Raw genomic sequence first — 57,430 nt, 5'->3', positions numbered from 1 at the left:
AATGGCTTCTGTTATCACTTTTGTCGTAATAAAGTAGCCTGATAATCCAATGAAGAGGACAAATCCCAGAAAAGTAATCAGCACGGATACTCTTCGGCTTATTTTTATTTTATTTTGCAGCAGTTTCACAGCTGGCTCCAGGATTAATGCCGTAAAAAATGCAACAATTAGCGGAACAGAAACTGGCAAAATGAAATAAAAAAGGACAGTTATAAGAATTACAGCAATCAATATTAATAAAAAACGTTTTGTGAAAATCGCAGACAAAATAAGTCCCCTTTCCCAATGTTGTTAACCATCAAAAGACCGTAACACTTTGATTATAGTATGCATTAAATATTATAAAAACTAAAAATAATTGGTTTGAAACTGAGAGATTATTGCCCGGAATATAATAAATCGTACAGAAAGAAGTGAAAGAAGGATGCATATTGATCATCTTGACTTCGAGACGATTCAGGCAGCCAGTGATATAATCTCCGCAATCGTAGAATCCAGTCTGCAGGAAAGAGAAAGCGTCATTCCGCTCAATCATAAAAGATTCACATTCTTTAAGAAAATAAAAGATCCGATCTCCATATCTTTTAGGAATACTGAAGTATATTTGAAGATCAAGATTAACTTAATAAAGGGAAAAAATATTTTGGAGGAAACTCTCCAGATTCAGAAAGAAATCAAAGATGAAATTGTTCATGTAACCGGACTGGAAGTTAAAAGAGTTGATCTCTCAATTAAAAAATTATACCTGCCGGAAACAGTCTTCCGGAGCACTGATTACTGAATTTTGAACTCATACAGCTAATGTAAAAAGACGCATGATGTACATGCGTCTTTTCCATGCAGAAAATACATTCATTAATCATAATGAAAAAGCAAAAATTACTCAGCGAATTGGTCAATCTCTGCTTTGATCTCACTTAGAATTTTCTCGCATTGACTTACTAATGATTTTGGGAAGCTTTCACCTTCACCGTATTCTATCCCATGCGGATAATAATGCTTGCCAAGCAGGGGAGTCATAATCTGGATGGTTGCTCTATGTGCTCCTACATCACCTTCAGCAGCATATCCAAATACACGAAGGTAAAAAACACCCTCTTTTAATTCGAACTTGCGGTCATATGTAACTCTTTCATAATCCCATTGCCCTTCACGGACAAGGCCGTGTGAAAGCATTACTTCATCTAAGCGGGTTAAGTCTGCTTTTTTATTTTCCAGACCTGTGTTTTCAAATTTCATTATTGTCCCTCCTGAAAACAATCCATGGTTCAGATGAACGATCCATGCATAATTTTAACAAGTTTATCTCAAATTTAATAATAGTAGAAAAAAGCGTAACATGCAACGGATTCATGCAAGAAAACATCCATATCTCAAAGAACGTTAGTTGAAAAGGAATTAATTTAGGACTGGCTGCCTTATGATAAGCAAATAGAATTCAGAGCTGCCAAACTGTGAAAGGGGAAGCGTCAATTGCAGAAATTCAAAACAATCATTATCTTCTTATTTCTTATATTTTTAACAGCAGATCCTGCGGGCGCTGCAGCAGATTACAGGGTTGAGCAAAAGGACACTCTTTGGGAAATTGCCCTAAGATTCCAGCAGGATTTACAAGATATTATTAATAGCAACCCCCAGATAGAAAACCCTGATTTAATTTTTCCAGGTGAAATTATTATCATTCCTGGCCATGGAAGGAAAAGAGCGATTCCTAAAATGGATGTGAATGAAAATGAGCTTATGGAGCTTGCCAACCAAAAACGAAAAGAATTAAGGTTAAAACCATTGTCTGTAGATTTGCATCTGAATGGTGCAGCCAAGAAAAAATCTTTTGACATGATGAAATTAGAATATGTTTCACATAATTCTCCTACGTATGGAAATCCTACAGAAATGTTAAGGAATCAGCAGATTTCTTTTCTGACCGTAAAGGAGAACATTGGGGCGGGCTATAAAACAGCTGATGAAATGTTTACTGCCTGGATGAATTCCTCAGTCCACCGGGAAAATATTCTAAGCAAAAAGGCGACACATATTGGTGCTGGATATATTCAAGGAGGCTTGCACGGTCACTATTGGACCATATTCATTGTTGAGAAAAATGAAGGAGGATAAAAAATGGAAAAGATTCGTGATATTATGACCGGCCATGTTGAAAGCTGCTCTCTATTGGACAATGTCTATGAAGTGGCAGTTAAGATGAAAGAATTAAACGTAGGGGCTATCCCGATTGTGGATAACGAAAAGCTAGTAGGAATGATTACTGACCGGGATATTGTTCTCCGCTGTGTTGCAGAAAAACACCCTGCTTCATCCAAAGTAGAAGATATTATGAGCAGCCATTTAGTAACCGTTACCAGGGATACAGAGTCTCGGGAAGCAGCACGCTTGATGGCTGAACATCAGATTCGCAGGCTTCCTGTTGTGGAAGGTGACAAGCTTGTGGGAATCGTATCACTCGGAGACTTTGCCGTCCGTCATTTAACAGATGACCAGGCTGGCGAAGCACTTACTGATATTTCAAAACACGAAAGTGAAGCACATCATTAAGAGGACACCATTAGGGTGTTCTTTTTATTTTAAGTAAAACATTACATACAAGATGTTGTGAAAAGAATAGATAAACAATACACCTAATGGTATGATTAATAGTAAATATTGAGAGAATTTTATTCAGATTTCATTACTCAGTACACCCTGCATGTTATACTTTTAAATACATTGTAAGAGAGAAGGGAGGGACGGTTCTCTGCAGGCACTTTTTCGAATTTTAATATTAATTTCCATTTTTCTTGCAGTGGGCTTTTACATAGATATTGGACGTAATGAGAATGGGGAAATACTTGTCAATCAGGAAAATACACAGCCTGGTGCAGTTAAGGATATAAATAACAATGACAATAGTTTATCTTCCAATACAGGGTTTCCTGAAAAAGGTCTGGCATCACTAATGGGAAAATCCGCCGCGGGACTTAAAGAAAGTTTAGGAGCACCGTCCAGAATAGATCCTTCTTTTTATGGTTACGATTGGTGGATTTATAATAAAAGCAGCACTGAGTATATTCAGGCTGGGGTAAGTAAAAATAAAGTGGTTAGTTTGTTTGCGACAGGTGAAGATGCAGACATTTATCCTTTCAAAATAGGACAGCCCATCGGTGAATTATATGCTTCCGTCTTTTTTGAAACAGATTTCAACTTAAAAGTAAAAGATAGCTCATATCGTTTCGAATTGTCTGAAGATGACCTCAATACAAGGCCCTTGGTTATGATTGGAGAATATTATGCACAGCTGAATATAGATAGATTTACAGGGACACTCTCCAGTGTGAGGGTAATGGATGCAGCCGCCTTAATTAAGCTTCGTCCGTATGAAATGGTTTACCGCGGTGAATTGTTGGAGCCCCCACAGCCATCTCCTGCTTTTGAGGAAGATGTAGAGAGAGCGAAAGAGAAGCAAATTTTTGACCTTACAAATATTATAAGGGTCAGACATCATTTACAGCCGCTGATATGGGATGATATGACTGCAGCCGCAGCTTTTGGCCATAGTAAAGATATGTATGAAAGCAATGACTTTTCGCATACTTCTAAAACTTATGGCGATTTGGCAGACCGGCTCGAAGCTGAAGGAGTCTCATTTGAGGCTGCAGGGGAAAACATAGCTGCAAATTATACAGATGCCCCCGCTGTCGTTGAAGGATGGCTTAACAGCAAAGGCCATCGGGATAGTCTGCTGAACGAAGAATTTACCCATCTTGGAGTTGGAGTTTATAAAAAGCATTATACGCAAAACTTTATAAAAAAAGCTGATGGAGAACCCTGAAATTAAAAAAGAGCCTAAGTAGGCTCTTTTTTTGCTCTAGCATTTCGAATACGGCCGACATGAAAGAAGTCATCTTTCCAATTTCCATATAGGTGAACTGCATCGCCAATTTTCACAGAAGGGATTATGGTATTTTTCATTAAAGGGGTGATTTTTTTAAAATTGGAATGCGTGCTGTTCTTTGTTTGGATGGTCAGCTCAAGAACATGAACATAGCGGCTGTAATTATAGCGCTGCCTGTTTTCGCTGATTTGGACGACTTCACCCGATATTATGGCCTCTTCAGGAACATTTTGTAAACTTGCCCACTTCTCATAACCCTCACGCATTTCCTTTTTTGTCAGCCAAAAAAAATAAAGGCAGATTATTGGTATAACGATAGCGGTGACCATCTTCCCACCTGCTTTTAATTATTAACGTTTTTCTTTTCGATGATAAAAAAGCTGCCTGTTGCCTGTGCAATTTTTCTTCCATCCGAACGGAGTACATCTGCAGATAATACCATGCTTTTTGTGCCCTTATGATCAATCGTCGCTCTGCATGTCACGTATTCCCCTTTACCAACTGCAAGATAATGAATGTTTAACTGTGTCGTAACAGCCCCAAAGCCTTCCGGTAGCAGTGAAGATGCAAGTGTTCCCATGGCAGAGTCAATAATGGTTGCGGTTATTCCCCCATGGAGAATGCCAAGCGGATTATTAACTATCTGACTTAAAGGAACAGTCAGAATGCATTCATCCTCAGTTATTTGCCGTTCCATATGAAGAAGTCCCCCGATATAGGAACTGTTTTGACCGGTCTGTCTTTTATGAAAACCTGAAAGCAGGGACTCTAAAGCGTTTAATTCTTCCTCAGTTGCATTCTTGGTGCACTGATCAAATAATTCCATAAGATCTCTATTCATTATAATTCACCTTTCGATAACTTTCTGCATTCATATATTATCATTAATGGCAGAATTTTTGAATTTATTTTAATGACTGAATAGAGCAGGCATTTCATTCACCTTTTCCATTCACTGTCATATGGTATTATAGGCATTTGTATCAGAACGAGGTGATATGGCATGACCAAAACGAAACTTCATCCCTCCGTCGATAAGTTTAAAGAGTTTGTTAAACAGAATCCGCGAATCATCAAGGAAGTCAGGGCTGGAAATACAACCTGGCAGGAATTATATGAGGATTGGTATTTGCTTGGGGAAGAAGATTCAAGGTGGGATTCCTATAGAGAAAACAAAGAAGAAGCACAAAAGCCAGAAGAGAAAAAAAGTGACTGGATGGGCAGTATTATGGGGACTCTTAAGCAAATGGATACGAATCAAATGCAGGGGTACATCAGTAATCTCAGCCAGGCGCTTTCAGCAGTACAGGGTGTTATTTCCCAATTCCAGGGCGGTGGCCAGAAACCATCGGGAGGCTCAAAGCCAAGTGTGACTAAACCAAGCAGCCCTTTTACATTTAAAAAGGATTAAGGGGTTAAAAAGATGAGAAAAGATATTGTCGAGTATCTTGAACAAAAAAAGGAACTAAAGCAATTTATCCGTGAGCAGCCTCATTGGTATAGAACACTAAGCAGAAATCCAAATGAAATTCAATCTCTTGAAGTTGCCGCGCTGCATTATTACAAAAAAACGATTCCCCACCAAGTTGAAAAGTTTACTAATGGTGTGCAAATGGCTTCCATGATGATGAGCATGTTTCAGGCTATGAATTCTCAATCCAGTTAGGAAGCTTTCTCGTAACCGAGAGAGCTTTTTATTGGTTCTGTCCAGCTTTTAAAGCCATTGACTTCTCGAGGGTGGGCAAGGTGCTTTCGCTATAATAATTAAAGAGTAAAAATTAGCTGCGGGGCAAACACTATCTTTATGAAATGGTTACGGATGCCATCATAAGGAGTGTAAAATAATGAAAAGGCAAAAATGCATCTTTTTATCTCTGGTTATTTTTTTACTTGCAGCATGTCAGAAAGATTTACCAGAACCAGAAACAAAAATGGAAGCCATTCCAGTAAAAGAAGTTGAAGCAGCATCGCTTATGCCTCTTTCAGGTGTGGAAAGCGCAGCCAAAGATCCCTTTTTTGTCAGGCACCAGGTGAAAGGAAGAGACATTTTCGTTGAATGCATTGTGCAGGACGTTTCCTTTAGGAAACAAAGCAGCAAAGAAAAGGGGAAAATTCTGCTGTATGTGAACGGAAAGAAGAAGGATGAAATCCATTCAGCTGCTTTTATAGTAAAAGGACTTCCATCAGGCAAACATCGAATTGGACTGGAGCTCATAAAAGGCAACAGTGCTGAGGCATCTTCAAAAAGAGAGTTTATTGTAATGATCCCTTAGTTTACTTGCTTTAGCTTTAAACCGTTTCATGATAAAATAAGAAACGGAGGTGAGCTGTTTTGCTTGCTACATTAGAAAGAATGGCTATTTTGGACAAAGCTGACGAACTTGCAGCGATGATTACAGAATCTGAAGAAGCGGAACATTACCGCAAAAGTTTATATAAATTAAAGAACAGCCGTGAAACACAAAGGAAGATTCAGGACTTTGTCAAAATGAAAGAACTGTATGAAGAAGTTCAGCGATTTGGCAAATATCATCCCGAATACAAAATGGTGATGATGTCCATAAGGGAGCTAAAGCGTGACATGGATATGGATGCCCATGTGGCAGAGTTCAGAAGAGCCGAAACGGGCCTGCAAAACCTGCTCGATGAGGTAAGCATGCTGATAGGGCGTTCTGTCTCTGAACATATTAAGGTTCCTGCCGGCAATCCCTTCTTTGAATCAAGCTGCGGAGGCGGCTGCGGTTCTGGAGGCAGCTGTGGGTGTTCTGCTTAAAAAAACCAGCTTATGCTGGTTTTTGTTTTGAATTAATGCACAGTTTGAACCTTCCCATTGAAAACTGTCATTTTTCTATGCTAGACTAAATAAAACAAACGATCGCTGAAGGGGAAAACTATATGCTTGGTCAAAGGCAAGGAATAATTGTATGGCTTTATTCATTAAAACAGGCGAAAATGTTAAGAAGATTTGGAAATGTACATTATGTTTCAAAACGGCTGAAATATGTAGTGCTATATTGTGATCTTGCCGATACGGAAACAATTATGGAGAAGATAAATTCCTATTCTTTTGTTAAAAAAGTGGAGCCATCCTATAAGCCGTTCCTTAAAACGGAATTTGAAAATTCCAAACCGGACAAGGCTAAAGAATATGATTATAAGATGGGAATCTAAAAAGGCGTGAGCATAAGCTCATGCCTTTTTGTAAAATCTTTTATTGCAGTGGTGCAATATAGTGATTAAGCCTTAAGATCCCAATCAAATACTGAAAATATAATTCCTTTTCATTAAAGATAACAGATGGTTTTACTGTCAGCTGAATAATTTCCTTATTCAGGTTTTCCGCAGCATCCGCGAATAATTCATATCGTTTATTTGGTGCTGCCTTTGGATTCGGTATTCCTTCCCGGCATAAATATATAGGCTGAAATCCGCCAGGGTCTGTCGGCTTCAGTATGACTGCCAGGGAAGTCACTTCTTTATTATCAATGCTCGTATGGAAAGCAGCCATGTGGGACAAACGATGCTTATTTCCCCGGGCGATTTCAATTAATTCATAAATATCAGAGTATCCTTCACCAATTTCTATAAAACGCTGTATCAAAATAGAACCCCCTTAAAACTCTTAGCATTCACTTCTTAAAAATAAAATACATTTTGTCCATCCATACTTTATCATTTTCAGCATAAAAATAGAAGTAGCACCTAAAAAGCAGAGGGGAGAGTGATTGAATGCTTTACCTTTTTCTTTCGATGACATTTCTTCTATGGGCAGCATACTTAGTAAAATCGGATATTTCTGCTATTGAAAAAAGGGATATTCATCATATGAATGGTTTTATTGTGGTCTCCATCATCGCAGCACTCAGTGCAAAAGGGATGCTGGCAGCAGCAAATAATATGGATGTCTTTTCCCTGACCCTTGGCGAACTTGAAGAATTTATATCGTCACAAGGTGTATCGTTTAATGATTGGGCATCTACCTGTATGAGTATTGGGGATATGAGCTGTATTTTAGATCATGGTATGGACTTTGACTTTGCATAAAATGTACTTAGGAATGCGGCGAAGAAATTTTATGATCATATTATCACCGTTGTTCATGAAAAACTCTATCCGGGCATAAAAGATGAAATTTCATACAAATTATACAAAATAAATGTGACGGATGACCTTCCCTTTGGTATTGTTAGGTTAAAAGAAATTGATTAAGAGGGCATAGCAATGTGGAAGGCATCTTTATTTATTTTTTTAATTTTGTCTGGAATCATTTCAGGCATGCTGTTTTGGCAGTGGCAGGCTTATTCTGAGCATGCGATTGCCTTGGAGAGTTCCGAGGCTATTACACAGGAAATCACAGTAGAAACACGTTTAAAGGAACTTAAAATCACTCAAAAGATAAACGGACTCATGGCACATGAAGAATATAGGCTTGTTATTCCCGACACTCTATTTAAATGGAAATGCAAGAATGGAACGGGAGAAGCCTGTGATTCAGCAGACGAAAATCCTTTTACCTTTTTTTCTTCTGATGATCAGATGATATTTGAATATACTGTACCGATAAATGAAAGAAATAAAGCATTATTGTTAACAAATTGGTTTGTGAAAATTCCCGGCAAAAAGGCTGAAGGCTTGTCCATAACTCTTACGGATTCTTTCAAAAGAGAGGGTTCATGGGCTGCGGGAATCCGGCTAAAAGCCCGAAAAAAATTAGACCATATTGATTATTATTATTTCGAGGGCACAGGGGATGTTCCAACACTTTACTGGCAGCAAAAACCGCTGTTGAAGAAAGCTATTAACAACGCAGAGGTATACTCAGAAGACATACAGGCAGCCAGCTTAAATTTCCAAAAACTAAATGACATTGGGAATTTTCCATTCTTGACGATTATCTTTACTGATCAATATCCTGAATATAAGGATGAAAATATCCTTATTGCATCTTCTCGTACTGAGGCCAAAATGCTGGAAAAGGATATTATTACATTGCAGTTTCAAAGAAAGTTTGCAGAAAACACTCAAATGTGGATAATCGATGTTTTAACCTCAGGCTTATTAGATATGAATCCCATTTCATCGAAAGGAAGCACAGCCCTGCAGGAATTGCAGGGCGAGCTAACCGAAGATCAGCTGAAAGCCTTTCTTATGAAAGCAATAAAGGTGAATTCTTTGAATGCAGAAAAACTGGACAAGCTCTTAAGTGATGTGAAAGGTCTTAATACACATTTTTTCACGATGAATACCAAAGGCGATGCTCCAGTTGTTCCTCTGTATTTTCAGAAAGAAAAAAAACTATTGGTGTCTGGTGCTGAGAAAGCAAGCATTGATTTAATCTATAGGGATGGAAAGAGGCTTCTTCCGTTTGCAGTGACGATGAAGGCATTAGGTTATGAGGTTAAGTTCCTATCCAGTGAGGAAACGATGCTTTTGTCAAAGGGGAATAACATTTATCGGTTTTATTTAAATAAAAATGTTTTTATTTATAATGAAGAAGACTATGGACTGCTTGAAAATCCATTAACCAATCAAAACGGAACCGTATTTATGGAAATTCAATGGTTTAAATCTCTCTTCGGAGTCTCTGCTGAAGATAAAGAAGGCGAGATTCAGCTGAATTCCGAACCGGGCTAAATAAATTCAAAATAAAAAGCCCTGCAGATAAATGCAGGGTCCTTCTATATCCTTTTCAGGATAGAAGGCAAAGGGAGAGGAGAAACCGGAGGAAGAACTTATGGGGAAACGTAAGTCTTCTCCGCGGTTGGCAACAACATCCTCGAATAGATGCTGTTAATTACATTATTTCCACAATCCTCACCAATATACACTTCATGTTATATTTTTTTCGGATGATGATTCCGCTTACAATTTGCCGGGTGGCTACCATTTGTAAGATATGGTAGGATAGGATAGAAAAAAGCAGTTTTCCCTTCTCAGCAGGCAGGGAAATTGAAATTTTTCAGGTTAGCGGTGATAGTATGCGAGTGGTATCAGGAACAAGAAAAGGGAAAATATTGAAAGCTGTTCCGGGCAGTTCAACCCGTCCGACTACTGATAAAGTAAAAGAAGCTATTTTTAATATAATTGGGCCGTATTTCGACGGGGGCTATGGGCTTGATCTATTTGCGGGCAGCGGCGGTCTTGGCATCGAAGCCCTCAGCAGAGGAGCAGACAAGGTCATTTTTGTGGATAGGGACGGAAAGGCCATCCAAACCATCCATGAAAATATTCGGACATGCGGTTTTGAAGAAAAGGTGGAAGTATATCGAAATGATGCGGATCGTGCCATTAAGGCAATATTAAAAAGAGATCTTGTTTTCGATTATATATTTCTCGATCCGCCTTATCGCAAGCAGCAGCTTCTTAAGCTTCTGAACGTTATTGATGAGAATGATTTGCTTTCGGGTCAGGGAACGATTCTATGCGAACATGGTTCTGATGTAGAGCTCCCTGATACAGTGGGGAGACTGGTTCAGCGGAAACAGGAAAATTACGGGATAATATCTATCTCTATTTACAGCTGGGCTTAATAATACATACTTAGAATGCTTATGGAAAACGATACATAATAAGAACATGACAGGGGGATATCAATGGGCGGCATCGCGGTTTGTCCAGGCAGCTTCGATCCAATAACTTATGGCCATCTGGATATTATTAAGAGGGCGGCAAAGGTATTTGAACAGGTTTATGTAGTTGTATTGAATAACTCTTCAAAAAAACCTCTTTTCACTGTTGAAGAAAGAATTCAGCTGATAGAAGAAGTTACAAGGGATATTAAAAATGTTAAAGTAGATTCGTTTCAGGGGCTGCTGATGGATTATGCAAAATCTGTTAATGCGAATGCTGTCATCCGAGGCTTGCGGGCTGTTTCTGATTTTGAATATGAAATGCAGATAACATCCATGAACAGAGTCTTGAATGATGAAGTGGAAACCTTTTTTATCATGACTAATAATCAGTATTCGTTCTTAAGTTCAAGCATTGTGAAAGAAGTCGCAAAATATAACGGGGACATATCAGAACTCGTTCCTGACACTGTAGAAAAAGCTCTTAAGAACAAGTTTAGCTAAACATAAAGCGGGGTGTCTTACCCGCAGATTGTACTTTGAATAATATAAAACGGGTGCCCGATTGATAGGTACCCGTTTTTTGTTATCTCTTGTCCAAGCGCCTTGCGAGCATAAAGGTATAAACAGAAAGTGCAAGTATGGTTATAAGCGGTCCTGAAGCGGCTATTCCATCAAATAATTTTCCGAAAAATGAATTATTCTCAAAAAACCCGACCGGTATGGCATTGGATGGCTGCTCCGTATTGTAAAACCGTTCATAAATTGGCTGCCAAAGGATGAATGCATAAAAGGCAGCTGCAAAGCCATGAACGATTCTTGCAAAAAAGAAAGGCTTGAAATTAATATCAGTTTGGGCCAGGATGCTTGCAACCTGAGCCTGTACGCTGAAGCCGCTGAATGCGAGTATAAAGCTGACAATAATGACCTGCTGCATTAATGTTGCCTGCTGAACCTGGCTTGTCATCTGGCTGCCAAGTGTTATTTCAAATAAGCCTGAAATGAATGGGATGCTCAATTCTGCTGGCAGACTGAATATTGACAATACAGCTTCTATGCCTTTAGCAAGGAATGCCGTGATTCCAAGATGATATAGAAGTTTGTTAATAACAGAGAATAATATGATAAATCCGCCTATCATCAAAAGTGTTTGGATGGATGACATGACTGCATCCCCAAGAAGCTTGCCTATCGGGCGATTATCTTTTATTCTTGTCCGATGAAGAGCTGATAAGGCTGCCCGTAAAGATGGTTTTGATGTCTTTGCGCCAGGGGGAGACTGTCTGGTTTTTTTTCCGTAGAACCTCATTAATAAACCGACGGTAATATTGCCGAGATAGTGAGCCAGGGCCAATATTACCCCAAGCTTGGCATTATTAAAAAAACCAACTGATACAGCACCGAAGATAAACAAAGGATTTGAACAATTAGTAAAAGAAACCAGGCGCTCTGCTTCTGTTTTTGAGAGCTGTCCTTCCTGCCGCAGTCTTGCGGTCAGTTTGGCGCCGGCTGGATAGCCTGAAGCCATTCCCATTGCCCAAACAAACCCTCCAACTCCAGGTACTCTGAATAAAGGTCTCATCAAAGGTTCAAGGAGTACCCCAATGAATTTTACTACACCGAAGCCGATCAGCATTTCTGATACAATGAAGAAGGGCAGCAATGAGGGAAACACAATTTCCCACCACATATTTAATCCCCTGATTGATGCATCAACCGATTCCTGGGGAAAGGAAATTAATGAGATGGCCATTAAGGTTACAGAGAGTGCAAGAGTAACCGTTTTTAATTTGGAACGAAACACGGACAAGCCTCCCTCAAGTTGTACTGACTGTGCAATGATTTTAAACAATGATAAAATAAAGAAGCGTTTGAAGATATATTTTCTCTGGCCTTTTTCATTTAATGTCAAGGGTATACAAGGGTCAAATTTTTGCTGTAAAGTCTTGTCCCCATATAACTCAATATACTCATAGAAGTTTAAAATAGACCATAGAATTAGGTACAGGCAAATGTGAATTTTCAGCTGAAGATTTTTATTGTATGCTTCTTTTGGAAATAAAAAGAATAGAATAACTTAAAGGCAAAGTTCGGCCATTGGCGTTTTGAGGGGGGAGTCTTTTGCAGCGACCGAAAATAGGTTTGGCACTTGGTTCGGGAGGAGCTCGGGGATTCGCCCACCTCGGTGCCATCAAGGTCTTGAAGGAAGCCGGCATACCGATTGATTATATTGCCGGCAGCAGCATGGGTGCCATGGTAGGCTGCTTTTATGGGGCTGGGCTTGATGCTGACCGTTTATATAAGCTTTCCAAGGCTTTTAAAAGGAAGTATTATTTAGATTTCACCGTGCCTAAAATGGGTTTTATTGCAGGGAAACGAGTAAAGGAACTGATCCGTATATTTACCCATGGAAAAAATCTTGAGGACCTCGATATTCCTGTCAATGTTGTGGCTACTGATTTAATGACTGGAGAAAAGGTTGTTTTTAAGAGCGGCCCGATTTCTGATGCTGTAAGGGCAAGCATTTCCATCCCGGGCATATTTGTGCCTGAAAAATTAAATGGACGCCTTTTAGTGGACGGAGGAGTAGTGGACAGGGTTCCTGTGTCTGTTGTTAAAGAAATGGGGGCTGATATTATCATCGCAATCGATGTCTCACATGTCAAAACGAATGCCGAAATAACTTCAATCTATGACATTATTATGCAAAGTCTGGATATCATGCAGATGGAGCTGGTTACTCACCGGGAAATAGCTTCTGATTTTATGATCAGGCCCCGGGTCGAGATGTATAGTTCCCGTGCATTTACCAATATTGAAGAAATCATCAATATCGGCGAAGAGGAAGCAAAAAAGCATATTGACAGTATTTATCATTACATAACTAAATGGAAGGAGCATCCTGATAGATGAGAAGCAAGTTTTATACCCGTTCCTTCTTGGTTCTGGCTGTTATTCTTCTGGTCAGTTCGTTTTATTATCTGCCTTACTATGTATCAAAGCCAGGTATGGCTAAAGAGCTGGAACCAATTATTGAGGTTGAAAACGGCAATGATGAACAGGGCAGTTTTATGCTGACGACTGTAAGAATGGGAAGGGCTAACATATATGCATACGTAGCTGCTAAATTCAGCAAGTATCAGGAACTATATCCTGAAGAAGAAATACGTTCCGAAAATGAAACAGAAGAAGAATATAATGTACGGCAGCTGCATCTTATGGCAACTTCCAAAGTGGCTGCTATTGAAACTGCCTATAAAAAAGCTGGTATACCTATTCATTACCATTATAATGGCGTATATGTCCTTAATGTGCTGCCTGATATGCCTGCTCACGGCAAACTGCAGGCTGGTGACCGCATTTTTAAAGTGGGTGGCAAGGAGTTCAAGTCCTCTGATGAATTTATCAGCATGGTATCAAATAAACAGGAAGGCAGTGAAATAACATTAACCTTTGAACGCCAGGATAAGACTAAGGAAACGTCGATTCCTTTAAAGACACTTAAAGAAACAGGAAAGCCGGGCGTGGGAATCACCCTGGTCGATGACAAAGAAATAGAGGTCGAACCAGCCGTGAATATTGACAGTAAAGAAATTGGCGGCCCATCAGCCGGGCTGATGTTTTCACTTGAGATTTACAATCAGCTTATAAAAGAAGATTTGACTGGAGGCTATAAAATAGCTGGAACCGGAACTATTAATTCGGAAGGGACAGTCGGAAGAATAGGAGGCATCGAGCAAAAAATAGTGGCCGCTGACAAAGCCGGAGCAGAAATCTTCCTTGCCCCTAATGAAAAAGGAGCAGAAGACTCAAATTATGTAGCCGCTGTTGCAACAGCCAGGGATATCAAGACTGATATGAAAATTATTCCTGTGGACACTTTTGATGATGCGGTTGAATATTTAAGGAACCTGGATTAATTGGAACATGCACCAATCAATGAAAAGCCAGCGGCAATTAAGAAATGCCGCTGGCTTTTCATTTTTATAAACTGACAAACTCTGCTGTCAGTTTATAAAATTATATAGTTAATGATTTAATCAAGCATAATAGGCGGCTGATTAAATTCTTTCTGCATTAGATTTTGGTCCCGAGCACCCTCTATACCCATTGCATATACCCGGGAAGCTTTGATATCCAAATGCAGCTTTTGTGTATTATGTGAAGAAATTCTTGAAATCAGCGGCAGTTTTAAGTCGGATTTATGCCTGTTTAAATACTTTCTGCCGTTCTTGGACATCCCCAAAAGATGCAAATATTTCGCTTTTAATGGTTTATTGGGCATCTCTGATTTTTCTGTATTCGTGAGGATATGTACGCAAGCCCGCTGAAGCCTTGTCCAGGTGTACCTCTTCGTTTTAATTTTTTCCATAAACTGCTGAAAACTTTCTGCCTGGAGTGCTGCTGATAGAAATCTATGCTCAAGGCCTTCCTCCATTTCATAAATGCCTCTTAACTTTTCTGGCTGAAGATGGACCAGACGGAATTTTAAAAAAGGCCAGTATTGTTCCCATTGGTGAAATCCGCCAAACTCTTTTTTATAGTGGAGTAAACCCTGATATGTAGTTTCAGGAACATATTGGCGAATGAATTCAATCTCTCCATTCTCGGAAAAAAGTGCTTTTCTGATGCTTGTTGCACTTGCTATGGAATCTGAAGCAAATTGTTCATCATGGTAACCTGCGCTTTTTCTTGCAATTGTAAAAAGCTCCATCGATGAATTTTGTCTTCTGGCTGATTTTAAATATTGAAAGCCAAGAATATTATTTGGTTTTGAAAGGTCTACCAATTCACCTTGGGGGTTCAGGTCCAGGAACGCCATGGATGTTGCTTTTGGATAGCTGAAGCCTGCATCCAGATGCACTCTGACCTTTTCCTGATAATCGGCATTATGTTCCTCCAGAAAAGATAGCGTTTGGTGAAAGCTTTCCATATTACCGGATTCACTTCCGAAACAAAGGCTCCTGCAGCCGGCAGCTTCTAAAATGGATACAGCGCCGCTGGCAAAAATATCTGCCTGCTGAACTGCAAACTGGTATGGAAGCTCAAACACAATGTCTGCACCAGCTCTTAGCGCCATTTCTGCACGCTTCCATTTGGAAACTAATGCAGGTTCTCCCCTTTGCAGAAAGTTGCCGCTCATGACAGCAATGATGGTTTCTGCACCTGAGAATTCTTTTGCCTGCTCCAAATGAAAGGCATGGCCATTATGAAAAGGGTTATATTCTACAATTACACCTGTTGCATTCATATTGACATACTCCTCGAAAAGGTTTAAAAAGAAATGTATTGGAAAAAGTATTAAGAAACAAAATCTAAAAATCCTGCAAAAACTTTTTTACTAAAGAAGCCTTCAATAGTAGGATATTAGCTACATTATAGTGTAAAGAAAAAATATTGACAAATAATTATAGGAAGGCTATAATTACCTTTGTTGCCTTGGGGTGATTCGTATGAAATGGACTTTAAGTCAGTTACAAAAATATCGAAGCAAGGATTTTCCCATTGATGAAACTGTCAATGTTGATGAGGTCATGAAACTGAATCCGGAAATACGCGGTGCATCACCAATGCATGTGACGGGCCGTGCGGATATCGATTCTGCCAAAGTGACTTTTCATTTAAATATAAAGGGTCATTTAATACTGCCTTGTTCTCGTACTTTAGTTGACGTAAATTATCCAATTAATGTTGAAACAACCGAAACTTTCCTCTTAAAAGGTCTTGATTATGAGACTGAAGAGGAGGTTCACCAGGTAAAAGGGGATGTGATTGATTTAAATCCGATCCTTCATGAAATCCTTTTACTCGAAGTCCCAATGCAAGTTTTCTGCGAAGACAGCAGTGAAGAAGGAGCTCCTCAATCCGGCAAGGATTGGGAGGTCATTCAGGAGCAGGATAAACAGGATAAAGTAGATCCTCGTCTTGCCGGACTTGCTCAATTTTTTGATCAGAATGATCCTTCTTCCGATTCATAACGGAAGAAAAACAAGAAGCACTTGAAGACACCAGCTTGCTCTGGCCTTCATAACTTTCTTAATGGGTGTGTCCAATTCCTATGGACATCCTCTAATACTCTTTAAGGAGGTGGGAAGAATGGCTGTACCTTTTAGAAGAACATCTAAAACTGCGAAGAGAAAACGTCGTACCCATTTTAAATTACAGGTTCCTGGTATGGTAGAATGCCCAAACTGTGGTGAAATGAAACTTGCTCACCGCGTTTGCAAAGCTTGCGGAACTTACAAAGGAAAAGAAGTAGTTAACGACTAATCCTTTAGATATAAAGCACAAGAACTTAGTTCTTGTGCTTTTGTCGTTTTTTTGGCATTGATTTGGCTCATCGATAAGTACAAGTCTATGAGTATTTTTGCTAATATTAAAAATAGTTTAACCAAATACAAGGAGGCAGCCATGAACCCTTACATAATTGAAGAATTCGAGAATGGACTTTTAGTATTTAAGATTAACAGGCCTGAGAAAAGAAATGCCATAAGCTATGAAGTTATGGATGGTCTTGAGATCTCACTCCGTAAAGCAGGAGAGAAATCAGTTAAGGCACTTGCGATTACCGGTGAGGGAGGCCGTGCTTTTTGCTCAGGAGGTGATCTATCTTCCTTTCACAGCTTAAAGACTGAACATGAAGCATTTGGAATGTTAAGCAGAATGGCTAGTCTTTTAAAAAAAATACTATTTCTTCCAAAACCAACTATTGCCATATTGAATGGAACAGCTGTCGGCGGCGGCTGTGAGCTGGCTGCTGCATGTGATTACCGGATTGCCAATGCAGGAATAAAAGCCGGTTTTATCCAGGGAACCTTAGCCATAACAACCGGATGGGGCGGCGGTTCCATCATTATGGAAAAGATGCTTCCTGCCAATGCCCTAAGAATGCTGATGGAAGCAAAATTATATTCTGATAAGGAATTAAAAGAATTAGGTTTCATACATTCTGTAATAAAAGGGGATCCAATCGACGGGTGCAGGAGCTTTCTGGAAGAAATGCTCAGGCTTGAGAGTGAGGTTTTGGAAGCTTATAAAGACCTTCTTGTAAAAAAGTGGACTGCTGCTGGCTTAGAAGAGAGAATCGATCAAGAAGTGCGTCGCTGTTCGGTTTTATGGGAGGGAGAAGCACACCATAATAAAGTTGACAGTTTCCTGAATAAGCGCTAAGTATATTCTTCCGATATAAACAATAACCCATTAATTTCCTGATGGTGAATAAAGTTACACTTTATAATATGATATCAGTCTATCTTTTCTAGCATTGGCATATGTATAAAGAAAAACACTAGGAGGGATACACTGATGTCTTCTACACGTCAGGATGCTTGGTCTCAAGATGAAGATTTGCTGCTTGCAGAAGTTGTGCTCCGACATATACGTGAAGGAGGAACTCAGCTTCAGGCATTTGAAGAAGTTGGCAAACAGTTAAGCAGAACCGCGGCTGCCTGCGGATTTCGCTGGAATTCCTATGTAAGAAAACAATATAAAACAGGAATTGAACTGGCAAAAAAACAGAGAAAAGAAATGAAGAAAAACCCGGAGGCTGTTCAAAGAGATCATGAGCTACCTGCTGTTCCAGAGGAAAAGACGGAAAAAAGAAATGAAAACTCAGTTCAGGCAATTAAAAGGACTATCGAGTTTGAGGAATTAGTCTCATTCCTGAAAGAGTTATATGAAAGTGCTCAGAAGCCTGCTGTCTCAGAAGATCCTTTTCCTAAAAAACGCATTCAGGAGCTTGAGAAGCAAATGTACTACCTGGCAGCGGAAAATGAAAAATTAATTAAAGAATTGAATACGATGGAGCAGGATTACAAAGCACTGGTAGAAATTATGGAAAGTGCAAGAAAGATTGTCGGTCTAAAAGACGGCACCCGCCACAAAAACTTGAATTTTACTGTGAATCCCGATATAAAGCCTGAAAAGGTGGAGAAATAGATAACGGTAAATAAATAGAAATAAGCGGACAAAATTAGTCCGCTTATTTAATGTCTTAGCTTTAGTGGACAGCAGCTTAATGGGTTTGTTCTTTAACTCCTGCCGGGAACCAGGCCAGCGGATTCTCACCCAAATCGCGTTCCATATCATAATGGACGGGTTCGAATCCCATTTTCTCCCAGAAAGCTTTCGATTTTACTCGTGGATTTGTTTTGATAGGAAGTCCAAACCCTTTGGAAAATTCTACAAGTGTCTGGCCATAGCCTTTGTTTTGATAGTCAGGCAGGACTTCAAGCTTCCACAACTCCAAATAATCCTGTGCGGGTTCGAAATATCGGTCGAATCTTGCTTCTATCTGGTAAAGGCTCATGCGTGCTACAAGCTTATCCCCAAAATAAATGCCGTAGAAAGGCGACTCACTGTCATTTTCAATAATATTAGCTTCAAGGTCTTCAAGCATTGACAGCTCCTGCAGTCCATACTCTTTGAATTTCTTAAACTCTTCCAGTGTTTTATAATTTACTTTTAATTTTTCAACTTTATAGTTCATAAAATTTCCCCCTTAGCCATCGATGTATAGGAATTCTGCTGATGTAACCGCTTTATAATGCCTTCCTGATAATTGAAAGGTTTTTTCTATATCTATTATTATATAACAAGTAAACAAAAAATTCTGCACATATGAAAAACTTAATATATTTTTAGTTTTTTTATAAAAATCAGAAAGCGTTTACAAAAACAGCAGGAAATAGGCAGAAGATTGTAGAAATATATATTATTGCAGGAATTACTACAATGAGAAAGGGGACAGATTGTGCGAAAAATTCTGATTGCCAACAGGGGAGAAATTGCTTTAAGAATAATAAAAACCTGCCGTGAAATGGGAATTGAGACTGTTGCTATATATTCTGATGCAGACAAAGACCTTCCGTTTGTTAAAGAAGCTACATATGCTTTCCGTATAGGTGAGCCGCCTGTTAATAAATCTTATTTAAAGACAGAAGCCATTCTGGAAATTGCAAAGAATGAAAATGTGGATGGAATTCATCCTGGATATGGATTTTTATCAGAAAACTCCGGCTTTGCAAGAGCTGTACTTGATGCAGGGATTGCTTTTATTGGACCAGATCCTGAAACCATTGAATTGATGGGGGATAAAATTGTATCCCGCAAAACTATGAAGGACGCGGGAGTACCGGTTGTCCCAGGAAGCGGAGAGGGAACATCCACACTTGAGGAAGCATGCAGTCTTGCAAATTCTATGGGCTATCCAGTCATGCTGAAGGCCAGTGGAGGAGGCGGAGGAATTGGAATGGTACGCTGTGAAAATGAGCAAGCGCTCACTAAGTCCTTCGACTCCACAAAAGCCCGCGCCAAAGCTTATTTTGGTTCTGATGAAGTATTTGTCGAAAAATATATAGAGAATGCCAGACATGTCGAAATACAGGTGTTTGGTGACCGTTATGGGAATATCGTACATTTATTTGAAAGAGATTGCTCTATTCAAAGAAGACATCAGAAAGTAGTGGAGGAATCACCATCACCTTTCCTTTCAGAGCAAACAAAACAAAAGATGTATGATACTGCTTTGACTGCAGCCAAAGCGGTCAATTATAAAAATGCCGGAACAATTGAATTTATTGTGGATGAGCAGGAGAACTTTTATTTTCTTGAAATGAACACAAGACTCCAGGTTGAACATCCCGTAACTGAACAAGTAACTGGGCTGGATCTTGTAGAGTGGCAGCTGCTTGCAGCAAGAGGTGAAAAGCTGCCGCTGCAGCAAAATAGCATTAAGCAGTCTGGCCATTCAATTGAATTTAGACTGTATGCTGAGGATCCCGTAAGCTTTATGCCTTCTCCTGGCAAATTGTCTAAATTTGAATGGACAGATTCTCCGCGAATACGCGTTGATTATGGATATGCTTCGAATACAGCAGTCAGCCCATTTTATGATCCAATGATCGCAAAATGCATTATATTTGGTCAAACAAGGGATGAAGCGATAGAAAATGCCTTGCAATTCTTTGATGGACTTAAAATTGAAGGCATTAAAACGAATGCACCTTTATTTAAAGAAATATTAAAAGACGAAGATTTCCGTAAAGGGAATTATTCTACATCATTTCTAGCGCAGAAGGCATTTGCCGTTAACTAAAAGGAGGAAATAACAATGAAAGAAATTACATCATCAATGGCAGGTACTGTATTGAATGTTTTGGTCGAAGCGGGTCAGGAGGTTAATGCAGGCCAGGAAGTATTAATGCTTGAATCAATGAAAATGGAGATTCCGGTTGAAAGCGAAGCTGCTGGAAAAGTAGCTGAAGTGAAGGTAAGCATAGGAGATTTTGTTAATGAAGGCGATGTGCTGATCGTATTCGAATAAAAGGGCTGGGACACGGATATCCAGTGACAGGGGGGCTTGCGCTGAGCCATCTTTGCACCGTGAAGCAATAAGCAAGTTTAACGAAGTATGGAAAATTCATATTTTAGGAGGATGGGAATGACCACTGCAAAGACATTAACTGAGACGCTGCAGGAAAGAAGCAGGGTAATAGAAGCTGGCGGACATCCAAAATATCATGAAAAGAATGAAGCCCAAAACAAACTCTTTGTCAGAAGACGGCTTGAACTTCTTTTTGATGACGGATTCTACGAGGAAGATGGCAAGTTTGCGAACTGCCAGGAAAGTGATCTTCCGGCAGATGGAGTTGTAACAGCAGTTGGAAGAATAAATGGCCAGACAGTTTGCGTAATGGCTAATGATTCCACAGTAAAAGCCGGTTCCTGGGGTGCGAGGACGGTTGAAAAGATCATCCGTATACAGGAAACAGCAGAGAAGTTAAAAGTTCCGATTCTTTACCTGGTTGACTCTGCCGGTGCCCGTATTACGGATCAGCTCGAGATGTTCCCGAATAGACGCGGAGCAGGCAGAATTTTTTATAACCAGGTAAAAATTTCAGGCATGGTACCGCAGATTTGTCTGCTTTTTGGACCCTCTGCTGCAGGCGGAGCTTATATCCCTGCGTTTTGTGATATCGTTGTTATGGTAGATCAAAATGCATCTATGTATTTGGGTTCGCCAAGGATGGCGGAAAAGGTTATAGGAGAGAAGGTTACCCTTGAAGAAATGGGCGGCGCCCGCATGCATTGTTCTGTCAGCGGCTGTGGTGATGTGCTTGCATATAGTGAAGAAGAGGCTATTGAATCAGCAAGAAGATATTTGGCGTACTTCCCTGCAAGCTTCAAAGAGAAATCAGTGAAGCTCGAGGCGGCAATGCCCAAATCCGGCCGCAGTCTTGAAGAAATTATCCCTAAAAATCAAAATGCCCCATTTGATATGTATGAGTGTATTGATTCCGTAATTGATGAAGGCAGCTTTTTTGAAATTAAGAAACTTTTTGCTGCGGAACTCATTACGGGACTTGCTCGGATAGGGGGGAGGCCTGTAGGGATTATTGCCAACCAGCCAAAAGTTAAAGGCGGGGTTTTATTTGTAGATTCCGCTGATAAAGCCGCGAAATTTATTCAGCTTTGTGATGCTTTCCATATTCCGCTATTATTCCTTGCAGATGTCCCTGGATTTATGATTGGGACTAAGGTTGAAAGAGCGGGGATTATCCGGCATGGTGCCAAGCTTATTGCTGCGATGAGTTCTGCAACAGTGCCGAAAATTTCAGTTGTCGTCAGAAAGGCATATGGAGCCGGATTGTATGCTATGGCCGGGCCAGCGTTCGAACCTGATTGCTGTATAGCCCTGCCTACAGCACAAATCGCTGTAATGGGTCCTGAAGCAGCAGTAAATGCGGTTTATTCCAATAAAATCAATGCGATTGAAGACCCGAAAGAAAAGGTTAAATATGTACAGGAAAAACAGCAGGAATATAAAGAAACAATTGATATCTATAAGCTTGCCTCAGAATTAATTGTTGACGATATTGTTGCACCTCAGGAATTAAGAAATGTTTTAATTAACCGTTTTAATCTGTATGAGACTAAAGAATTGACATTCAGCGTTCGCAAACATCCAGTTTATCCAGTTTAATACTTTATCCTTTAAAAAAATCCCTTTTTCGATTTTCGAAAAAGGGATTTTTTTAAAGGATTTATCTGATGAAAAATGGAATTAAGAAAATATATATTGGAATTAATAATTAAAACATTCCATTTTACCCATGAATTTATCTTAATTTGTTAAAATATGCTTAAAAAGTAAAAATGGTGGAGTCAGTTATGAGAATAGCTATTATCGGAGGAGGCGCCATTGGCCTTCTGTTTGCTCATTATTTGAATGAAAATCATGAAGTCCGTGTTTATATTAGAAGAAATAGTCAATTGCAAAAGCTGCGCATTAATGGACTTACAATCGAGAGAAAAGGCATTCGCAGTAATGCCCCCGTCAAGGTATGCCATTTTAAAGCATGGAAGGGGGAAGAGGATTTAACAATCATTGCGGTTAAGCAATACAGCATTCCTGAAGTTGTAAAGGAATTATTGGAAATGAATACCAGTCAGTCTGGATCATTTTTGTTTTTGCAAAATGGTATGGGGCATTTGAAGTGGGCTGAAATGCTTGAAGCGGAAAATCTTTATGTGGGCAGTGTAGAGCATGGAGCTTTAAAGTCAGAGCCTGACACAGTGCGGCATACTGGGATTGGGGTCACCAAAGTGGCTGCTTTAAAGGGGGATGTGGATCTATTATCGAAAATATCCGATTCGGCATCTAGTTTTTTTCCTTTTAAATTTGTCGGGGATTACAAAGAAATGCTAATTGAAAAATTAATCGTAAACTGTGTTATAAATCCTCTTACAGCAGTTCTCCGTGTGAGAAATGGTGAGCTCTTAGCAAATAAATATTATCATCAGCTATTTTTGAAGTTATTTGACGAGGTAAGTGCCATATTAGATATTCCTGATAAAGCAGGTGCTCTAACCCATGTGAAAAGTGTTTGTGAGGAAACAGGGATGAACAGATCCTCAATGCTTAAGGATATCGAAGAAGGCAGAGAAACAGAGATAGATGCTATTTTAGGATATATCCTTGAGAAAGCTGAGAAGAAGAAGATGTCTGCTCCATATTCTGAAAGTCTTTATTGTCAGATCAAAGGCAGGGAGAAAAGGGGGAAATGAGTTGAACACTGTGTTCTCAAGCCTAATTGCAACATTGGTGACCATACCGCTGCTCGGATATCTGGCTGTTTTTATTATCAGCAAACAAATTACTAAAAAACACAAAAGATCTGTCCATATTGCCCTGGATGTCAGCACATTATTATTAATTATGGCGGTTCACTATCTAATTATCGTAATCTGGGATAAATCCTATTTGTGGATGATAGTCTTATCCCTGCTGATTACAGCGGTCACTTTTATTATTATGCATTGGAGAATTAAGCAGGAAATCAATCTGCGTGTCTTATTCAAAGGATTCTGGAGATTCAATTTTTTACTCTATTTCACCGCTTATATAGTTCTGATATTCATAGGGCTTGTTCAAAGGGTAACTTCTGTTGTCTTTATTCCATAGTAAGCATTCTGAGAACATAATTATTTTACATTTAGAATTAAAGCATTTAGGTAAGCAAAGTTTTTTTATTTTCATTTAAGACAATGCTATACTCATAAGATGAAAATTAAAATTGATCAGCTATGAGAAAGGAAGTTCATTAATGGAGATTCTTAATCTCTCATTGCCGGCAACAAACCGGTTTGCAACAGATTATATAGCACAAACAGAAGAAATTATGCAGTTTTTTCATTATCGTTATAATTCCGACTCTGATTATAAAGCACGATTAGCTGAACTGAGGGGCCGGTCGTTTATGAGAAATGAACTTTCTCAATATATTGGAGAGTTTATGGATCAATTTCCTTCTTCCCCTGCTGTTCATGACTCGCTTAAGAAGCTAAAGCAGGAAAATAGTGCAGTGATAATCGGAGGGCAGCAAGCAGGAATTCTGACGGGACCTCTTTACACTATACATAAAATCATCTCAATCATAAATCTTGCAAAGCAGCAGGAAAGTGAGCAGGGAATCCCGGTTGTTCCTGTATTCTGGATTGCTGGGGAAGATCATGACTATCACGAAGTAAATCATATTTTCATCGAGAAGAATAATAAAATGGAAAAAAAGACATATCCTGAAAAAGTTTTAGAGAAGAAGATGGTTTCAAATATCCCTTTGAACCGTGAAAAGTGCAGGGAATGGGTGAGAGACATCATTGAGACTTTCGGAGAGACAAAACACACAAAAAATCTCCTTCTGCGATTAGAAGAAATTATTTTGCATTCTCAAACCTATGTGGAGTTCTTTGCCGGCATAATTATGCATTTATTTAAAGAATCAGGGCTTCTTCTGATTGATTCCGGTGACTCAAAGCTTCGCAGACTTGAAAGCAGCATTTTTGGCAAACAAATCAAAGGTTTTGAATATATTACAAAACGTGTGAAAAGCCAGCAGCAGAATTTAGAGAATTCGGGCTTTCCAAATGCCATTGACTTAAGTGAAAATGCTGCCAACCTATTTTATTATGACGAAAAGCATAAAGAAAGAATTCTTTTGGAGTTCAATCAGGAGAAAAAGGTATTTACGGGTAAGGAACACACTCATGAGTTCACAATGAATGAGCTTCTGGAGATTGCAGAAAACCATCCCGAACGACTGAGCAATAATGTGGTGACGAGGCCCATCACACAGGAATGCCTGTTTCCGGTTCTTTCCTTTATAGCCGGGCCTGGCGAAATTGCCTATTGGGCTGAACTAAAAATGGCATTTGAATGGTTTGGAATGAAAATGCCTCCTATTATGCCCCGTTTAAATATCACTATCTTAGAACGTTCTGTGGAAAGTGATTTGCTGGAATTAGGACTTGATTTGCAGGGCGTGCTTGTATCTGGTACGGAATCAGCTAAAGATGAGTATATGAGGAGTATTAAAAATGAAAGCATAAAAGCTCATTTCCGAAAAACAAAAGCTCAAGTAAAACAAAACTATGAGCTAATCGAAGAGCTTACTATGAAAGAGGTTCACGCCCTACTGCCAATGTTAAAGAAAAATGAAGATCTTTTAATAAGGCAGATGGATTTCATGGAGAATAAAATCCAGAAATCCATCCAGCAAAAACATGATGTAATCATTAAGAAATATGAAAAAGCTGAAAACTCCCTGAGGCCGGGTGGAGTTCCTCAGGAGAGAGTTTGGAATGTCCTCTATTACCTTAACAAATATGGGATGGATTTCCTTGAGGAATTTATTGATTACTCCTTTCGTTTTGATGGGACACACAAAGTCATAAAAATTTAATATTCGCCATTATTCTTCGGACCTTTTCCATGCGGATGAGGTCTTTTTTTTGATAGAAAAGGGGTGAATTCCCTTTATCTCCTGACTATTTCCCCACATAAAATCTGTGAAAAAACAGTAAAGACTTTAAAGAAAATGTAATAAAAAGACGAACGAAAAATGGGGGAATACCTTATGGGAAGCAGGATTTTATATGAAGTGGTAGAATAATTAAAAACATGTGGAGGAAAGTGGGGGATTGTGGTACATTTGAGTTAGAAAGTGGGTGCAGTGGGTATGTTCATGGGTGAGTTCCATCACAACGTTGATAATAAAGGCCGTCTCATCGTGCCAGCCAAGTTTCGTGATAACTTGGGTGAAACATTTGTTTTGACACGAGGACTTGATCAATGTTTGTTTGGCTATCCCATGGATGAGTGGAGGCAGCTTGAAGAAAAATTAAAGGGCCTTCCGCTGACCAAAAAAGATGCCCGTGCATTTACCCGTTTTTTCTTTTCAGGTGCCACTGAATGTGAAATTGACAAACAAGGAAGAATAAATATTGCTTCCCCGCTTCTGCAATATGCAAAAATGGAAAAAGAATGTGTAGTGCTGGGCGTTTCCAATCGGATCGAGATATGGAGCAAAAATCTTTGGGAAGATTATTTTGCAGAATCAGAGGAATCTTTTTCTGATATTGCGGAAAACATGATTGGGTTTGATATATAATGGGAATGTTTTATTAATATAATTTCCCATGATACAAAGATATTTGTTTAGCTCCAGATGCCTATTATGCGTCTCGTGCTTTTCGGATTGGAAAGGTGGATTCATACAACAATGTTTGAACATACAACAGTGCTATTAAAAGAAACAGTAGAAGGCTTAAATATCCATCCTGATGGAGTGTATGTGGATTGTACACTGGGCGGCGCAGGCCACAGTGAATTAATTCTTTCCCAGCTGTCTGAAAAGGGAAAGCTGTACGCATTTGACCAGGATGACACAGCCATTGCTCACGCAAAGGAAAGACTGGCGGAATATGGTGACAGAATTACGATCATCAAAAGTAATTTCAAGTATCTGCAGGAAGAGCTTTCAAATCTTGGTGTATCAAAAGTAGATGGTGTTTTATATGATCTTGGTGTTTCATCACCTCAATTGGATACACCTGAAAGAGGTTTCAGCTATCATAATGATGCCCCGCTTGATATGAGAATGGATACAGGCGCTGACATTTCCGCTTATGATGTGGTAAACAGCTGGGAATATGGTGAACTTGTGAAGATCTTCTTCAGATATGGAGAAGAAAAATTCTCGAAGCAAATTGCGAGGAAGATTGAAGCGGCCAGGGAAGTTTCCCCGATAGAAACAACAGGCCAGCTGGTTGAACTGATTAAAGAGGCAATACCTGCTCCTGCCAGACGAAAAGGCGGACATCCCGCCAAACGTGTATTTCAGGCCATTAGAATAGCTGTTAATGATGAACTCGGTGTATTTGAGGACTCTCTGCACCAGGCTATTGACATATTAAATCCCAATGGAAGAATCAGCGTGATCACGTTTCATTCATTGGAGGACCGGATTTGCAAAGCTGCCTTTAAAAAAGCCAGTGAAACACCAAATCTGCCTCCCGGCCTCCCGATTATTCCAGATGAATATAAACCAATCCTAAAGCTTATTAACAGAAAGCCGATTCTGCCATCAGAAGAAGAGCTGGAACACAATAATCGTGCAAGGTCCGCTAAACTGAGAATAGCAGAAAAGCTTTAAGTAAATACCTATACCGCAGCAGACCATAAATAAAAAATTACAGGAGGGGAATTATGAGCAATTTAGCCCGAAAAATTCAGGAAGAAAAACAATTTGATGTGCAAACCCAGCCCGTCCAGGCTCCCCAAAAATTAAAATCAAAAAAGTCATGGCTTTCCCCCGGGGAAAAAATACTGGGACTGGCTTTTACTGGTATTGTATGTTTTGGTGCAGTGCAAATGGTCTCAAATCAGGCAGCCATCTACGAAGTGAATAAAGAAATTCAGCAAACAGAGGAAGCAATTCAAACGCAGAATAAAGTGAATACAGATCTGAAAATGCAAGTGAGCGAATTAAGTACATACGAGCGCATTAAAGCAAAAGCTGAGGAAATGGGACTTAAATTCAGCGGAAATAATGTCAAGGTCGTGGAAGATTAATGAAGAAACAGCCAAATATCAATTTTGGAGCAGCGATATTATTTTTAATATTCAGCCTGCTCTTTTTTGTATTAATTTTCCGCTTTGTTTCCATTCAGGTTACAGGTGAAGCAGCGGGACATGCACTTGCAGCAAAAGCTCAGCAAAAATATGAACGGGAAAAGACAATTCAAGCCAAAAGGGGTACTATTTATGACCGCAATGGTGAAGTCATTGCCGAGGATACTATTTCCTACAAGCTTGTAGCAATCCTCGATAAAAGCATGAAACCGGATTATGTGAAAGACCCTGAAAAAACAGCAGCGGCGCTTTCAAAAGCTATTGATCTGGAAGAGTCGGAGATATATAGGATCCTAACGAAGAAAACAAAAGATGGGGAAACACCATTCCAGGTGGAATTTGGTAAAGAGGGTCGCGATCTTCCTTTAAAGACTAAGAGAGAAATTGAAGATTTAAAATTACCGGGGATTACATTCATAACTGATTCAAAACGGTTCTACCCGAATGGGGTCTTCGCCTCACATTTAGTCGGATATGTAGAAAAGAAAAAATCGAAGACAAATAAAACCGATACAGTAGGGATGCTGGGCCTTGAACAGAGCTTGAATGATGTGCTCACAGGAAAAGATGGAATGTTCAGCTACGAAAGTGATATATGGGGCTATCTCCTCCCGAATGGAGATCAAAAAATCCAGCCTGCTCAAAATGGTAAAGATGTGTATTTGACAATCGATAAAAAGATCCAGACTTTCCTCGAAGATTCCATGAATAAAGTAGACGAAGAGTATAAGCCGAAAAAGATGGTTGCCGTAGTCGCGGATGCCAAAACGGGCGAGATTCTGGCAATGGGACAGAGGCCATCCTTCCATCCGAAAACAAAAGAAGGCATTGAAGATACGTGGCATAATGAAGTGATCGAAAATTCATTTGAGCCTGGCTCCACGATGAAGATCTTTACTTTGGCTGCAGCCATTGAGGAAGGAAAATTTGATCCGAATGAATGGTATAAATCAGGAAGTTATAAAGTAACAGAAAACTCACCAGCTATACGCGATCATAACCAGGGACGGGGCTGGGGGTCCATTACTTACCTTGAAGGCGTTCAGCGTTCGTCGAACGTGGCTTTCGCGAAAATAGTTAAAGAGAAGCTTGGTTATGAAAAATACAGGGAATATATAACAAAGTTTGGATTTGAAAATCCAACTGGAATTGACCTGCCGAATGAAACAGGCGGAAAAATCGCTTACGAGTGGCCGCTTGATAAGGTAACGACCGGATTCGGGCAAGGTTCTGCCATTACGCCGATTCAGCAGGTACAGGCAGCTACTGCCATTGCAAATGACGGCAAAATGATGGAGCCTCATGTGATCAGCAGTATTGTTGATGCTGATAAAAATGAAGTCTTAAAAAAAACAAAGCCGGAAGTGAAGGGGAATCCAATCTCGGCAGAAACGGCTAAGAAAACAAGGGATATCCTGGAAACGGTGGTATCTTCCGAAAATGGAACGGGCTACAAAAGGTATAATATTGAGGGCTATGAGGTTGCCGGAAAAACGGGGACTGCTCAAATCCCTGACCCAAATGGCGGAGGATATTTAACGGGACATGAAAATTTTATCTTCTCCTTTTTAGGCATGGCTCCAAAAGATGATCCTGAGCTGATCATCTATGTAGCGGTCCAGCAGCCGGATATTGACCTCAGTACAAACGGTGCTGAGCCGGTTTCCAAGATTTTTACTCCTGTGATGAAAAGCAGTCTTCAATATTTAAATATTGAGCCGGCAAAGGAACTGAAGGCAAACTCTGAACAAGCACCTGAAGTGGAAGGCAAAACAATTGAGGAAGCAAAAGCAGAATTGAAAAAATCCGGTTTCGAAGCTATTGTACTGGGAAAGGGAAGCAAGGTTGAAAGACAGGTCCCTGGAAATATGTACAATTTGCTGGAAGGAGAACGTGTAATCTTAAAAACGGAAGGCGAGTTAACGGTGCCTGAAATGAATGGATGGTCGCTTAGGGACGTTATGAAGGTGGCAAAGCTTGCTGACTTAAAGCTGAATACTGTAGGAAGCGGATATGTGGTGAAACAAAATCTGAAGGCTGGTTCTGCACTCAGGGAAAGTGACTATTTAATTGTAGAACTTGAGCCGCCTGCAGAGAAATACAATGAGGAAAACTTAGAATCAGAAGAGCAGAAGGATGAAGAGGAAGCAGTGCTGGATTAATTTAGAACGTACTGCCGGATGAGCGGCAGTGCGTTCTATTCATTTATGTACAAGCATATATTGGAACGAGCCATAATCTAAGGAGGTTCGTCCGTACATGCGTGTTTCAAATGTAACCGTTCGAAAACGGCTGACTGCAGCGTTGTTTGTTGGTATTCTCGTTTTTTTTATTATTGATTTGCGTCTTGGATATGTTCAATTCTTTCTGGGCAATTTGCTTACAGATGGCGCAAAGGAACTGTGGAGCAGAGACATCCCTTTCGAACCGGAAAGAGGGGAAATCGTCGACCGCAACGGTGTTCCGCTGGCTACGAATGTCAGTGCCCCAACTGTCTATGTTGTCCCCAGGCAAATAAAAGATCCTGGGGATGCTGCAGAGAAATTGGCTGCAGTGCTGAATATGTCAAAAGAAAAAGCTTACCAGCTTATCACAAAAAGAGCATCAAGTGTGAAAATCCCTGAAGGCCGAAAGATTTCCCATGAAAAAGCGAAAGAAATCCGTGCCCTGGAAATTGAAGGCATATATATCGGAGAAGATTCAAAACGCCATTATCCTTTCGGGAATTATCTCTCACATGTTTTGGGATTTTCGGGAATTGATAATCAGGGTCTTATGGGTCTTGAATTATATTATGATGAAGAACTAAAGGGAAAAAAAGGATCTGTTAAGTTTTATGCGAATGCAAAGGGTGAACGGATGAACGATATGGCGGATGACTACAAGCCGCCAGTTGATGGAATGGATTTAAAGCTCACCATTGATTCCAAGATTCAGACAATCGTAGAAAGGGAGCTTGATATTGCCCAGGCTGAATACAACCCTGATGGAATAATAGCAATTGCCATGAATCCGAATAATGGAGAAGTTCTTGCCATGGCCAGCAGGCCCGATTTTGACCCTGCAAATTTCAGGAATGTACCCCCGGAAATTTACAACCGCAACCTGCCAATCTGGAGTACATACGAGCCTGGTTCTACATTCAAAATTATCACTCTGGCAGCTGCGTTAGAAGAGGGAAAGGTAGACTTGGAAAAGGATCATTTCCACGACCCGGGGTCTGTTGAAGTTGGCGGTGCCAGACTAAGATGCTGGAAAAAGGGAGGCCATGGCAGCCAGACTTATCTGGAAGTAGTCCAGAATTCCTGTAACCCTGGTTTTGTAGAGCTGGGTGAGCGATTAGGTAAAGAAAAACTGTTTAAATATATCCGCGACTTTGGGTTCGGCGAAAAGACCGGTATCGACCTGCAGGGCGAAGGGAAAGGGATTCTATTTAACCTCGATCGGGTTGGTCCTGTTGAGCAGGCAACTACTGCTTTTGGACAGGGAGTTTCCGTTACCCCGATTCAGCAGGTAGCAGCCATTTCGGCAGCCGTTAATGGCGGAACACTATATACCCCTTATATAGCCAAAGAGCTTATTAATCCTGCTACCGGGGAAATATTGATGAAAAAATCACCTGATGCAAAGAGAAAAGTAATCTCAAAGGAAACATCAGATGAAATCCGAAAAGCGCTGGAATCAGTTGTAGCAAAAGGATCAGGAAAAAAGGCTTTTGTAGACGGGTACCGAGTAGGCGGTAAAACTGGGACTGCACAAAAAGCGCAAAATGGCCGGTACCTGGAAAATAACCATATTGTATCATTTATAGGATTCGCACCTGCTGATGATCCGCAGCTTGTTGTTTATGTGGCTGTGGATAATCCAAAAGGAACTGTTCAATTTGGCGGCGTAGTTGCTGCACCTATTGTAGGGGAGATCATGGGGGACAGCTTGCGGGCAATGGGAGTAAAGCCGCGGAAAAATCAAATTGAAAAAGAGCTTACATGGATGGATTCCCCAATGATAGAAGTTCCTGATATGGTCGGTCTGACAAAGAAGGATCTGGGTGAGCTCTACCTTAACCTGAAAATTGATGCGAGCGGCACAGGAAATACAGTGGTCAAGCAAACGCCTCAGCCTGGCATCAAGCTAAAAGAAGGGTCAACGATCCGGTTGTATTTTGACGACAAATAAGAATAGAACTGAGGGCGGCATGATCCTGCGCCGCCTGAATTTTTTTTGTTTGTAAGGAAACCGCAACATACTTTCTGGGTTTAGGTTCTATATATTAAATAGCTAAATAAGCAATTATCATGTACAATATATATCGCCATCATTTAGAATATTAGTTTGGGGATTTAAAAATGAATATGGCCAGAATCATTAAAAAGGATTAGATTTTTTTGTTTAACACGAGAGGATTGGTAGAAATGGAATTACATAAATTGCTGCGATTTTTGCAGCCTTATATGACTTATAAAGGGGAAAACCCGGAAATTACAGCAATTGTTAACGATAACAGGAAAGTTACACCTGGAAGTCTGTTTGTTTGTATTGAGGGGTATACGGTGGATGGCCATGACTTTGCGGCTTCTGCAGCAGAAAAAGGTGCTGCAGCTGTCATTTCCCAAAGAGAATTGGATTTGGATATCCCAGTTATAGTGGTAAAGAATACAAAACGGGCCATGGCCGTGCTGGCTGATGCTTTTTATGGACAGCCGAGCAAGCAGCTTCATTTAATTGGCATAACAGGCACGAATGGCAAAACAACAACAAGCCATTTAATAGAGAAGATACTTGCCGATGCAGGAAGGCAAACAGGCTTAATTGGCACGATGTATACGAAGATTGCCGATGAAACCTTTGAAGTGAAAAATACCACTCCTGAAAGTTTGACTCTGCAAAGTACATTTAGAAAAATGGCAGATGCAGGTGTAGATTCAGCCGTAATGGAAGTGTCTTCGCATGCACTTGTTGAAGGGCGTGTTCATGGCTGTGATTTTAATATAGCCGTATTTACAAACCTGACTCAGGATCATCTGGATTATCATAAAACAATGGATGAATATAGGAGAGCAAAAGGGCTGCTTTTTGCCCAGCTCGGAAGCGCCTATGATCATGGGGAGCCTAAGTATGCCATATTAAATTCAGATGACCCCGCTTCTGCAGAATATGAAAAATCTACGGCTGCTCATGTCATAACCTATGGGATTGATCAGGAAGCTGACATTCGGGCCATTAATATTCAGATGACTGCTGGCGGTACGGAATTTGACTTGATCTCTCCATTCGGGAAGCATAAAGTTTCTCTTAAAATGATAGGCAAGTTCAGCATCTATAATGTTCTTGCCAGTATAGGTGCAGGAATTGCTTCAGGAATATCAATCTCGCAAATCATCAAATCTGCTGAAGAAGTTAAAGGTGTAGCAGGCAGATTTGAAACCGTTGATGCAGGTCAGGATTTTTCTGTGATTGTTGATTATTCACATACTCCCGACAGCCTGAAAAATGCTTTGGAAACAGTAAAGCAATTTGCCCAGAAACGCATTTTTGCCATCGTAGGATGCGGCGGAGACAGAGACAGGTCCAAGCGGCCGCTAATGGCTGAAATTGCATGCCAGTACAGTACAGACCCGATCTTTACTTCTGATAACCCCCGCAGTGAAGACCCGATCCAAATCCTGAGGGATATGGAAGAGGGTGTAAAAGGTGAAAGTTATAAAACAATCGCCGATCGAAAAGAGGCCATTCATTATGCGGTGAAAAATGCAAGTAAAGGAGACGTTATTTTAATAGCTGGCAAGGGTCATGAGACATATCAGCAGATAGGGAATCAGGTTTTCGACTTTGATGACCGCCTTGTCGCAAAAGAGGCTATAGAGGAGCGATAAAATGTATTTGACTTATCGGGATTTAGCGGAACTGTTTCCGGCCGTAAAAGGGATAAAGGATAGTGAGCTGGAATTTCATACGGTCGCTTCGTCCTCTTCCGCCCTGCAGCCAAAAGGTATTTATATTCCTTTTGGAGAGGCCGAAAATCTGAAAGAAGCTATTGAAAAAGGGGCTGTTGCTGCTCTCTGGCATGTGAATGCCGAGACGCCGGCATATACCCCGAATCATTTCCCTGTTTTTTATACAAACGACTTAACGAAAGGCTTAAAGGACATCATGAAATTATATATAGAAAAATTAAGCAAATCAGAAGAAAAGATGAACACAACTAATTTCCTTATTTCAGGTGAAAAAAGTCTTAAAGAAAACGAAGCAACATATGATATTGCTGTGATGGCTGAAAGATTAGCTGAAGCTGCAGGAAAAGCCAAGCAGGAAAGGAGGGGATAAGTATGATGGAGCAAGTTATTTTTTTCACAATATTGGCAGGCTTTTTAATTACTGTTTTGCTGTCTCCCATTTTTATTCCCTTCCTGAGAAGATTGAAATTCGGGCAGAGCATCCGTGAAGAGGGCCCTAAATCCCATCAGAAAAAGACAGGTACCCCGACAATGGGCGGAATCATGATTCTTCTTTCCGTTACGGTGACCACGTTGCTTATGACCGGAAAATTTTCAGAACCTACAGTGGAAACATATTTGCTGCTGCTGGTTACACTGGGCTTTGGACTTCTCGGTTTTCTTGATGACTTTATTAAAGTAGTATTAAAGCGCAACTTAGGTCTGACTTCAAAGCAAAAGCTTCTTGGCCAGATTATTATTTCTGTTATTTTTTATTTTGTTTTCAAGCAAAATGATTTTTCAACAGAAGTCCATATTCCGCTTACAGACATTTCGATTGATTTAGGCTGGGGATATGTTTTATTTATTATTTTCTGGCTGGTCGGATTTTCGAATGCTGTCAATCTGACAGATGGACTTGATGGACTTGTCTCCGGGACTGCTGCAATCGCTTTTGGAGCATTTGCAGTACTGGCTTGGAATCAATCTCAATTTGAAGTATCCATTTTTTCTGTAGCTGTAGTTGGAGCGGTATTGGGTTTCCTTGTCTTTAATGCCCATCCTGCAAAGGTGTTCATGGGAGACACAGGATCACTGGCTCTGGGTGGAGCTATTGCGACTATAGCCATCCTGACAAAACTTGAAATCATTCTGATTATTATCGGCGGTGTTTTTGTTATTGAAACTTTATCTGTTATTTTACAGGTAGCATCTTTTAAGACCACCGGGAAGCGGATCTTTCGTATGAGCCCGCTCCACCATCATTATGAATTGGTGGGCTGGTCAGAATGGCGGGTTGTCGTTACATTCTGGACCGTTGGCCTATTGTTTGCAATCTTAGGAATCTATATTGAGGTGTGGGTGTAAGTGAAAGAAGTCAATCGCTATCGACATAAAAAAATATTAGTGCTGGGTCTCGCAAAAAGCGGAGTGAGTGCAGCTTCCCTTTTACATAAGCTTGGAGCATTTGTGACTGTTAATGATTATAAGCCTCTTGCGGAAAATCCTGAAGCTCAAGGACTGCTTGAACAGGGGATTACGGTTATATGCGGGTGCCATCCAGTTGAACTTCTGGAAGAGGGGTTCGAGCTGATTGTAAAAAATCCGGGTATTCCTTACCAAAATCCAATGATAAAAGGAGCTCTTGAAAAGGGCATACCGGTTATTACAGAAGTGGAGCTTGCCTACCAGGTCTCTGATGCTCCTTTTATTGCGATTACAGGCACAAATGGAAAAACCACTACAACTACTCTTGTGTTTGAAATGCTTCAGGCAGGGAGCAAAATGCCGCTGATAGCAGGAAATATTGGTACAGTAGCTTCCGAGGTTGCCCAGACTGCTGCAGAAGAAAATAATATCGTGATTGAGCTTTCATCATTTCAGTTGATGGGTATTCAGGATTTCAGGCCGAGAATCGCCATTTTAACAAATTTATATGATGCTCATTTGGATTATCATGGCACTAGAGAAGAGTATCATGCAGCCAAAGAAAATATTACGATGAATCAGACTGAAAAGGATTATTTCATAGTCAATGCTGATCAAGATAAAGTAATGGAAGCCGCTGCACGGTCAAAGGCGGAAATAATACCTTTTTCAACTTCCAGAGTCCTGTCTGAAGGGGCATATGTCAAGGATGGCTGGATTTATTTTAATGATGAACAAGTGATGGAAAGAAAAGATGTTTCATTGCCGGGAGAGCACAATCTTGAGAATATCCTGTCCTCAGTGGCTGCAGCAAAGCTGACCGGTGTCGGGAATGAAGCCATAAGCCAGGTTCTAAGTTCGTTTACCGGAGTAAAGCACCGTCTGCAGTATGTAGGCGAATACCAGAGCAGGAAATTTTATAATGATTCTAAAGCAACGAACATTTTAGCAACGAAGAATGCAGTATCAGCATTTGATCAGCCTGTAATTCTTCTTGCAGGCGGTCTTGACCGCGGAAATGGCTTTGATGAACTCATCCCTTCTCTAAAAAAGGTAAAAGCTCTTGTAACCTTTGGTCAAACAGCTGAAAAGATTGAAAATGCAGCATTGGAAGCGGGAATAAAAACAGTTGAGCGTGTCGATAATGTGGAAAAAGCCGTACCTGCTGCCTTTAAACTTTCAGAGCCAGGAGATGTTATTCTGCTTTCTCCTGCTTGTGCAAGCTGGGACCAATATAAAACTTTTGAGGTTCGGGGAGACATGTTTATAGATGCGGTGCATAAGCTTAATTAAGGGCTCGTCTGCGGGACTATGGAAACGACAGCAAAGGCATACAACTGCTTCGCATGACATTTAGAGCGTTAAAAAGGAAAGTATTAAGACTGCCGGAAAACAGGTAAGTTTATTTTCAGCAGGAAACAGGTTCCTTGATAGCCCTAAAACTTGCATTCGAGGTGTTTTCGTTGCCGACCAAAAAAACCACTCCCGATTTTATATTAATGATCGTCACTTTTATGCTGCTTGCTGTAGGGTTGACTATGGTATATAGTGCAAGTGCAATTTGGGCAGATTATAAATTTGATGATTCTTTCTTTTTTGCGAAAAGGCAAATGCTTTTTGCCGGAGTTGGAATTATTGCAATGTTTTTTATCATGAATGTGGATTATTGGACCTGGAGAACCTGGGCAAAGGTCTTAATTATTGTCTGCTTTGTGCTTTTGCTCCTGGTGCTGATTCCAGGTATCGGAAATGTTCGAAATGGCTCGCGGAGCTGGATTGGCGTTGGAGCATTTTCAATTCAGCCTTCGGAGTTTATGAAGCTTGCCATGATTGTATTTATGGCAAAATTCCTCTCAGAAAAACAAAAGCTGATCACCTCTTTCAGAAAAGGTCTTGTTCCATCTTTAGGGCTTGTATTTTTAGCATTTGGATTAATAATGCTGCAGCCTGATTTAGGCACTGGAACTGTAATGGTTGGTACTTGCGTCGTAATGATTTTTATCGCGGGAGCGAGGATCAGCCACTTTGTCTGGTTTGGCGCTGCTGGCCTGGCCGGATTTGTGGCACTTGTTCTGTCAGCTCCTTACAGGATAAAGCGGATTACTTCATTTCTGGACCCATGGGAAGATCCTCTGGGCAGCGGTTTCCAGATTATCCAGTCCTTATATGCAATAGGGCCAGGAGGATTGTTTGGCCTTGGTCTGGTACAGAGCAGACAGAAGTTTTTTTATCTTCCAGAGCCGCAGACAGATTTTATTTTTGCCATTTTAGCGGAGGAATTGGGATTTATAGGCGGATCTTTTGTCCTTTTATTATTTGCACTTCTGTTATGGCGCGGCATCCGCATAGCGCTTGGCGCTCCGGATTTATATGGGAGTTTCCTGGCTGTTGGGATCATAGCAATGGTTGCTATACAGGTAATGATTAATATCGGGGTTGTAACAGGTCTGATGCCTGTTACTGGCATCACACTTCCGTTTCTGAGCTACGGGGGATCCTCATTGACACTGATGCTCATGGCTATAGGGGTTCTGCTTAATATAAGCAGATATGCAAGGTACTAGCGCATTTTATAACATGCATTTTGGAAACCCTGTGAAGCAGGGTTTCTTTTTTGGAGAATAAGAAAGTTTAAAATTTTGTACGTCGATAACTGTTTAGCGCAAGCAGCCTGCCCGGGGATGGGCAAGGCGCTTCCGCTTTTCTTAGAAGATACAATATATCCAGCATTCAAGAATTATCAAACTTCTTTGCAATTTTGCACATTATTACATTTCTTTAACATTATGATGTACGTTCCTATCTATTTGTTTTGAATATAGTAGAATAGGGAAAAGAGGGGAGTGTTTTCCGCTCGCAAGCTTGATGACGTTCACTAAATCTGAAAGCTTTGTATATAATTAGTGGCAGAAAAAATAAAGCTTTCTTTGTTAATAAGATTCTTTTTTTGAGGTGAAAGAATGAAAATTGCTGTTAGCGGCGGCGGAACTGGCGGGCATATATATCCGGCACTTGCGCTTATAAGACAAATCCAGAAAGAACATAAAGATGCCGAATTTCTATATATCGGAACTGAAAAGGGGCTTGAAAATTCGATTGTCAATCGTGAAAATATCCCTTTTAAATCAATACATATAACTGGTTTTAAAAGAAAAATTTCTTTTGAAAATGTTAAAACTGTTTTAAGGTTCCTGAAAGGCGTTCGCGATAGTAAAAAGATCCTTAAGAAATTTAATGCGGATGTCGTAATCGGCACGGGCGGATATGTTTGTGGTCCTGTCGTATATGCCGCTTCAAAGCTTGGCATCCCAACCATTATTCATGAGCAAAACAGCGTCCCGGGATTAACCAATAAGTTTTTAAGCAGATATGTTGATAAAATCGCAGTCTGTTTTGAAGAAGCAAAGGCTTTTTTTCCGGAAACTAAAACAGTCATGACAGGGAATCCGCGCGCATCAGAAGTTCTGGGACAGGATGGGATCAGAGGAAGACTATCAGCAGGGTTAAAAACCGGTGTCCCTGCTGTGTTAATTTTTGGAGGGAGCAGAGGGGCAAGGCCAATTAATGATGCAGTTCTAAAAACTCTGGCTGAGCTGGGTGAAAAGCCTTATCAGGTTCTATATATTACAGGGGATGTCCATTATGAGGATGTACAAAAAGAAGTAGTACTGGTCGGAAGCCCTGAAAATGTAATGATTAAACCATTTATTCACAATATGCCAGAAGTGCTGGCCGGAGCAGACCTCGTCGTATCACGTGCGGGAGCCACCACTTTGGCAGAGATCACCTCTTTAGGAATACCGAGCATTTTAATCCCAAGCCCATATGTTACAAACAACCATCAGGAGAAAAATGCAAAAGCGCTAAGCGACCATGGTGCTGCAGAATTATTGCTTGAAAAAGAGTTAACAGGCAAAAAGCTTATTGACAGCATCGACCGAATCATCCTAGATAAAGAAAAGATGAGTAACATGAAGGAAGCTTCGAAAAAACTTGGAATACGTGATGCATCAAATAGGCTTTATACAGTAATGGCCGAATTGGTTTCAAATAATGGGAAGTAGCCCTGAATAGTAAATTTGCATAGAATAAATAAATTTAGGTTGAAATCAATAGAAAGGGAGGTAAATATGGACGAATTTATCAGCAAGCTTAGAGAGTTAAACATCGGAACAGTTAAAGAAAATGAGCCGATGGCTAACCATACAACAATGAAAATTGGCGGACCCGCCGATTTGTTTATTGAGCCTTCTTCCATAGAAAACCTGGCAAAAGCGATGGAATTGATCCATCGCTATGAACTGAAATGGAGAGCAATTGGAAGAGGATCTAATTTGCTCGTATCTGATGGAGGCATAGAAGGTGTGGTCATTAAATTAGGCCGGGGCATGGATCACCTGGATCTTAATGAAACGGAGCTAAGGGCAGGCGGCGGTTATTCATTGGTTGCCCTCTCCACAATTATCAGCAAAAAAGGCTTGTCAGGTCTCGAATTTGCCAGCGGGATTCCCGGGTCTGTAGGCGGAGCAGTTTACATGAACGCTGGTGCTCACGGTTCTGATATTTCACAAATCCTGACCAAGGCACATGTCCTTTTTGAGGATGGGAAGATGGAGTGGCTCACGAATGAAGAAATGACATTTTCTTATAGAACATCCGTCCTTCAAACGAAGCGTCCAGGGATTGTTCTTGAGGCCGTTTTCCGGCTTACAGAGGGAGACCGGGAGAGAATATCCTCTGCAATGCAGAGGAATAAGGACTATAGGAAGGAAACCCAGCCCTGGAACTTCCCATGTGCAGGCAGTATTTTCCGTAACCCGCTTCCAGAATATGCTGGCCAGCTTATTGAAAAAGCCGGCATGAAGGGGCATTCCATCGGCGGTGCGCAAATTTCAAATATGCATGGAAATTTCATCGTGAATGCAGGAGATGCCAAAGCGGAAGATGTACTTGCTCTTATCCAGCATATTAAGGATACAATCTTTGATTTGTACGGAGTAAAAATTGAGACAGAAGTGGAAATAATCGGTCGAAAGTAACGGGGAATAATACCTTACGGATACCATTTATTGTGATATAATAATTTATTAGATAACAGTAAATGTAGTAAAAACGGCATGGCTCACATGCCGTTCTCTTCCCTAATTTGGTATTGCATAAGTTGTGCTGGGACAAGCTGCTAAATTGTTGTAATACATTGTCCTTGCGCTTTTCTTAATGGGGTGATAAAAGTGGAGAAAAGTAAGGTTGTCTCGCTGGAGGATCGAATACCGAAGCTTAAACAGCAAAGAAAGAAGAAAGCGAACAGAAGACTGATCTTTTTGCTGCTGCTTTTTTTCTCGCTGATTGTTTTAGTTATTTATTTTCAATCGCCCTTAAGCCATATTAAACAAATCAAGGTTTCCGGCAATTCAATTTATGATAATGAAGAAATTATTCAAATCAGCGGTGTTACTGAAAAAACAAATATTTGGAAGGTTGACGAAGAGGGCATTGAGGGTAAGCTTAAAGAGCTGCCTGAAATAAAATCTTCAAGTGTTAAAGTTCAGCTGCCAAGCACAATTAACATACAGGTAGATGAACTGAAGCGCATTGCCTACATAGCGAAAGAGAAGCACTATCTTCCTGTTATGGAGAATGGGAGCATATTAAAGGATGAAAAAGTTGCGGAGATCCCTGTCAACGCTCCTATCCTCAATGACTTTTCTGAGGGTGACATCCTTGATATGATGATTGGAGAGCTTGAATCACTGCCTGAAGAGGTGTTAAATTCGATTTCCGAAATCCATCATTCTCCTAAAAAAACTGATTCCAACCATATTACTTTGTATATGAATGATGGTTTTGAAGTCAGTGCTACTTTAAGAAGTTTTTCAGAAAAAATGGCACACTATCCTTCTATCATAAGCCAGCTGGATCCCGAGAAAAAAGGAATCATCGACCTGGAAGTAGGCTCTTATTTTAAAGCTTATGAAACAGAGGGAGCTGAAGAAGTTGAAAAAGAAAATGAAGGTGAAGGGTAATCATGTAATATTCTCCCTGGTGTTTCTAGTACTGGGTTACATGATGGCATTTTCCTATCACCTTACACAGGGAGAAGAAGAAAAGCCGGCACTAAGCGGAAAACAGTGGGAAAGAGATTTGGAACTTCGTAATCAGCTTGTTGAACTGGAGGAAAAAAACAGAGCTCTTCAAAAAGAATTAAATACAAAACAGGAAAACGTTCTTGATATTGAAAAAGAGCTTTCACAGGAAGCGCAAGTTTATTTTAATCTTGCTGAGGATGCTGAGAAATATAGGATGCATCTTGGCAAAGTAAAAGTAAAGGGCTCAGGAGTGGAAGTCACTCTGGCAGATGGTGACTACGATCCGGATGAAGATAATATTAACAACTATATCGTCCATGAACACCATGTCTTTAAGGTGATTAATGAACTCTATATTTCGGGTGCTTCCGCAGTTGCCATAAATGGCCAACGACTATCGCACAGTTCCTATATTGTTTGCAATGGACCTGTAATAGAAGTTGACGGCTACCAGCATCCTGCCCCTTTTGTCATTACTGCCATTGGTGATGCCGAGGTGCTTTCTTCTGCTCTGAACCTGACAGGCGGAGTAAAAGACACATTGGTAGATGAAAATATCCAATTCACATTAGAGAAAAAGGGCGAAATCATCATGGAACCATTACTGGGTTCGTAAAGCCAAACCAGCATTTGTATATAGTAAAATTTGTCCACAGAATAATTTATTCGGGAAAGCAAGGTGGAATGAAAGTGGACAGCAATAAGAAATTCAGCTTTACCTTTATAACAGTTGTAATTGGCTTTATGATTGCCATACAGTTTCAAACAGTTAAGGAACCGGCTGTACGTGATACAAGGGATACCTGGCAGCTTAGAGCTGATATCCTTAAGGAAAAGGAACTGCAATTAAAACTTTTGCGTGAAATCAGTTCAAATGAAGAAAAAATTGCCCAATATGAAACAAAGCGCAAACAAAGCAAAGAGCAGGTGCTTCGCGATACGCTGGAGGAACTAAAAATGGAAGCCGGATTAAGTGAAGTGACGGGACCAGGCATAATCATAAGCATTGAACCGGTACATGAGGAGCTTCTTCTGGGCAAGCAGGCTGATTCTGTTTCCCCGGATTTGCTCAAGCGCCTTGTCAACGAGTTAAATATGTATGATGCCCAGCACATTTCCATTGGAGGAAGAAGGATCATCAACACTACTGTCATAAGGGATATTAACAGAGAAACCATGATAGACGGTTATGCCTTAAATCGCCTGCCTATTGAAGTGAAAGTAATAACTGAGAATGTCCAATCTGCGGAGAAGCTTTTTAATCGCATGCAAGTATCAAATTCTGCTGAAGAATTTTTCATTGATAATTTGCGGGTAAAGGTGGAAAAATCTGCAGAGCCTATCACGATTCCTTCATATGACGAGGCATTGAGAATCAGATATATGGAGCCTGTGAAACCTGAAGAAGGAGGCAAATCATAATGTGGCTTCCCGTATTAGGATTGATCATAGGTGTGATACTAGGACTTATGACAGAAATAAAAGTGCCGGATGAATACTCGAATTATCTTTCCATTGCTGTTCTTGCGGCATTGGATACTCTATTCGGCGGGATCAGGGCACAGCTTCAAAATATTTATGATGAAAAAGTTTTCGTTTCCGGTTTCTTTTTTAACATCCTGCTGGCAGCAAGTTTAGCTTTTCTGGGTGTCCATCTTGGTGTAGACTTGTACTTAGCAGCAGTATTTGCTTTTGGGGTCAGACTATTCCAAAATATTGCCGTCATCAGAAGAATTTTAATCGCAAAATGGTCCCAAAACAGAGAAAAAACAGAAAAAAATGATATTTAAAAAAGGGAAAATATTAGTTTTGACGAATAATTTTATAGATAAACTAACTTATTAAATCACGCAACAGCAAAAAAATGATTGTTGTTCAATAATCGTAATTGCAAAAAAAAGGAGGTGCCAGAGAATGAACAGCAATGAAATATATGTTAGTCTTGACATCGGTACATCCAGTGTAAAAGTAATCATTGGGGAAATGGTCAATGACTCTTTAAATATTATTGGTGTTGGCAATGTACATTCAGAAGGGTTACGCAAGGGGTCCATTGTTGATATAGACGAAACCGTTCATTCTATTAAAAAGGCAATCGAACAGGCTGAGAGAATGATAGGAATGGAGATAAAAAATGTGATTGTAGGAATTACCGGCAATCATGTTATGCTTCAGCCATCCCATGGTGTTGTTGCAGTCTCGAGTGAAAATAGGGAAATTACAGACGAAGATGTTGCTAGAGTTATAGACGCGGCACAAGTTGTATCAATCCCGCCGGAAAGAGACATCATTGATGTCATTCCAAAACAGTTTATCGTTGACGGATTGGACGAGATCAGTGATCCCCGCGGAATGATTGGTGTGCGGCTGGAAATGGAAGGCACCATTATTACAGGATCGAAAACGATTTTACATAACACCCTGCGCTGTGTTGAACGCGCTGGCCTTGAAATCATGGATATTACACTTCAGCCACTGGCAGCAGGTGCATTCGCTTTATCAAAGGATGAGAAAAGTCTAGGAGTTGCACTTGTTGATATCGGCGGCGGCTCCACAACCATTGCCATATTTGAAAATGGGTCTTTAAAGGCAGCCAGTGTTCTACCTGTAGGGGGAGACCATATCACAAAAGACTTATCCATCGGACTCCGCACATCTACAGAAGATGCAGAAAAAATCAAAACAAAGTATGGCTATGCGTTTTATGACCATGCATCTGAAGATGAGGTATTCAGTGTTCCCATCATCGGAAGCGATCAGCACCAGCAATTTAATCAGCTGGAAATATCAGATATTATAGAAGCACGCATGGAAGAGATTTTTGATCTTATCCAGCACGAAGTGAAACGTCTTGGAGCAAAAGATCTTCCAGGGGGCTATGTATTATCTGGAGGCGTAGCGAATACACAGGGAATCCTTGAACTGGCACAGGATGTTTTCCAAAATAGAGTCCGCATCGCAATTCCTGATTATATTGGCGTGAGGGAGCCGCAGTATACGACTGCTGTTGGATTGATTAAGTTCGCGTATAAAAATGCTAAAATACAGGGCAGAAAAATGGAACAGCCAGTGACTGTCCCTGAAGCAAAAGAAAAACGAGTGCAAAAACCGCAACCGCAACCGAAAACAAAGCCGGAAAAACAGCCGGAAGAAAAAATCACATCAAGAGTTAAAAAGTTCCTCGGATACTTTTTCGAATAACTTGATTTGATTCGCAAGGGTTAGGGAAACGGAATCAAAAGCCATTCGGCGGATAGAAAAAAGCACTGAAAAACCATTTTGGGAGTGCGAATAAAAAAGCGAATCAAAAAAGGTGTTCTTAGGAATATCGACGAATTAGGAGGATTAGTCATGTTGGAATTTGATACAAATTTGGATTCATTAGCAACTATAAAAGTCATCGGCGTTGGAGGCGGCGGTAACAATGCAGTAAACAGAATGATTGAGCATGGTGTTCAAGGCGTTGAGTTTATTGCTGTTAACACGGATGCTCAGGCGCTGAATTTATCAAAAGCAGAAGTGAAAATGCAAATCGGAGGCAAACTTACAAGGGGACTAGGAGCTGGTGCCAACCCAGAGGTAGGTAAAAAAGCTGCAGAAGAAAGTAAAGAGCAGGTAGAAGAAGCATTGAAGGGTGCGGATATGGTCTTCGTCACAGCTGGAATGGGAGGAGGAACTGGAACAGGGGCGGCTCCAGTAATCGCCCAGATTGCACGAGATTTAGGAGCTCTGACTGTTGGTGTTGTTACGCGCCCATTCACTTTTGAAGGCCGTAAGCGATCCACTCAGGCAGCCGGCGGTATTGCTGCTATGAAGGAAGCGGTTGATACACTGATCGTCATTCCTAATGACAGGCTATTGGAAATCGTGGATAAAAGCACTCCGATGCTTGAAGCATTCCGTGAAGCGGATAACGTTCTGCGCCAGGGTGTTCAGGGTATTTCCGACTTGATTGCTGTTCCGGGATTAATTAACCTCGACTTTGCAGATGTAAAGACAATCATGTCCAATAAAGGTTCTGCACTTATGGGTATTGGTGTCGCTGCAGGAGAAAACCGTGCAGCAGAAGCTGCGAAAAAGGCGATTTCATCACCTTTGCTTGAAACATCAATTGATGGTGCACAAGGCGTCTTAATGAATATCACTGGCGGCTCAAATCTAAGCCTGTATGAAGTACAGGAAGCAGCTGACATTGTTGCTTCTGCTTCAGATCAGGATGTGAATATGATCTTCGGTTCCGTTATTAATGAAAACCTTAAAGATGAGATTGTTGTAACGGTCATTGCGACTGGATTTAATGAAGAAGTGATCCAGCCTAAGCCATTAAGGCCAACTTTCGGACAGCCTAAATCTTCTCCAGGCATGGGAGCTCCTATGAAGCGTGAGCAAAAGAGAGAGGAAGCTCCGCAAGAACCTGTGAGAAGCAGCCAATCTCAACAGCCTGAAGAAACTTTGGATATCCCGACGTTCCTCCGCAACCGCAACCGCAGAAGATAATATTTGATGTAAAAAACCCTTGGAATCAACTCGATTCCAAGGGTTTTTTACAATTTTCATCAGGTTTTTACATAAATAAGCATGGCTCAAAGTTTGGGCCATGCTTATTTATATTTATACAGTCTGAGTTTCCTTTAATTGCATAGAAGGCCCAAAGAATTCGTAGCGGATATTTTCCTTCTGGAAGCCTGCCTCAAGCAATGCCTCGTACATTGCCTGCATAAAAGGAACTGGCCCGCACATATAAACCATACTATCTTTATTAGGCACTATCATGTTTATCCATTCTGAAGTAATATAACCATCCTTGCTGTAGATTTTTTCGACTTTATCCTCTTCTGTTGGACTTTCATAACAGAAATATGTCTTTACCAATGGATTCTTTTTTTCAATTTCCTGTACTTCCTCTGAAAATGCATGTACTTTCCCGTTGAGTGCAGAATGAACAAAAATTGTTTCATGCTTTACTCCTGTTGCATCAAGATGACACAGCATGCTGTGCATTGGTGTAATGCCTACCCCGCCGCTAAGCAGAACAACAGGACTATCCATTTTATCCAGAACGAATTCTCCAGCAGGAGCACTGATCTCTATACGGTCGCCTTCTTTCAGTTCATTGTGAAGATAGCTGGAAACCTTTCCGTCCGGCTTTTCAGAATTACCTTCTTCTTTCTTTACAGAAATTCGGTAATAAGATTTTTCCGGAGAGTCGGATAGGCTATATTGGCGGATATGTGTATATTCTTCTCCTGGAATTGTTAATTTCACACTAATGTACTGGCCCGGAAGGTAGCTGGAAATATTTCCTCCATCTTCAGGTGTAAAATAGAAGGAAGTAATTACATCACTTTCTTTCTCCTTTTTTGCAACAGTAAATGTTCTGAAGTCATCCCAGCCTCCTGGCTTCTCTGCGGCATCAACATAAAGGCTCCTTTCTAATCCGATGAATGCATCCGCAATCACACCATATGCTTTCATCCAGGCATCAATAATTTCTTCGGTAGCAGCTTCTTTTAGCACTTCCTTGATTGCAAGAATTAAATGTTCTCCAACAATCGGATAATGTTCAGGCTTAATGCCTAAAGATCGGTGCTTATGAGCAATTTGTGTGACAACCGGGAGAATAGCTTCCAGGTTATCGATATATTTTGCAGCAGCATATATTGAGTTTGCCAGAGCTTTTTGCTGACGGCCCTGTTTTTGATTAGCATGATTAAAGATGTTCAGCAGTTCAGGGTGATTTGTAAACATTAACTTATAAAAGGTTTTCGTTATATCTTCGCCATGTTTTTCAAGTACAGGTACAGTACTTTTAATAATTTCAATTGTTTTTGTGTCCAGCATAACAGCAAAACTCCTTCTTATTATTTTCACTGTCATTATAGTTGATATAGAAAACAAAAAATGTGATATAAATCACACCCAGCGAAAAAATGAAGGAGCAAAAAAAAAAAATTTAATGACAAAATCCGTTGGGAATAGGGAAAATTTCTATCTTTTTGCATACAGAAAGCGACACACTTCCTTTACTGAAATGCGCTATACTTTTTTCTAACAGAATCATAACACTTTTATTATACGAGAGAATTTAACCTTAAAGTCAATCTATCAAATGCTGAATTTGAAGAGGAAACCAAAAGAATAACTTTATCTTTGATAACTGTCTAGCTCCAGCGCCTGCCCCCTCAAGGTCACTTGTCGGCGGTGGGCAAGGCGGTTGCACTTTTCTACTAAAGGGGGAAGATAATTGACGGTCTATTTGGATATTATCTGGGCGTTAAATTTTATGTTTGACAGCCTTCTCCTTTATTTAACAGCCATAATACTAAAAAGAGAAATCAGGCTTTGGAGGATTTTTGCAGGCGGCTTAATAGGATCAATCATCATTTTATTAGTATTTACACCATTTAATGAATATTCAGGCCATCCGGTCACTAAATTATTATTCTCGGTTGCAATGGTATTGGCTGTTTTTGGCTTTAAGCGTTTGCGCTACTTTCTAAAAGGGCTCATGACTTTTTATTTTGCTACTTTTTTAGTTGGAGGCTCCTTAATAGGCATTCATTATTTTGTTAATTTTGATTTTCAGCTTTCTTCATCCGTCATGCTGGCCAGTGTTAAAGGCTTTGGTGATCCAATCAGCTGGCTGTTTGTTCTTCTTGGGTTTCCTCTTGCCTGGCATTTCTCAAAAAGAAACGTTGAAGGAATTGAGATGACAAAAATTCAGTATGACTCACTAATTAAGGTGCGTGTTGTCATCAATGAAACAGAATACCGTTTCAAAGGCCTGATTGACAGCGGCAACCAGTTATATGATCCCATATCGAAAATGCCGGTGATGTTTATATCCATTAAAGACAGGCTTGACGAGTTCCCGCCTGAAATTATTAAAATGGCAGGGCAGCCAGAAGATATCATCATGGGCAATGATTCAATTGGCGGAGATTGGGAGCATAAAATGAGGGTCATTCCATGTAAGGTTGTTGGACAAGAACACCAATTGATTATAGGATTTAAGCCTGACTGCATTTTCCTTGAAAAAGAGAATGAAATAATAGAAGCGGAGCGTGGATTAGTTTCCTTTTCCATGCAGCAGCTTTCTGCCGACGATGCGTTTCAGTGCATCGTTCACCCTAAGATGCTTACAGGTACAAGTACAATGAAGCCGGATGCAAAGGTAAGTTAATATACTATACTCTGCAAAAACATAATTTAGAAGGAGGACAAATCATGAAAAAGTTAAAACTTCGCTTATCCTACTATTGGTATAAATTATTGATTAAGCTGGGGATTAAAACAGATGAAGTATATTATATAGGCGGCAGCGAAGCACTACCTCCTCCACTCAGTAAGGAAGAAGAAGAAATGCTTCTGATTAAGCTTCCAAAAGGAGATAAAGCTGCAAGATCCATATTAATTGAAAGAAATCTGCGTCTTGTTGTATATATCGCCAGAAAGTTTGAAAATACTGGCATCAATATAGAGGACTTAATCAGCATTGGAACCATTGGGCTTATTAAAGCTGTAAATACGTTTAATCCAGAGAAAAAAATCAAGCTGGCTACATATGCATCCCGCTGTATCGAGAATGAAATACTAATGTATTTAAGAAGGAATAATAAAATCCGTTCTGAAGTTTCCTTTGATGAACCTTTAAATATCGATTGGGATGGCAATGAACTGCTTCTATCCGATGTGCTTGGCACTGAGGATGACATTATCACAAAAGATCTCGAAGCAAATGTTGATAAAAAGCTGCTGTTAAAGGCATTGCATCAGCTTTCAGATCGGGAAAAACAAATAATGGAACTTAGATTTGGCCTCGGATCGGGTGAAGAAAAAACTCAGAAGGACGTGGCAGATATGCTGGGTATTTCCCAGTCCTATATTTCTCGTCTGGAAAAACGAATAATAAAAAGACTAAAAAAAGAATTTAATAAGATGGTTTAGAATTTAAACAGGAATAATTTTTTTACAAAATTTTGCAAGGAGAAAACCTAGTGTTTATGATGCTTTGACCGATTCCCCATCCGGCAGTTGAATTTGCCGGTGCATATTTTTCCTTTCCAAGGAGATACTGTTTTTTGTACAGCAGCTCCTTTGAGGAGGGAAATGGATTGACTCGAAATAAAGTAGAAATTTGCGGTGTTGATACTTCAAAGCTTCCAGTTTTAAAAAACGAAGAAATGAGAGAGCTCTTCAAGCAAATGCATAAGGGGGATATTACCGCACGGGAAAAACTCGTCAACGGCAATTTGCGTCTCGTATTAAGTGTGATTCAGCGTTTTAATAATAGAGGCGAATTTGTTGATGACCTTTTCCAGGTCGGCTGTATCGGTCTAATGAAATCTATTGATAATTTTGATCTAAGTCAAAACGTTAAGTTTTCCACCTATGCAGTTCCGATGATCATTGGGGAAATACGCAGGTATCTGCGTGATAATAACCCGATCCGCGTATCGCGTTCATTAAGGGACATTGCTTATAAAGCTCTGCAAGTAAGAGAACGCTTAATGAGCAAAACATCAAGAGAGCCTACAGCGGAAGAAATAGCAAAAGAGCTGGATGTGCCTCATGAAGAAATCGTTTTTGCATTGGATGCGATTCAGGATCCTGTCTCCTTATTTGAACCGATTTATAATGATGGCGGGGATCCGATCTATGTGATGGATCAGCTGAGCGATGAACGGAACAAAGATATTCAATGGATTGAAGAGATAGCGCTAAAAGAGGGAATGAGAAGACTGAATGAACGGGAAAAACTGATTCTTAGAAAACGCTTCTTCCAGGGCAAAACTCAAATGGAAGTGGCCGAGGAAATCGGCATTTCCCAGGCTCAAGTCTCACGGCTTGAAAAAGCGGCAATCAAACAAATGAATAAAAATATTCAAAGCTAGCAGCCAATTTGGCTGCTTTTTATTTTTACAAACATTTTTCCTATAGGGGCAAACATATATTGAATAAGAACATAAATTGGGAGTGAAGTGTCGATGGTGAAAATATCTGAATTTCAAATGAAGGATGTTGTAAATGTAGCTGACGGCAAAAAGCTTGGAAATATTGGGGATATAGATATTAATATAAATACAGGGAAAATTGAAGCCGTTATAATCGGAGGAGCAGGGAAAGTGTTGGGTTTTTTTGGGAGAGATGCTGATATTGTCATACCGTGGAAAAATATTATAAAAATTGGTGAAGATGTCATACTGGTCCGCTATCAGGATGCGAGTGAGCCAAAATATATTGAGGAGGAAGCATAGGAGTTGTTAATGGTGTCATCACTGCCTGCCTTGTGGTAAACTATAGAAAAATATGATGGGGTTAATCTGATGGAACCATTTTCTTTAAAAACTGAAGAGTATTTTGTCATAAAAGAGTGGGCGGATCGTTTTCCTAATATTACGGCCGGTTTTACAACTAAAAATGGCGGATGCAGCCGTAAAGAATACAAAACGCTTAATGTAGGATTGCATGTGAACGACAGCTATGAAGCAGTCAGCCGAAATCGGCAGCATGTGGCTGACTTGCTTGAATTTTCTCATGAAAAGTGGGTTGGTGCTGAACAAACTCATGAAATAAATATAAAAAAAGTTACCAGAAATGATAAAGGGAAAGGTGCACTAATTTACGAGGATTCCTTTTCTGGTACTGACGGGTTTTTCACTTATTCTAAAGATGTCATGCTGACCCTCTGTTATGCGGATTGTGTGCCGCTTTACTTTTTGCATGAAAAGACAGGAGCCATAGGTATGGCACATGCAGGCTGGAAAGGTACTGTCGGGGGGATTGGGAGGAAGATGGCTGAGCTATTTGCAAAAGAAGGAATGGACATAAGTGAGGTTCAGGCTGTAATTGGCCCTTCCATTTGCGGAAATTGTTATATAGTTGATGATCGTGTTATTTCAAAAGTGCAAAAAATACTAGAAGATGTCGATATAAAGCCATATAATCAAATTAGTGACAATCAATTCCAGCTTGATTTGAAGGAACTAAACCGGACAATTCTGATAAATGCAGGAATTCCTCATGAAAATATCATGATTACTGATTATTGCACAAGCTGTCATGAAAACTATTTTTTCTCCCACAGAAGAGATAGAGGAAGTACAGGCAGAATGATGAGCTTTATTGGCTGGAAGGAGGAAGACGGAAGCTAAATGAGAGTAGAAGAAAATTTAAAGCAAATTGAGTCAGCTATTCAGGAAGCGTGCATGAAGGCCAACCGTAAGCCCGAAGAAATTACCCTCATTGCTGTTACTAAGTACGTATCAGCGGAAAGGGCACAAGAAGCCCTTGAAACAGGTATTGTTCATTTAGGTGAAAACAGAGATGAAGGACTCCTTGCCAAGTGGGATGTGTTAAAGGACAAGCCAACCTGGCATTTTATTGGTACGCTGCAAACGCGCAAAGTGAAAAATATAATTGATAAAGTGGATTATATCCATTCACTGGACAGGCTTTCCCTCGCGAAGGAAATCGACAAGCGGGCGGATCGAAAGATAAATTGTTTTGTTCAGGTTAATGTCTCAGGAGAAGAGTCGAAACAGGGGATAAATCCTGAAGAGGTAGCTGACTTTATTTCATGCCTGGCAGATTATAAAAATCTCAATATCATCGGCCTTATGACAATGGCACCTCTTTCATCAGACGAGGATTTGCTTCGTTCCTGTTTCCGTAAGCTTAAAGACATGCAAACAAAGGTAAAAGATCTGGGATTTGATTTTGCTCCTTGTACTGAGCTTTCAATGGGCATGTCCAATGATTTTTCCCTGGCAATTGAAGAAGGTGCCACAATGGTGAGGATTGGTACTGCTTTAGTAGGCCAAAAGAGTCAGGAGGTTTGATAAAATGAGTATAAAATCAAAATTTAAAACATTTTTCTTCCTGGATGATGAATATGACTATAAGGAAGAGGAAATCATCGAAGAAGAAAGAGAGCCGGTGAAGCAGGTGCAAAAGCAGCAGCCAGTTCAAAAACAGAACATCGTCAGCCTCCAAAGTGTGCAGAAATCTTCTAAAGTAGTTCTTGTTGAACCGCGTGTCTATGCAGAGGCACAGGATATTGCGGATCAGCTGAAAAACAGAAGAGCTGTTGTTGTCAATCTGCAGAGAATAGAAAAAGATCAGGCAAAGCGGATTGTTGACTTCCTAAGCGGAACCGTTTATGCCATTGGCGGAGATATTCAAAAGATTGGAACTGATATTTTTCTATGTACACCTGACAATGTTGAGGTATCAGGAAACATCTCTCAGCTGATGAAAGAACAAGAATTAGAAAATACGAGGTGGTAGCATTTAATGGAATTAGTATTTGGAATATTGTCATCTGCAATTTATTATTACTCGTGGGCACTGATTATTTATATTCTGCTGTCCTGGTTCCCTAATGCCAGGGAATCAGCTTTTGGCCAGTTTCTTGCAAGGATTTGTGAACCTTACCTTGAGCCTTTCCGCAAAATCATTCCTCCGCTTGGAATGATTGATATTTCTCCAATTGTGGCTATCTTAGTTTTGCGATTTGCCACTGGAGGATTACAGCAGCTTTTTTATTGGATATCATAAGGTCTACAAACAGGGCTATCAAAATGGCCCTTTTTTATTTGCTTAAAATGGAGGTTTACTTAAAAATGACCATTTATCAGCACTTCCGACCGGAAGAAAAAGAATTTATTGACCAGGTTCTTAACTGGAAAGATCTTGTAGAAAATACATATGCACCAAAGCTTACTGATTTTCTTGATCCAAGGGAGCAGCAAATCCTTAAAAGCGTTATTGGACAGGATTCCGGAATCTTATTTTCTTTATTTGGGGGAACCCCAGATGCAGAGAGAAGGAGAGCCCTGATATTTCCGGATTACTATGAAAGCGATGAGAGCGATTTTCAAATTCGGCTGTTTGAACTGGTATATCCTATAAAGTTTGTCACCATAGAACACCCGCAAGTCCTGGGAAGTCTAATGTCTTTGGGGCTAAAAAGAGGGAAGTTCGGTGATATCCTTTTTGAAGATGACAGAATCCAGTTTTTTGCAGCACAGGAAATTGAAGATTACATCAGCCTGCAGCTGCAGTCGATTGGCAGGGCTTCCGTATCGCTGAAAAAACAGCCTTTTTCAGAGGCGATCCAATCAGCAGAAGTGTGGAAAGAAAGCTCCATCACCTCTTCATCCCTGAGATTGGACACAATCATCTCTGCCATCTACAACATCTCAAGACAAAAATCCCAGCTCTATATTCAACAGGGACTAGTCAAAGTCAATTGGACGCAAATAGAAAACCCCTCATTTGAATGCCAGCAAAGCGACATCATATCAGTCAGGGGACAGGGCCGTTCCAAAATCATAGAAATAGATGGAAAAACAAAAAAGGACAAATGGAGGATTATTGCTGGGAGGCAGAGATAGCAATTTATTTTTTATAAAATTGAAGGAATTTGAAACAACCTGTCGAATAAATAATCAAAAGACTACGGAGTCTGCTATAATGAAAATGAACCAGCAGGCTCAAACCAATTACATAAGATCAACAGACCTGGGAGGTGGCACACATGCCATTAACACCGTTGGATATTCATAACAAGGAATTCAGCAAAGGATTCCGCGGGTATGATGAAGATGAAGTAAACGAATTCCTTGACCAGATCATCAAAGACTATGAAATCCTGATCAGGGAAAAAAAAGAACTTGAAGAAAAGCTTAATGATACGAACGAACGCATAGGCCACTTTACCACAATTGAAGAAACACTTAATAAATCGATTGTGGTTGCACAGGAAGCAGCAGAGGATGTAAAGCGCAATGCCCATAAAGAAGCGAAGCTAATCATTAAAGAAGCTGAAAAGAATGCTGACAGAATTGTGAACGAATCCCTATCCAAAGCGAGAAAAATCGCGCTGGATATTGAAGATTTAAAGAAACAGTCTAAAGTATTCCGGACACGTTTCAAAATGCTTGTTGAAGCACAGCTGGATATGCTGAACAACGATGATTGGGATCATTTAATGGAATATAAGCTGGATTCCACTGAACTTAAATCATTAAGAGAAGAAGAAGAATCACTGGCTTGACGAAAGCTGGAAATATCGCATATAATTTTAAAACAAAGTAAAATACGATGTTTATCAACAATGAGAGGGACAGTACAGACTTTTCAAAGCTTATGAACAGAATGGATACTCACTCTGTAAGCGAGCCGGGGATGGTGGAAGCCCGGGTATAAGCAAAAGCTGGAAAATCACCCTTGAGTTCCTTGCCGAACATACAACCATCAGTAGGCCAAGGCGGATCATTCACGTTAAGAATTCTTTGAGCGGATGAAATTTAATCATATTTCATCTACAAGGGTGGTACCGCGGGAGAATATAACCTTCTCGTCCCTTTTTGGGATGAGAAGGTTTTTTGTATTTTTCTGTGGTTTTTCTCAGCTCTCATTGGCTATCATGGTATTTAATGAGTTACAAACAGGAGGCAAAGGAATGGATTACAAAGATAGTTTATTAATGCCAAAAACAGAATTCCCAATGCGCGGCAATCTTCCAAAGCGCGAACCTGAAATTCAGGCAAAATGGGAAGAAATGAATATTTATGAAAAGGTCCAGGAACGGACAAAAGGCCGTCCGATGTTTGTACTGCATGATGGTCCTCCATATGCAAATGGCGACATCCACATCGGCCATGCGCTGAACAAAATCCTAAAGGATTTCATCGTACGCTCTAAGTCAATGACTGGCTTTAATGCTCCATATGTTCCTGGCTGGGATACACATGGTCTCCCAATTGAGCAGGCTTTGACAAACAAAGGCGTAAAGCGTAAAGAAATGAGTGTTGCTGAGTTCCGCAAGCTTTGTGAAGAATACGCATATGAGCAGATTGACAGCCAGCGCAGCCAATTTAAGCGCTTAGGAGTCCGCGGTGATTGGGAGAACCCATACATCACTCTGAAGCCGGAGTACGAAGCTCAGCAAATTAAAGTATTTGGGGAGATGGCGAAAAAAGGCTATATCTATAAAGGGAAAAAGCCTGTTTATTGGTCTCCGTCATCTGAATCAGCTTTAGCAGAAGCAGAAATTGAATACAAAGATAAGCGTTCACCGTCCATCTATGTAGCATTTAAAGTAAAAGATGGCAAAAATGTATTGGATCAAGATACACATATTGTTATCTGGACTACTACTCCTTGGACCATTCCGGCAAACCTCGGAATTTCAGTTCATCCGGACCTTACCTATAGTGTAGTTGAGGCAAACGGCAAAAAGTTTATGGTTGCTGAAGATTTACTGGCTTCAGTGGCTAAAGAGTTTGAATGGGAAGACTATAAAGTTGTTCAATCAGTAAAAGGGACAGAGCTTGAGAATGTAGTTGCCGAACATCCCCTTTATGGCCGTGATTCCCTTGTCATGCTGGGTGAACATGTTACAACTGATGCTGGTACGGGATGTGTTCATACTGCTCCTGGCCATGGGGAAGACGATTTCCATGTTGGCATGAAGTACGGGTTGGACGTATTATGCCCGGTTGATGATAAAGGAAACATGACTAGTGAAGCACCTGGCTTTGAAGGTTTATTCTATGATGCAGCCAATAAGCCGATTACTGAAAAACTTGAGGAAGCTGGGGCTTTATTAAAACTTACTTTTATTACTCACTCTTATCCGCATGACTGGAGAACAAAAAAACCAGTTATTTTCCGTGCTACTGCCCAATGGTTTGCATCCATTAAAGATTTCCGCAATGAACTTTTGGAAGCTGTTAAGGAAACTAATTGGTATCCTGCGTGGGGAGAGACAAGACTATTTAACATGGTCCGGGACCGCGGTGATTGGTGTATTTCCCGCCAGCGTGTATGGGGCGTGCCAATTCCTGTTTTTTATGCGGAAAATGGGGAAGAGATTATCACAGATGAAACCATTGAACATGTATCCAACCTTTTCCGTGAAGATGGTTCGAACATCTGGTTCGAGAGAGAAGCGAAAGAACTGCTGCCTGAAGGGTTCACACATCCGGGAAGCCCGAATGGCTTGTTTACAAAAGAAACGGATATCATGGACGTTTGGTTCGATTCCGGTTCTTCCCATCAGGCAGTTCTTTTAGAGCGCGACGACTTGCAGCGTCCTGCAGATTTATACCTTGAAGGGTCGGACCAATACCGAGGCTGGTTTAACTCTTCACTTTCAACTGCAGTAGCAGTGACAGGAAAAGCACCTTATAAAGGTGTGCTGAGCCACGGGTTCACACTTGATGGTGAAGGAAGAAAAATGAGTAAATCCATTGGAAACGTAGTGGTACCGGCAAAAGTCATGAACCAGCTTGGTGCTGACATTCTGCGCTTATGGGTAGCTTCAGTAGATTATCAGGCTGATGTCCGTGTATCTGATGCTATTCTGAAGCAGGTTGCAGAAGTGTATAGAAAGATCCGTAATACGTTCAGGTTTTTGCTTGGAAATCTGGATGATTTTAACCCGGCAACAGACTCGGTTTCATTTGAAAGCCTGCGTGAAGTTGACCAGTTTATGCTGGTTAAGCTGAACAAACTGATCAAGAATGTTCGCGAGTCTTATGACCGCTATGAATTTGCCAGCATCTACCATGCAGTAAATAATTTCTGTACATTGGACCTTAGTGCATTCTATCTTGATTTTGCAAAAGATGTCCTATACATTGAAGCGAAAGATAATGCAGAACGCCGTGCTATCCAAACTGTTTTATATAAGAGCCTGATTGCTCTGACAAAACTGGTTGCACCTATACTTTCCCATACTTCAGATGAAGTTTGGAGCTTTATTCCGAATGTGAAGGAAGTAAGTGTACAATTGACGGATATGCCTGAATATCAAGAGCTTCCGAACGCAAAGCAGCTGGAAGAAAAGTGGACTGCATTCATGAAGCTTCGCAATGATGTTCTTAAAGCATTGGAAGAAGCACGTAATGAAAAGGTGATTGGCAAATCTCTGACTGCAAAAGTAACCCTTTATGTAAACGATCAAGCAAAGAGCCTTCTGGAGTCAATTCAGGAAAATCTTCAGCAGATCTTTATCGTTTCTGGATTTGAAGTAGCAGGCGGCC

Annotated in this window: 63 protein-coding genes and 1 other annotated feature (1 of these 64 cut by a window edge); of the genes, 54 read left to right on the top strand and 9 right to left on the bottom strand. The window is 40.3% G+C overall.

Features of this window, described 5'->3' with window-relative positions; genetic code table 11:
- Positions 1-267: the beginning of a sporulation integral membrane protein YtvI gene (ytvI, locus tag ACEQ1T_RS24155; protein WP_206836046.1), read on the bottom strand. Its footprint begins 792 nt before the window's first position; the window shows 267 of its 1,059 coding nt (coding positions 1-267); the start codon lies at positions 265-267; its stop codon lies off the left edge, out of view.
- Between the two features lie 157 nt (positions 268-424).
- Between ytvI and ACEQ1T_RS24150 the strand changes: the two genes are divergently transcribed.
- Positions 425-781, top strand: a complete 357-nt coding sequence (locus tag ACEQ1T_RS24150) for an Asp23/Gls24 family envelope stress response protein (protein ID WP_244671069.1) — start codon at positions 425-427, stop codon at positions 779-781.
- 98 nt (positions 782-879) lie between these two features.
- Here the strand turns inward: ACEQ1T_RS24150 and ACEQ1T_RS24145 are convergent, their stop codons facing one another.
- A complete protein-coding gene (locus ACEQ1T_RS24145; protein WP_206836047.1) occupies positions 880-1,239 on the bottom strand; it encodes a YugN family protein in 360 nt (119 codons plus the stop codon).
- A gap of 234 nt (positions 1,240-1,473) precedes the next feature.
- Here ACEQ1T_RS24145 and ACEQ1T_RS24140 point away from each other — a divergent pair, with 234 nt between their 5' ends.
- The 3 genes from ACEQ1T_RS24140 to ACEQ1T_RS24130 all read left to right on the top strand — a co-directional run bounded on the left by ACEQ1T_RS24140 (position 1,474) and on the right by ACEQ1T_RS24130 (position 3,823).
- Entirely contained in the window at positions 1,474-2,115 is a 642-nt protein-coding gene (locus ACEQ1T_RS24140) for a CAP domain-containing protein (RefSeq protein ID WP_370225101.1), read from the top strand.
- A 3-nt stretch (positions 2,116-2,118) separates the two neighbouring features.
- Positions 2,119-2,550: a CBS domain-containing protein gene (locus ACEQ1T_RS24135; RefSeq protein WP_370225100.1), complete on the top strand. Its 432-nt coding sequence runs from the start codon at positions 2,119-2,121 to the stop codon at positions 2,548-2,550.
- A 247-nt stretch (positions 2,551-2,797) separates the two neighbouring features.
- A complete protein-coding gene (locus ACEQ1T_RS24130; protein ID WP_370225098.1) occupies positions 2,798-3,823 on the top strand; it encodes a CAP domain-containing protein in 1,026 nt (341 codons plus the stop codon).
- A 14-nt stretch (positions 3,824-3,837) separates the two neighbouring features.
- On the opposite strand, the gene ACEQ1T_RS24125 is transcribed toward ACEQ1T_RS24130, so the two are convergent.
- Positions 3,838-4,215, bottom strand: coding sequence for a hypothetical protein (locus ACEQ1T_RS24125; RefSeq protein ID WP_370225096.1), 378 nt, complete (start codon positions 4,213-4,215; stop codon positions 3,838-3,840).
- Positions 4,216-4,229: 14 nt separating this feature from the next.
- The gene (locus tag ACEQ1T_RS24120) at positions 4,230-4,727 is read right to left on the bottom strand and encodes a PaaI family thioesterase (protein WP_206836057.1); all 498 of its coding nucleotides are present in this window, start codon (positions 4,725-4,727) and stop codon (positions 4,230-4,232) included.
- A 162-nt stretch (positions 4,728-4,889) separates the two neighbouring features.
- Between ACEQ1T_RS24120 and ACEQ1T_RS24115 the strand changes: the two genes are divergently transcribed.
- The 5 genes from ACEQ1T_RS24115 to ACEQ1T_RS24095 all read left to right on the top strand — a co-directional run bounded on the left by ACEQ1T_RS24115 (position 4,890) and on the right by ACEQ1T_RS24095 (position 7,057).
- The gene (locus ACEQ1T_RS24115; RefSeq protein ID WP_206836059.1) at positions 4,890-5,297 is read left to right on the top strand and encodes a YlbD family protein; all 408 of its coding nucleotides are present in this window, start codon (positions 4,890-4,892) and stop codon (positions 5,295-5,297) included.
- Positions 5,298-5,309: 12 nt separating this feature from the next.
- Positions 5,310-5,552: a YlbE-like family protein gene (locus ACEQ1T_RS24110; protein WP_009330929.1), complete on the top strand. Its 243-nt coding sequence runs from the start codon at positions 5,310-5,312 to the stop codon at positions 5,550-5,552.
- Positions 5,553-5,730: 178 nt separating this feature from the next.
- Positions 5,731-6,159 carry a hypothetical protein gene (locus ACEQ1T_RS24105; RefSeq protein ID WP_206836062.1) on the top strand — a complete coding sequence of 143 codons (429 nt, stop codon included), beginning with the start codon at positions 5,731-5,733 and terminating at the stop codon, positions 6,157-6,159.
- Positions 6,160-6,218: 59 nt separating this feature from the next.
- Complete coding sequence (locus ACEQ1T_RS24100) at positions 6,219-6,659, top strand: YlbF family regulator (RefSeq protein ID WP_206836065.1); 441 nt, start codon at positions 6,219-6,221, stop codon at positions 6,657-6,659.
- Positions 6,660-6,781: 122 nt separating this feature from the next.
- Positions 6,782-7,057, top strand: coding sequence for a YlbG family protein (locus ACEQ1T_RS24095; protein ID WP_009330926.1), 276 nt, complete (start codon positions 6,782-6,784; stop codon positions 7,055-7,057).
- A gap of 40 nt (positions 7,058-7,097) precedes the next feature.
- On the opposite strand, the gene ACEQ1T_RS24090 is transcribed toward ACEQ1T_RS24095, so the two are convergent.
- On the bottom strand, positions 7,098-7,487 hold the full coding sequence (locus ACEQ1T_RS24090; protein ID WP_370225094.1) for a methylthioribose kinase: 390 nt from the start codon (positions 7,485-7,487) through the stop codon (positions 7,098-7,100).
- 128 nt (positions 7,488-7,615) lie between these two features.
- On the opposite strand from ACEQ1T_RS24090, the gene ACEQ1T_RS24085 reads away from it, so the two are divergent.
- From ACEQ1T_RS24085 to coaD, 4 genes are all read left to right on the top strand, one after another.
- The gene (locus ACEQ1T_RS24085; RefSeq protein ID WP_206836071.1) at positions 7,616-7,930 is read left to right on the top strand and encodes a hypothetical protein; all 315 of its coding nucleotides are present in this window, start codon (positions 7,616-7,618) and stop codon (positions 7,928-7,930) included.
- A 177-nt stretch (positions 7,931-8,107) separates the two neighbouring features.
- Positions 8,108-9,520, top strand: a complete 1,413-nt coding sequence (locus ACEQ1T_RS24080) for a stalk domain-containing protein (RefSeq protein ID WP_370225092.1) — start codon at positions 8,108-8,110, stop codon at positions 9,518-9,520.
- Positions 9,521-9,864: 344 nt separating this feature from the next.
- A complete protein-coding gene (rsmD, locus tag ACEQ1T_RS24075; RefSeq protein WP_206836077.1) occupies positions 9,865-10,416 on the top strand; it encodes a 16S rRNA (guanine(966)-N(2))-methyltransferase RsmD in 552 nt (183 codons plus the stop codon).
- A gap of 63 nt (positions 10,417-10,479) precedes the next feature.
- Complete coding sequence (coaD, locus tag ACEQ1T_RS24070) at positions 10,480-10,959, top strand: pantetheine-phosphate adenylyltransferase (RefSeq protein ID WP_206836079.1); 480 nt, start codon at positions 10,480-10,482, stop codon at positions 10,957-10,959.
- Between the two features lie 82 nt (positions 10,960-11,041).
- On the opposite strand, the gene ylbJ is transcribed toward coaD, so the two are convergent.
- A complete protein-coding gene (gene ylbJ, locus ACEQ1T_RS24065) occupies positions 11,042-12,259 on the bottom strand; it encodes a sporulation integral membrane protein YlbJ (protein WP_206836083.1) in 1,218 nt (405 codons plus the stop codon).
- Positions 12,260-12,576: 317 nt separating this feature from the next.
- Between ylbJ and ACEQ1T_RS24060 the strand changes: the two genes are divergently transcribed.
- Together ACEQ1T_RS24060 and ACEQ1T_RS24055 are read left to right on the top strand one after the other, a co-directional pair.
- On the top strand, positions 12,577-13,368 hold the full coding sequence (locus ACEQ1T_RS24060; protein ID WP_370225090.1) for a patatin-like phospholipase family protein: 792 nt from the start codon (positions 12,577-12,579) through the stop codon (positions 13,366-13,368).
- A complete protein-coding gene (locus ACEQ1T_RS24055; protein WP_206836090.1) occupies positions 13,365-14,375 on the top strand; it encodes a SepM family pheromone-processing serine protease in 1,011 nt (336 codons plus the stop codon). Before ACEQ1T_RS24060 ends, ACEQ1T_RS24055 begins: the two co-directional genes overlap by 4 nt.
- A 116-nt stretch (positions 14,376-14,491) precedes the next feature.
- Here the strand turns inward: ACEQ1T_RS24055 and ACEQ1T_RS24050 are convergent, their stop codons facing one another.
- On the bottom strand, positions 14,492-15,706 hold the full coding sequence (locus ACEQ1T_RS24050) for a nucleotidyltransferase (RefSeq protein WP_370225089.1): 1,215 nt from the start codon (positions 15,704-15,706) through the stop codon (positions 14,492-14,494).
- Between the two features lie 202 nt (positions 15,707-15,908).
- On the opposite strand from ACEQ1T_RS24050, the gene ACEQ1T_RS24045 reads away from it, so the two are divergent.
- The 4 genes from ACEQ1T_RS24045 (at position 15,909) to ACEQ1T_RS24030 (ending at position 18,393) form a co-directional block, all read left to right on the top strand.
- On the top strand, positions 15,909-16,433 hold the full coding sequence (locus tag ACEQ1T_RS24045; protein WP_206836095.1) for a DUF177 domain-containing protein: 525 nt from the start codon (positions 15,909-15,911) through the stop codon (positions 16,431-16,433).
- A 118-nt stretch (positions 16,434-16,551) separates the two neighbouring features.
- A complete protein-coding gene (gene rpmF, locus ACEQ1T_RS24040) occupies positions 16,552-16,725 on the top strand; it encodes a 50S ribosomal protein L32 (RefSeq protein WP_009791160.1) in 174 nt (57 codons plus the stop codon).
- Positions 16,726-16,866: 141 nt separating this feature from the next.
- Entirely contained in the window at positions 16,867-17,625 is a 759-nt protein-coding gene (locus ACEQ1T_RS24035; RefSeq protein ID WP_206836097.1) for an enoyl-CoA hydratase/isomerase family protein, read from the top strand.
- A 135-nt stretch (positions 17,626-17,760) separates the two neighbouring features.
- Positions 17,761-18,393 (top strand): RsfA family transcriptional regulator, encoded by a 633-nt coding sequence (locus ACEQ1T_RS24030; protein ID WP_206836100.1) that lies wholly within the window; start codon positions 17,761-17,763, stop codon positions 18,391-18,393.
- 76 nt (positions 18,394-18,469) lie between these two features.
- On the opposite strand, the gene ACEQ1T_RS24025 is transcribed toward ACEQ1T_RS24030, so the two are convergent.
- The gene (locus ACEQ1T_RS24025) at positions 18,470-18,943 is read right to left on the bottom strand and encodes an N-acetyltransferase (protein WP_370225087.1); all 474 of its coding nucleotides are present in this window, start codon (positions 18,941-18,943) and stop codon (positions 18,470-18,472) included.
- A gap of 264 nt (positions 18,944-19,207) precedes the next feature.
- On the opposite strand from ACEQ1T_RS24025, the gene ACEQ1T_RS24020 reads away from it, so the two are divergent.
- The 24 genes from ACEQ1T_RS24020 to ftsZ all read left to right on the top strand — a co-directional run bounded on the left by ACEQ1T_RS24020 (position 19,208) and on the right by ftsZ (position 45,872).
- On the top strand, positions 19,208-20,551 hold the full coding sequence (locus tag ACEQ1T_RS24020) for an acetyl/propionyl/methylcrotonyl-CoA carboxylase subunit alpha (protein WP_206836105.1): 1,344 nt from the start codon (positions 19,208-19,210) through the stop codon (positions 20,549-20,551).
- 15 nt (positions 20,552-20,566) lie between these two features.
- The gene (locus ACEQ1T_RS24015; RefSeq protein ID WP_009330910.1) at positions 20,567-20,779 is read left to right on the top strand and encodes an acetyl-CoA carboxylase biotin carboxyl carrier protein subunit; all 213 of its coding nucleotides are present in this window, start codon (positions 20,567-20,569) and stop codon (positions 20,777-20,779) included.
- A 117-nt stretch (positions 20,780-20,896) separates the two neighbouring features.
- The gene (locus ACEQ1T_RS24010; RefSeq protein WP_370225086.1) at positions 20,897-22,438 is read left to right on the top strand and encodes an acyl-CoA carboxylase subunit beta; all 1,542 of its coding nucleotides are present in this window, start codon (positions 20,897-20,899) and stop codon (positions 22,436-22,438) included.
- 188 nt (positions 22,439-22,626) lie between these two features.
- Positions 22,627-23,523 carry a 2-dehydropantoate 2-reductase gene (locus ACEQ1T_RS24005; protein WP_370225085.1) on the top strand — a complete coding sequence of 299 codons (897 nt, stop codon included), beginning with the start codon at positions 22,627-22,629 and terminating at the stop codon, positions 23,521-23,523.
- Positions 23,524-23,533: 10 nt separating this feature from the next.
- Positions 23,534-23,920, top strand: a complete 387-nt coding sequence (locus ACEQ1T_RS24000) for a DUF3397 domain-containing protein (RefSeq protein ID WP_370225111.1) — start codon at positions 23,534-23,536, stop codon at positions 23,918-23,920.
- Between the two features lie 142 nt (positions 23,921-24,062).
- The gene (gene bshC / locus ACEQ1T_RS23995; protein ID WP_370225083.1) at positions 24,063-25,697 is read left to right on the top strand and encodes a bacillithiol biosynthesis cysteine-adding enzyme BshC; all 1,635 of its coding nucleotides are present in this window, start codon (positions 24,063-24,065) and stop codon (positions 25,695-25,697) included.
- A gap of 276 nt (positions 25,698-25,973) precedes the next feature.
- Positions 25,974-26,405 (top strand): division/cell wall cluster transcriptional repressor MraZ, encoded by a 432-nt coding sequence (gene mraZ, locus ACEQ1T_RS23990; protein ID WP_370225082.1) that lies wholly within the window; start codon positions 25,974-25,976, stop codon positions 26,403-26,405.
- Positions 26,406-26,516: 111 nt separating this feature from the next.
- Positions 26,517-27,449 (top strand): 16S rRNA (cytosine(1402)-N(4))-methyltransferase RsmH, encoded by a 933-nt coding sequence (gene rsmH / locus ACEQ1T_RS23985; RefSeq protein WP_370225081.1) that lies wholly within the window; start codon positions 26,517-26,519, stop codon positions 27,447-27,449.
- A gap of 53 nt (positions 27,450-27,502) precedes the next feature.
- Positions 27,503-27,868 (top strand): cell division protein FtsL, encoded by a 366-nt coding sequence (ftsL, locus tag ACEQ1T_RS23980; protein ID WP_370225080.1) that lies wholly within the window; start codon positions 27,503-27,505, stop codon positions 27,866-27,868.
- On the top strand, positions 27,868-30,090 hold the full coding sequence (locus ACEQ1T_RS23975; protein ID WP_370225079.1) for a penicillin-binding protein: 2,223 nt from the start codon (positions 27,868-27,870) through the stop codon (positions 30,088-30,090). The genes ftsL and ACEQ1T_RS23975 overlap by 1 nt, the downstream gene beginning before the upstream one ends.
- A gap of 97 nt (positions 30,091-30,187) precedes the next feature.
- Positions 30,188-32,104: a stage V sporulation protein D gene (locus ACEQ1T_RS23970; protein WP_206836132.1), complete on the top strand. Its 1,917-nt coding sequence runs from the start codon at positions 30,188-30,190 to the stop codon at positions 32,102-32,104.
- A gap of 236 nt (positions 32,105-32,340) precedes the next feature.
- Entirely contained in the window at positions 32,341-33,801 is a 1,461-nt protein-coding gene (locus tag ACEQ1T_RS23965) for a UDP-N-acetylmuramoyl-L-alanyl-D-glutamate--2,6-diaminopimelate ligase (RefSeq protein WP_370225078.1), read from the top strand.
- 1 nt (position 33,802) lies between these two features.
- Positions 33,803-34,252: a hypothetical protein gene (locus tag ACEQ1T_RS23960; RefSeq protein WP_206836139.1), complete on the top strand. Its 450-nt coding sequence runs from the start codon at positions 33,803-33,805 to the stop codon at positions 34,250-34,252.
- A 2-nt stretch (positions 34,253-34,254) separates the two neighbouring features.
- Positions 34,255-35,229 (top strand): phospho-N-acetylmuramoyl-pentapeptide-transferase, encoded by a 975-nt coding sequence (gene mraY / locus ACEQ1T_RS23955; RefSeq protein ID WP_113881859.1) that lies wholly within the window; start codon positions 34,255-34,257, stop codon positions 35,227-35,229.
- Positions 35,230-36,582, top strand: a complete 1,353-nt coding sequence (gene murD, locus ACEQ1T_RS23950) for a UDP-N-acetylmuramoyl-L-alanine--D-glutamate ligase (protein ID WP_370225076.1) — start codon at positions 35,230-35,232, stop codon at positions 36,580-36,582.
- 170 nt (positions 36,583-36,752) lie between these two features.
- Entirely contained in the window at positions 36,753-37,853 is a 1,101-nt protein-coding gene (gene spoVE / locus ACEQ1T_RS23945; RefSeq protein WP_370225109.1) for a stage V sporulation protein E, read from the top strand.
- A gap of 396 nt (positions 37,854-38,249) precedes the next feature.
- On the top strand, positions 38,250-39,353 hold the full coding sequence (murG, locus tag ACEQ1T_RS23940) for an undecaprenyldiphospho-muramoylpentapeptide beta-N-acetylglucosaminyltransferase (protein ID WP_206836147.1): 1,104 nt from the start codon (positions 38,250-38,252) through the stop codon (positions 39,351-39,353).
- 66 nt (positions 39,354-39,419) lie between these two features.
- Positions 39,420-40,328: a UDP-N-acetylmuramate dehydrogenase gene (gene murB / locus ACEQ1T_RS23935; RefSeq protein WP_370225074.1), complete on the top strand. Its 909-nt coding sequence runs from the start codon at positions 39,420-39,422 to the stop codon at positions 40,326-40,328.
- A 192-nt stretch (positions 40,329-40,520) separates the two neighbouring features.
- Positions 40,521-41,312 (top strand): FtsQ-type POTRA domain-containing protein, encoded by a 792-nt coding sequence (locus ACEQ1T_RS23930; protein WP_206836152.1) that lies wholly within the window; start codon positions 40,521-40,523, stop codon positions 41,310-41,312.
- Positions 41,260-41,991 (top strand): DUF881 domain-containing protein, encoded by a 732-nt coding sequence (locus ACEQ1T_RS23925; RefSeq protein ID WP_243508336.1) that lies wholly within the window; start codon positions 41,260-41,262, stop codon positions 41,989-41,991. The genes ACEQ1T_RS23930 and ACEQ1T_RS23925 overlap by 53 nt, the downstream gene beginning before the upstream one ends.
- 74 nt (positions 41,992-42,065) lie before the next feature.
- Positions 42,066-42,797 carry a DUF881 domain-containing protein gene (locus ACEQ1T_RS23920; protein WP_370225072.1) on the top strand — a complete coding sequence of 244 codons (732 nt, stop codon included), beginning with the start codon at positions 42,066-42,068 and terminating at the stop codon, positions 42,795-42,797.
- A complete protein-coding gene (locus ACEQ1T_RS23915; RefSeq protein WP_206836162.1) occupies positions 42,797-43,165 on the top strand; it encodes a small basic family protein in 369 nt (122 codons plus the stop codon). Before ACEQ1T_RS23920 ends, ACEQ1T_RS23915 begins: the two co-directional genes overlap by 1 nt.
- Positions 43,166-43,289: 124 nt before the next feature.
- Positions 43,290-44,576: a cell division protein FtsA gene (gene ftsA / locus ACEQ1T_RS23910; protein WP_206836165.1), complete on the top strand. Its 1,287-nt coding sequence runs from the start codon at positions 43,290-43,292 to the stop codon at positions 44,574-44,576.
- A gap of 150 nt (positions 44,577-44,726) precedes the next feature.
- Positions 44,727-45,872, top strand: coding sequence for a cell division protein FtsZ (gene ftsZ / locus ACEQ1T_RS23905; protein WP_206836167.1), 1,146 nt, complete (start codon positions 44,727-44,729; stop codon positions 45,870-45,872).
- 114 nt (positions 45,873-45,986) lie between these two features.
- On the opposite strand, the gene hmpA is transcribed toward ftsZ, so the two are convergent.
- Positions 45,987-47,216 carry an NO-inducible flavohemoprotein gene (gene hmpA, locus ACEQ1T_RS23900; RefSeq protein ID WP_370225071.1) on the bottom strand — a complete coding sequence of 410 codons (1,230 nt, stop codon included), beginning with the start codon at positions 47,214-47,216 and terminating at the stop codon, positions 45,987-45,989.
- 403 nt (positions 47,217-47,619) lie between these two features.
- Between hmpA and spoIIGA the strand changes: the two genes are divergently transcribed.
- From spoIIGA to ileS, 11 genes are all read left to right on the top strand, one after another.
- Positions 47,620-48,558: a sigma-E processing peptidase SpoIIGA gene (gene spoIIGA / locus ACEQ1T_RS23895; protein ID WP_370225070.1), complete on the top strand. Its 939-nt coding sequence runs from the start codon at positions 47,620-47,622 to the stop codon at positions 48,556-48,558.
- 44 nt (positions 48,559-48,602) lie between these two features.
- Entirely contained in the window at positions 48,603-49,322 is a 720-nt protein-coding gene (sigE, locus tag ACEQ1T_RS23890) for an RNA polymerase sporulation sigma factor SigE (protein ID WP_009330857.1), read from the top strand.
- A gap of 167 nt (positions 49,323-49,489) precedes the next feature.
- Positions 49,490-50,269, top strand: coding sequence for an RNA polymerase sporulation sigma factor SigG (gene sigG, locus ACEQ1T_RS23885; protein WP_026041699.1), 780 nt, complete (start codon positions 49,490-49,492; stop codon positions 50,267-50,269).
- A gap of 93 nt (positions 50,270-50,362) precedes the next feature.
- Positions 50,363-50,632, top strand: coding sequence for a YlmC/YmxH family sporulation protein (locus ACEQ1T_RS23880; protein WP_206836176.1), 270 nt, complete (start codon positions 50,363-50,365; stop codon positions 50,630-50,632).
- A gap of 69 nt (positions 50,633-50,701) precedes the next feature.
- On the top strand, positions 50,702-51,529 hold the full coding sequence (pgeF, locus tag ACEQ1T_RS23875) for a peptidoglycan editing factor PgeF (RefSeq protein ID WP_370225068.1): 828 nt from the start codon (positions 50,702-50,704) through the stop codon (positions 51,527-51,529).
- Positions 51,530-52,216 (top strand): YggS family pyridoxal phosphate-dependent enzyme, encoded by a 687-nt coding sequence (locus ACEQ1T_RS23870; protein ID WP_370225066.1) that lies wholly within the window; start codon positions 51,530-51,532, stop codon positions 52,214-52,216.
- 4 nt (positions 52,217-52,220) lie between these two features.
- The gene (locus tag ACEQ1T_RS23865) at positions 52,221-52,664 is read left to right on the top strand and encodes a cell division protein SepF (RefSeq protein WP_009330849.1); all 444 of its coding nucleotides are present in this window, start codon (positions 52,221-52,223) and stop codon (positions 52,662-52,664) included.
- A 6-nt stretch (positions 52,665-52,670) separates the two neighbouring features.
- Complete coding sequence (locus ACEQ1T_RS23860) at positions 52,671-52,934, top strand: YggT family protein (protein ID WP_009330847.1); 264 nt, start codon at positions 52,671-52,673, stop codon at positions 52,932-52,934.
- Between the two features lie 65 nt (positions 52,935-52,999).
- A complete protein-coding gene (locus tag ACEQ1T_RS23855; protein WP_206836184.1) occupies positions 53,000-53,773 on the top strand; it encodes an RNA-binding protein in 774 nt (257 codons plus the stop codon).
- Positions 53,774-53,916: 143 nt separating this feature from the next.
- Positions 53,917-54,435, top strand: coding sequence for a DivIVA domain-containing protein (locus ACEQ1T_RS23850; protein WP_206836186.1), 519 nt, complete (start codon positions 53,917-53,919; stop codon positions 54,433-54,435).
- A 51-nt stretch (positions 54,436-54,486) separates the two neighbouring features.
- Positions 54,487-54,749: a binding site (T-box leader), on the top strand.
- Positions 54,750-54,843: 94 nt separating this feature from the next.
- Positions 54,844-57,430 (top strand): isoleucine--tRNA ligase (gene ileS, locus ACEQ1T_RS23845; RefSeq protein ID WP_370225063.1); only part of this gene is annotated, 2,587 nt, incomplete at its 3' end.

Origin of the sequence: Cytobacillus sp., from assembly GCF_964223445.1 — a bacterium.
Taxonomy (GTDB): domain Bacteria; phylum Bacillota; class Bacilli; order Bacillales; family Cytobacillaceae; genus Cytobacillus.
The sequence above is the reverse complement of the archived record's forward strand: the minus strand, read 5'-3'. Positions and strand labels throughout refer to the sequence as shown.

Bases quoted from the DNA above. Each gene is read 5' to 3' on its own strand.
- ACEQ1T_RS24150 (WP_244671069.1), top strand. From the start codon at position 425: ATGCATATTGATCATCTTGACTTCGAGACGATTCAGGCAGCCAGTGAT.
- ACEQ1T_RS24145 (WP_206836047.1), bottom strand. From the start codon at position 1,239: ATGAAATTTGAAAACACAGGTCTGGAAAATAAAAAAGCAGACTTAACC.
- ACEQ1T_RS24135 (WP_370225100.1), top strand. From the start codon at position 2,119: ATGGAAAAGATTCGTGATATTATGACCGGCCATGTTGAAAGCTGCTCT.
- ACEQ1T_RS24125 (WP_370225096.1), bottom strand. From the start codon at position 4,215: ATGGTCACCGCTATCGTTATACCAATAATCTGCCTTTATTTTTTTTGG.
- ACEQ1T_RS24120 (WP_206836057.1), bottom strand. From the start codon at position 4,727: ATGAATAGAGATCTTATGGAATTATTTGATCAGTGCACCAAGAATGCA.
- ACEQ1T_RS24115 (WP_206836059.1), top strand. From the start codon at position 4,890: ATGACCAAAACGAAACTTCATCCCTCCGTCGATAAGTTTAAAGAGTTT.
- ACEQ1T_RS24110 (WP_009330929.1), top strand. From the start codon at position 5,310: ATGAGAAAAGATATTGTCGAGTATCTTGAACAAAAAAAGGAACTAAAG.
- ACEQ1T_RS24105 (WP_206836062.1), top strand. From the start codon at position 5,731: ATGAAAAGGCAAAAATGCATCTTTTTATCTCTGGTTATTTTTTTACTT.
- ACEQ1T_RS24095 (WP_009330926.1), top strand. From the start codon at position 6,782: ATGCTTGGTCAAAGGCAAGGAATAATTGTATGGCTTTATTCATTAAAA.
- ACEQ1T_RS24085 (WP_206836071.1), top strand. From the start codon at position 7,616: ATGCTTTACCTTTTTCTTTCGATGACATTTCTTCTATGGGCAGCATAC.
- ACEQ1T_RS24080 (WP_370225092.1), top strand. From the start codon at position 8,108: ATGTGGAAGGCATCTTTATTTATTTTTTTAATTTTGTCTGGAATCATT.
- rsmD (WP_206836077.1), top strand. From the start codon at position 9,865: ATGCGAGTGGTATCAGGAACAAGAAAAGGGAAAATATTGAAAGCTGTT.
- coaD (WP_206836079.1), top strand. From the start codon at position 10,480: ATGGGCGGCATCGCGGTTTGTCCAGGCAGCTTCGATCCAATAACTTAT.
- ACEQ1T_RS24055 (WP_206836090.1), top strand. From the start codon at position 13,365: ATGAGAAGCAAGTTTTATACCCGTTCCTTCTTGGTTCTGGCTGTTATT.
- ACEQ1T_RS24050 (WP_370225089.1), bottom strand. From the start codon at position 15,706: ATGAATGCAACAGGTGTAATTGTAGAATATAACCCTTTTCATAATGGC.
- ACEQ1T_RS24045 (WP_206836095.1), top strand. From the start codon at position 15,909: ATGAAATGGACTTTAAGTCAGTTACAAAAATATCGAAGCAAGGATTTT.
- rpmF (WP_009791160.1), top strand. From the start codon at position 16,552: ATGGCTGTACCTTTTAGAAGAACATCTAAAACTGCGAAGAGAAAACGT.
- ACEQ1T_RS24035 (WP_206836097.1), top strand. From the start codon at position 16,867: ATGAACCCTTACATAATTGAAGAATTCGAGAATGGACTTTTAGTATTT.
- ACEQ1T_RS24030 (WP_206836100.1), top strand. From the start codon at position 17,761: ATGTCTTCTACACGTCAGGATGCTTGGTCTCAAGATGAAGATTTGCTG.
- ACEQ1T_RS24025 (WP_370225087.1), bottom strand. From the start codon at position 18,943: ATGAACTATAAAGTTGAAAAATTAAAAGTAAATTATAAAACACTGGAA.
- ACEQ1T_RS24015 (WP_009330910.1), top strand. From the start codon at position 20,567: ATGAAAGAAATTACATCATCAATGGCAGGTACTGTATTGAATGTTTTG.
- ACEQ1T_RS24010 (WP_370225086.1), top strand. From the start codon at position 20,897: ATGACCACTGCAAAGACATTAACTGAGACGCTGCAGGAAAGAAGCAGG.
- ACEQ1T_RS24005 (WP_370225085.1), top strand. From the start codon at position 22,627: ATGAGAATAGCTATTATCGGAGGAGGCGCCATTGGCCTTCTGTTTGCT.
- bshC (WP_370225083.1), top strand. From the start codon at position 24,063: ATGGAGATTCTTAATCTCTCATTGCCGGCAACAAACCGGTTTGCAACA.
- mraZ (WP_370225082.1), top strand. From the start codon at position 25,974: ATGTTCATGGGTGAGTTCCATCACAACGTTGATAATAAAGGCCGTCTC.
- rsmH (WP_370225081.1), top strand. From the start codon at position 26,517: ATGTTTGAACATACAACAGTGCTATTAAAAGAAACAGTAGAAGGCTTA.
- ftsL (WP_370225080.1), top strand. From the start codon at position 27,503: ATGAGCAATTTAGCCCGAAAAATTCAGGAAGAAAAACAATTTGATGTG.
- ACEQ1T_RS23975 (WP_370225079.1), top strand. From the start codon at position 27,868: ATGAAGAAACAGCCAAATATCAATTTTGGAGCAGCGATATTATTTTTA.
- ACEQ1T_RS23970 (WP_206836132.1), top strand. From the start codon at position 30,188: ATGCGTGTTTCAAATGTAACCGTTCGAAAACGGCTGACTGCAGCGTTG.
- ACEQ1T_RS23965 (WP_370225078.1), top strand. From the start codon at position 32,341: ATGGAATTACATAAATTGCTGCGATTTTTGCAGCCTTATATGACTTAT.
- ACEQ1T_RS23960 (WP_206836139.1), top strand. From the start codon at position 33,803: ATGTATTTGACTTATCGGGATTTAGCGGAACTGTTTCCGGCCGTAAAA.
- mraY (WP_113881859.1), top strand. From the start codon at position 34,255: ATGATGGAGCAAGTTATTTTTTTCACAATATTGGCAGGCTTTTTAATT.
- murG (WP_206836147.1), top strand. From the start codon at position 38,250: ATGAAAATTGCTGTTAGCGGCGGCGGAACTGGCGGGCATATATATCCG.
- murB (WP_370225074.1), top strand. From the start codon at position 39,420: ATGGACGAATTTATCAGCAAGCTTAGAGAGTTAAACATCGGAACAGTT.
- ACEQ1T_RS23925 (WP_243508336.1), top strand. From the start codon at position 41,260: ATGAAACAGAGGGAGCTGAAGAAGTTGAAAAAGAAAATGAAGGTGAAG.
- ACEQ1T_RS23915 (WP_206836162.1), top strand. From the start codon at position 42,797: ATGTGGCTTCCCGTATTAGGATTGATCATAGGTGTGATACTAGGACTT.
- ftsA (WP_206836165.1), top strand. From the start codon at position 43,290: ATGAACAGCAATGAAATATATGTTAGTCTTGACATCGGTACATCCAGT.
- ftsZ (WP_206836167.1), top strand. From the start codon at position 44,727: ATGTTGGAATTTGATACAAATTTGGATTCATTAGCAACTATAAAAGTC.
- hmpA (WP_370225071.1), bottom strand. From the start codon at position 47,216: ATGCTGGACACAAAAACAATTGAAATTATTAAAAGTACTGTACCTGTA.
- sigE (WP_009330857.1), top strand. From the start codon at position 48,603: ATGAAAAAGTTAAAACTTCGCTTATCCTACTATTGGTATAAATTATTG.
- ACEQ1T_RS23880 (WP_206836176.1), top strand. From the start codon at position 50,363: ATGGTGAAAATATCTGAATTTCAAATGAAGGATGTTGTAAATGTAGCT.
- pgeF (WP_370225068.1), top strand. From the start codon at position 50,702: ATGGAACCATTTTCTTTAAAAACTGAAGAGTATTTTGTCATAAAAGAG.
- ACEQ1T_RS23870 (WP_370225066.1), top strand. From the start codon at position 51,530: ATGAGAGTAGAAGAAAATTTAAAGCAAATTGAGTCAGCTATTCAGGAA.
- ACEQ1T_RS23865 (WP_009330849.1), top strand. From the start codon at position 52,221: ATGAGTATAAAATCAAAATTTAAAACATTTTTCTTCCTGGATGATGAA.
- ACEQ1T_RS23860 (WP_009330847.1), top strand. From the start codon at position 52,671: ATGGAATTAGTATTTGGAATATTGTCATCTGCAATTTATTATTACTCG.
- ACEQ1T_RS23855 (WP_206836184.1), top strand. From the start codon at position 53,000: ATGACCATTTATCAGCACTTCCGACCGGAAGAAAAAGAATTTATTGAC.
- ACEQ1T_RS23850 (WP_206836186.1), top strand. From the start codon at position 53,917: ATGCCATTAACACCGTTGGATATTCATAACAAGGAATTCAGCAAAGGA.